Below are 56,478 nucleotides of genomic sequence, written 5' to 3' on the forward strand. Positions count from 1 at the left end.
GCTTGGGTGAGGAAGGCGTGGACTTGTTCCTGGTTGACTCCACCAACGCAGACGTTCCCGGCTTCACCACCAGCGAAGCCGAGATTGGGCCCACCCTTGAGGGCTTGTTTGGCAAGGCCAACAAGCGCATCATCGTGGCCAGCTTCTCCTCCCACGTGCACCGCGTCCAGCAGGTTCTCAACGCAGCCGTGGCACACGACCGCAAGGTGGCGTTCGTGGGCCGCTCCATGGTCCGCAACATGGCCATCGCCGCCAAACTGGGCTACCTGCATGTGCCCGCTGACGTGCTTGTGGACCTGAAGAATGTGGACAGCCTGCCGGACAACAAGGTGGTCCTGATGTCCACCGGATCCCAGGGCGAGCCCATGGCTGCGCTGTCCCGCATGGCCAACGGCGACCACAAGATTGCCGTGGGCAAGGGCGACACCGTCATCCTGGCCTCCTCGCTCATCCCGGGCAATGAGAACGCAGTATTCCGGATCATCAACGGGCTCCTCAAGCGTGGCGCCGACGTCATCCACAAGGGCACGGCCAAGGTCCACGTATCCGGCCACGCCGCCGCAGGGGAACTGCTGTACTGCTACAACATCCTGACCCCCAAGAATGTCATGCCGGTGCACGGGGAAACCCGCCACCTGATCGCCAACGCCAACATCGCCATCGCCTCGGGCGTGCCGGCGGAGAACGTGTTGCTGACGGATGACGGTTCGGTCATCGATTTGAAGGACGGCGTCGCCCAGATTGTTGGCCAGGTCGAGTGCGGCTTCGTCTACGTTGACGGCCACAGCGTTGGCGAGATCACCGATGCTGACTTGAAGGACCGCCGCGTGCTGGGCGATGAGGGATTCATTTCCATCATCACAGTGGTGAACCGGGCCACCGGCAAGATCGTGTCCGGCCCGGACATTCACGCCCGCGGCGTTGCCGAGGACGATTCCGTGTTCGATGACATCAAGCCCAAGATTGCCGCGGCCCTTGAGGAAGCGGTCATGGCCAGCACCGACCACACCACCCACCAACTCCAGCAGGTGGTGCGCCGCGTGATCGGCACCTGGGTCAACCGCAAACTGCGCCGCCGCCCCATGATCATCCCGGTGGTCCTCGAGGCGTAGCGGTTTTTGCAACTGACCCGCAGAAAACGACGAAAAAACCTGATTTCCGGGTGATTTTCGGCGATTTCTGCGGGTCAGTTGTGTTTGTGGGAGGGATGTACGACGGCGGGTCCCGGCGGCCCGCTGTGCTTGCCACCACGACTGCTTGAAGCCCCAAATCCGGGCCCACACCGGCTGTGGGCGGTACCGTAGGGTGTATGGCGACTCGTTCTTCCTCCGCCCGTTCCTCCGCCGGTCAGAAGGGTGGCGCAGCTTCGCGCGCCCCCAAGACCACAAAGATGTCGGTGCCGCGCAGCAAACAACCAGCTCCCGAACCGGAGACCCACCAGATTTGGCCTGTGCGGATGGCGGTTGCTTTCTGGCAGGGTCTTGGCCATTTGATCGGTGGTGCCATCCGGCGCATGGGTACCGACATGAGCCAGATCCCAGCGCATGAGCGACGCGACGGTTCGGGCCTGCTGTTCATTGTGCTGGCAACAGTCATTGCCACCTTCACCTGGTGGGGGCTGTCCGGGCCGGTGGCCGACGCCATGCGCGGAGTCTTCGAGGGCACCTTTGGCTGGTTTGCGGCCATGCTGCCGCCCATGTTCCTCATTTTCTCCATCCTGGTGTTCCGCCAGCCCACCAATGTCCGTGCCAACAACCGGGTTGCCGTGGGCTTTGGCATCATGACGATCGCAGGCTGTGCCCTGGCGCATGTGGCCGGCGGCAGCCCCAACATCAATGAAGGCTTCAACGGCATCAGCGCCGCAGGTGGCATGGTCGGGATGATCGCTGGCGCACCGCTGGCTGTCATCAGCCCCGTTCTGGCGGTCGTCACCTACTCCGTCCTGGCCTTCACCAGCCTCCTGATCCTCACCAGCACTCCGGTGCTGCGCATCCCCTCACGCCTGCACTGGGTCTACGAACAGCTGGTGGGTGTTTCCCCCGGCCGTGAGCTGGACGCTGAAGGCCATGACCAGAGCTACCTCTACGACAGGGAAACCGAAGCCAAGCCTAAGAAGCCGCGCAGCCTGCGCGCGCGCAAGAAGGCCGCCGAGGACGACGAGTTTGAGGATGTGCTGGGCACCGAAGCGTTCGCCACCGCGCTGGTTGACGCGGACGACGACGAAGCCCAGGAAGCGCCGTCGGCCGCCCCTTCCGTGCGCCCCGGAGTCCGGCGGCCCACGCGCGACCAGCTGGCCGCCGACAAGATCAAGGCCCGCCAGGGACTGCCCACCGCCACCGACGTCTTTGACGTCCAGCAGTTCAACAGCGACGAGGCAGTTACAGCCGCCATTGGCATTGTGGGGGCCAACGCACTGCAAGGTGCATCAGTGGGCGCCATCCCGGCCCCGCCCATGGCCCCGCCAACTCCCATTCCGGCACGCTCAGAGCAGCTCCAGCTTTCCGGCGACGTCACCTACACGCTGCCAGAATCCGATTTCCTGCCGGCAGGACCCCCCGGCAAGGAGGCCACAGAGGCCAACGACTCCGTGGTGGCGGCCCTGACTGACACCTTGAACCAGTTCAATGTGGACGCAGCCGTCACAGGATTCAGCCGCGGACCCACGGTGACCCGCTACGAGATCGAGCTGGCCCCTGGCACCAAGGTTGAGCGCGTCACGGCACTGAGCAAGAACATTTCCTACGCTGTGGCGTCCTCGGATGTGCGCATCCTGAGCCCCATTCCGGGCAAGAGCGCCATTGGCATTGAGATTCCCAACGCCGACAAGGAAATTGTTGTCCTGGGTGACGTGCTGCGATCGGCCAACGCCCGCCGCACCGAACACCCCATGGTCATGGGTGTGGGCAAGGATGTGGAGGGCGGTTTTGTGGTGGCCAACCTGGCCAAGATGCCGCACCTTTTGGTGGCCGGTGCCACGGGTGCCGGTAAGTCGTCCTTTGTGAACTCCATGATTGTCTCCATCTTGATGCGTGCCACCCCTGACGAGGTCCGCATGGTCATGGTGGACCCCAAACGCGTGGAACTGACGGCGTATGAGGGTGTGCCCCACCTGATCACCCCCATCATCACCAACCCCAAAAAGGCTGCTGAGGCCCTCCAATGGGTGGTTCGGGAAATGGACCAGCGCTATGACGATCTGGCCAACTACGGCTTCAAGCACATCGACGAATTCAACAAGGCGGTCAAAGCGGGCAAGGTGCATCCGCCCGTTGATTCCAAGCGCATTGTGCGGCCCTACCCGTACTTGCTGGTCATTGTTGATGAGCTTGCGGACCTCATGATGGTTGCCCCGCGCGACGTGGAAGATTCCATTGTGCGCATCACCCAGTTGGCCCGTGCAGCAGGCATCCACCTGGTTCTTGCCACCCAGCGACCCTCGGTGGATGTTGTGACAGGCCTGATCAAGGCCAATGTGCCCTCCCGCATGGCGTTTGCCACTTCCTCCGTGACCGACTCCCGCGTGGTCCTGGACCAGCCGGGGGCCGAGAAGCTGCTGGGCCAGGGTGACGCCCTGTTCCTGCCCATGGGCCAGTCCAAGCCCATCCGTGTCCAGGGCGCCTGGGTCACCGAGGCTGAGATCAAGCGTGTGGTGGACCATGTTAAGGGCCAGCTCAAGGCGACGTACCGGACGGATGTTGCTGTTGAGGCGCCCAAGAAGGCCATTGAGGACGACATCGGCGATGACATGGACCTGCTGCTGCAGGCCACCGAGCTGGTGGTGACCACGCAGTTCGGCTCAACCTCCATGCTGCAGCGCAAGCTGCGCGTGGGCTTTGCCAAGGCCGGTCGACTCATGGACTTGCTGGAGTCGCGCGGCGTGGTGGGCCCCTCGGAGGGTTCCAAAGCACGTGACGTGCTCGTGAAGCCCGATGACCTGGCGGTGACGCTGGCCGCCATCCGCGGCGACGAGGGCTCGGGAGGGTCCGACGTCGAAATTCCTGCGGATCCCATGGCTGCTGCACTGGCCGAGAACGCCAATGCCAACCACGGTTGGGGTGAGGATCTGGTGGCTGCGGATTTGGAGAACCGCCCGCAAGCCACCGAATACCACGACGGTGCCGACAACGATGATGATGAGGGCGGCGAAGACGCATGGTCATTGACTGGACGTTAGCTTTAAAGTTTTCCTGTTCGAATGTTCCTGCACGGGCCTTAGCGGTTAGCCTTGCACAGTGAGTGATACGGTGGCGCCTAGCCCTTCGAACTGGAATTTGCCCAACGCCTTGACGCTGCTGCGCATCGTGTTGGTGCCCTTCTTCATCTGGGCCTTCGTGGCCGACGGCGGCAATTACGGCCCCCTGCGCTGGCTGGCGGTTGCCCTCTTTGTGGTGGCAATTTACACTGACAAGCTCGACGGCGACATCGCCCGGGCGCGCGGGCTCATCACCAGCTTCGGCAAAATTGCCGACCCGATTGCGGACAAGCTGCTGATCGGCTCGGCCTTGATCATGCTCTCCGCGGTGGGGGAGCTGTGGTGGTGGGTCACCGTTGTGATGTTGGTGCGTGAAGTGGGTATTACGCTCCTGCGCTTTGTGGTGATCCGCTACGGCGTGATGGCTGCCTCCAAGGGCGGAAAACTCAAGACCGTGATGCAGACGGTGGCCATCTTTGTGTACCTCCTGCCCGTCACACCGGCTAACAGCTGGCTTTCGGTCATTGCGCTGGTCATCATGCTGGCGGCGCTGGCCGTCACCGTCGTGACAGGTGTTGATTACGTGGTGAAGGCGTGGCAATTGCGCAGTGCCGGCCGGGGCAAGGACGTCCTGAAGTGATGACCGAATCGTCCCTGACGCAACTGGTGAATGCAGCCGTAGCGGCGAAAATCACTGTTGCCACCGCCGAATCGCTGACGGGCGGCATGGTGGCGGCAACCTTGGTGCGGGTGCCGGGCGCTTCGGGCATGCTGCAAGGTGGCGTGATCGCGTACCAGAATGAGGTCAAGGAACGGCTCCTGGGCGTCCCGCCGTCGCTGTTGGAAACCCTGGGCGCAGTTGATCCGCAGGTGGCCTGCGCCATGGCACTGGGGGTTTGTGCGGCCACAGGATCCCGCGTGGGTATTTCCACCACGGGTGTGGCTGGCCCGGAACCCCACCAAGGAAAAGATGTGGGACACGTATACATTGGCGTTGCCTTGGATGGCGAAGCACTATCCTACGAGTATCACTTCGATGGGGACCGGGAAATGATCAGAACCCAGGCCACTCAGGAGGCAATTTCCTTGCTTGAACAAGTAGTCAAGGCCGCTGGGGAACAAAAGTTGTAACCAGATAGTTAGTCATAGTGAACGCAAAGTGGTCCCATCCCCTCTAGGATAAGAACACCAAGCGGGCACACCGCTTCTTTTGGCAATTGCCGGCAGAGGCGAAACCCAATGAACTGTAGTGATTGAACTAGGAGTAAGGCGATACCCATGGTGAAGCAACCCGTATCCGTAAACGGCGTAGTGCGCTGGCGGGATGTGGGTTTGGCAGACGAGAAACCGCATCAGCCGAAGGAGCGCAAAATGGTGGTATTACGCCACGAAATTGGCGATGTCCTGCGAGATGTACGTCAACGCCAAGGCCGCACTCTGCGCGAAGTCTCACATAATGCGCGCGTTTCACTGGGCTATTTGAGTGAAGTGGAACGTGGACAAAAGGAAGCATCGAGCGAGCTGTTGTCCTCAATCTGCTCAGCCCTTGAAGTACCGTTGTCGATCATGCTCCGTGAAGTGAGCGACCGTTTGGCCATTGCCGAAGGCGTGGCCGTCCCGGACACTGTTCCCCAGGAATTCTCGGCCCGCTACGGCCGGGACCTGAATCAGGAACTCTCCGAGGAATTGAGCAAGGGCCTCGTGTCCAACTCCTACTAGAGCTGACTGCGTGGCCCCAAGGTTCCCTTGAAGGCCGCCAGCGCAATAAAGAACTGGACTCCACCAACGGTGGGGTCCAGTTCTTAATTGCCCGGTCGCGGACCTCGCCCAGCGGGGTTTAGTTGAGGTATTCGTCGTTGAGTTTGGTCAAGGATGCTGCCAGGACGCTCAGCTCCGCCTCATCCCAGTGGCTGAGGCGTGCATGAAACGACTCTTGGCGCCTGGCCTGCACCGCAATGAGCTTCTCCCGGCCGCCTTCGGTGAGGTCGATGAGCTGGGCCCGGCCGTCCCCGGGGTCGGCCTCCTTGTGGACAAGCCCCAATTTCTGCAGGAATGTTATCTGCCGGCTCACGGATGGTTTGCCCACACCAATGCACTTGGCAAGCTCCGTCAGCCGCATGGCGCCCTGGTGGAGCAACACTGACAACAACCCATAGGCTGCCGGTTCCATGTCCGGATGAACGCTGCGTGTGAGTTCCTGATTGATGGCCCGTGCCCGGCGCCACAACAAGCTCAACTGGATATCCAAGGACTCCATGGCCACTGCCTTGCCAGGGCTCAAACGCGACTGTTCGGGTGTTCTCATGCTGCAAGTCTAAGCGCAGGGCCCGCGGCGGCCCGTCTGTCCGGCCCGCCAGCCATGCGAGAATGGGGGAGTGCGAGTAAGCGAGTTTTGGCGATTGATGGATGAGGAATTCAGCCCCTCATATTCACGGGTTTTGGCCAGGGACCTGGTGCTCAGCGGCGTGGGCGGAAATACGGCCATGGTGGCCCTGCGCGCGGGGTTTGAGCCACGGGAGATCTGGCTGGAGGTATGCAAGATCCAGGACGTCCCGCCGTCGAGGTGGCTGGGCCGGGACATTGCGCTCAAGGACTGAGCGCCCCGCCTGTTCCGCGGCACCATCACTAGAACAGAGAATTGACGACGCGCCGCTGATTTTCGAGTTTCCGTTCGAATTTCTATTCGATTAGCTCTATACTGGTGGTAGTGCTCTGAGCTGTGGGGAATCAAAAAAAGTTCTCCACAATTTTCGGCACAGGACGCTGTAGGAACAGACAATGTCAGTGCCTTGAACTAGCGTTTAAGTATCGGAAGAGCCTGCAGGGCCGCTCCGCCAACAGGGCGCCGGGAAACCGGCCAAAATTGTATGAGCAATGCATCAGACCACTCACTGTGCACTGGGCCAACGGCGCAGATGCATGGAGCCGGAAACGGCACATAGGAAAGACCGAGGTGAATCATGGCCGCTCCCGCAGACCGTGAAAAAGCGCTGGCAGCAGCACTGGCCCAGATTGACAAGCAGTACGGCAAGGGTTCAATCATGCGCTTGGGTGACGACGTCCGCGCACCCATTGAAGTGATCCCCACCGGGTCCATCGCCTTGGACGTGGCCCTGGGCATTGGCGGACTGCCGCGCGGACGCGTCGTGGAGATTTACGGGCCTGAGTCCTCCGGTAAAACCACGCTTGCCCTGCACGCTGTTGCCAGTGCCCAGAAGCTCGGCGGAATTGCTGCGTTCATTGACGCCGAGCACGCGCTGGACCCTGACTATGCAGCCAAGCTGGGTGTGGATGTTGACGCACTCCTGGTCTCCCAGCCGGACACCGGTGAGCAGGCACTGGAGATCATGGACATGTTGATCGGTTCGGGCTCCTTGGATGTCATTGTCATTGACTCCGTGGCGGCTTTGGTGCCGCGTGCGGAAATTGAAGGCGATATGGGTGACAGCCACGTAGGCCTGCAGGCTCGCCTCATGAGCCAGGCCTTGCGTAAGATCACCGGCCGCCTGAGCCAGACCAAGACGACAGCGATCTTCATCAACCAGCTGCGTGAAAAGATTGGTGTCTTCTTCGGCAGTCCGGAAACCACTACCGGTGGCAAGGCGTTGAAGTTCTACGCCTCAGTTCGCCTTGATATTCGCCGTATCCAGACCCTGAAGGAAGGCGCGGATGCTGTTGGCAACCGCACCAAGGTCAAGGTTGTCAAGAATAAGATGGCCCCGCCCTTCAAGATTGCCGAATTCGACATCATCTATGGTGTTGGAATTTCGCGTGAGGGCGGCATCATCGACATGGGTGTTGAGCATGGCATCGTCCGCAAGTCCGGCTCCTGGTACACCTACGACGGCGACCAGCTGGGGCAGGGCATGGAGAACTCCAGGCGTTTCCTGAAGGATAATCCTGAGCTGGCCGATGAACTGGAACGCTTGATCAAGGCCAAGCTGGGTGTGGGTGTCATTGCTGAAGCCGAAGAGCCCGCAACGCCCAAGCTCAAGGCTGTTGACGGCTTCTAGGGGCACCTGGTGAACAACGCCCGTCGCGCGCCGGAACTGGATCCCGATGCCAACCCGGCATCGGTGGCCAGGGCCATTGTGCTGCGCCAGCTTACCAATTCACCCAAGAGCCGCTTTCAGCTCAGTCAGAAGCTCGCCGAACGCCACATCCCGGAGGATGTGGCGGAGGCGGTGCTGGACAGATTTGTTGAGGTCAAGCTTATTGACGACGCCGAATTTGCCATGCTCTGGGTGCGCAGCAGATCAATGTACAAGTCACTGTCCCGGAGCGCGCTCCAACGCGAATTAGCGGAGAAGGGCATCGCCGAGGATGTGGCTCAGGAGGCGCTGGAGCAGATTGATCCAGACACCGAACGCGACCAGGCCAAGGAGCTGGTCCGGCGCAAGCTCAAGGGATCCCTTGACCTGAGCGAGCGCTCCGAGCGGGACAAGTACACACGGCGGTGGGTTGCCATGCTGGCCAGGAAGGGATTCAGCCCGTCGCTGGCGTTTGCCATCGTTGCCGAGGTCATTGATGAGAGCTTTCTGGACGACTAGGGCCCGGCGCTTTGGGCGGGTGCCGGAGTCTTGAATGGCACCGGCACCGCGCCCAGCGCCGGCACCGGCTATGCTAGCGGCATATGAGTAAGCACCTGCTCCGAGTTCCCCGCTTCCTGGCCGTCTCTGCGACGGCCGGGATTTTGCTGTTATCGTGCGTCACGGCGCTGCCGGCGCAGGCCGACGATGCCCCGCCGGGAGGATTCCCGAGTTGGAGCGATGTTGAGAACGCCAAGGGCAACGCCACAGCCACGGCCACCGAGGTGGCCAAAATTTCGCAGTTGTTGGACGGGCTTGAAAGCGAAGCCGGCGAGCTGGGCACAGCCGCCGTCAAGTCCGGCTCCGATTTTGCTCTCACCCAGCAAAAACTTGATGCTGCCACAGCCGAAGTCGGCGTCCTGGGTGCGCAGGCCACGCGTGCCGCCGAGGAAGCTGCAAAGTACAAGAAAGACGCAGTTGCCGTCGCGGTGCAAAGCTACAAGAGCGGCGGAGCAGGACTGGGCATGGTTGCCACCATCTCGGCCTTGGAATCCGCCGAATCCCTCAATGGCATGGACATGATGCATCAGGTGGGTGAGAAAGCGGCACTCAAGCAAATTCGTGCCACGGAATCCGCTGCCGCAGCCACAGCCCTTGAAGCAACCCGAAAAAATGCCCAGGACGCGCAGAACCAGCTGACGTTTGCCGCGGAGAACGCCCGGGATGCAGCCGTGGCGGCCCAGACCGCGGTAACCAAGCAACTCGATGCCAAGAAGGCCCAAAGCACCACCCTGATTGCCCAATTGGCCTCACTGAACAACACCTCCGCATCCATCGAAAAGGAGTTCCGGGACGGTCAGGATGCGCTGGCCGCCTACAACCTGGCCCAGGCGGCGAAACGTGAGGCCGCTGCCGAGGCTGCCCGTCGCGCTGCCGCACTGAATCCGCAGCCCGTTGCCCCCAATCCGGCACCGAATCCTGGCGCAGCGAATCCTGCCCCGAACCCCGCGAATCCCGCGAAGCCTGCGCCCGTGGATCCGGACCCCGATGACGGGTACATCCCCGTGGACGTGCTGCTCCCGAACATTCCAGGTGGCGCCGTTAACGATCCAGCGGGAGCAAAGGCCTACGCCTCCTCGCGGCTGGGCGCTTATGGGTGGGCGCCCAGCCAGTTCCAATGCCTGGTGCAGCTGTGGGAACGCGAATCCAATTGGCGCACCAATGCCACCAACCCCTACAGCGGGGCCTATGGCATTGCCCAATCACTGCCGCCGAGCAAGTACGCCTCCGCCGGTGCGGACTGGTTGACCAACTATCGGACGCAGATCAACTGGGGTCTGGGCTACATTCAAAACCGCTACGGGTCGCCGTGTGGAGCCTGGGGCCATTCCCAGTCCGTGGGCTGGTACTAAAGGCGTATTTCCGGCTTGCTGGCGGTTTGGCGGCTTGTGTGCGGTTGTTGAACCGCACACAAGTCGCCAAACCGCCAGCAAGGCGTTGTCCGGAGATCTGGGCCGTGTCACGGTGGCTGTTTAGCGGATAGCAAGGGGTAGGTCTTAAGCTGTTCTGGTGAGCCTGACCCAAAACAGCGTTGATTCTTCCGCCCCCACAAGCAACACAGCCAACACCGCCGTCGAGAGTGCAACCGACGCTGCCGGACACCCCCGGACCTACCAGGTGCGCACTTACGGCTGCCAAATGAACGTCCATGACTCCGAGCGCATGGCCGGGTTGCTGGAAACTGCCGGTCTGGTGGCTGTGGAGGAAGCCGGACCGGGGCGAATTCTTGACGCCAACGGTGACGCGGTGCCTGACGTAGTGGTGTTCAACACTTGTGCAGTGCGTGAAAACGCCGACAACAAGCTCTACGGCAACTTGGGCATGTTGGCCCACATCAAGGAGATCAACCCGGGCATGCAAATCGCCGTGGGCGGCTGCTTGGCTCAGAAGGACCGGGACACCATCCAAAAGCGTGCCCCGTGGGTTGATGTGGTGTTTGGCACCCACAATGTGGGCGCGCTGCCAGTGCTGCTGGAGCGGGCACGCCACAACGCCGACGCAGAAATGGAGATCCTGGAGTCGCTGGAAGTTTTCCCTTCAACCCTCCCTACCAGGCGCGACGCCGTTTACTCCGGATGGGTGAGCATCTCTGTGGGCTGCAACAACACCTGCACTTTCTGCATTGTGCCGTCCCTGCGCGGCAAGGAACGTGACCGCCGTCCGGGCGAAATCCTTGCCGAGGTTCAGGCGTTGGTGGACGACGGCGCCATTGAGGTGACGCTGTTGGGCCAGAACGTGAATTCCTACGGTGTTGAATTTGGCGATCGGCTGGCATTTGGCAAGCTGCTGCGCGCCTGCGGGCAGATCAAGGGTTTGGAGCGTCTCCGCTTCACCAGCCCGCACCCGGCGGCCTTCACCGACGACGTCATTGCCGCCATGGCGGCAACACCCAACGTCATGCCCCAGCTGCATATGCCCCTGCAGTCGGGCTCGGACAAGGTTCTCAAGGACATGCGCCGTTCCTACCGCTCGGCAAAGTTCCTGGGCATTTTGGACAAGGTCCGCGACCAAATACCCAACGCGGCCATCTCCACTGACATAATTGTTGGCTTCCCCGGCGAGACGGAAGAGGATTTCTTGGCAACGCTGGATGTGGTGGAGAAGTCACGTTTTGCCACGGCGTTCACATACCAGTACTCACAGCGGCCCGGCACCCCAGCGGCAGACCTTCCCGACCAGCTGCCCAAGGAAGTCGTCCAGGAACGCTTCCTGCGACTCACAGCCTTGCAGGACAGGATTTCTGCCGAGGAAAATGCTGCCCAGATTGGCCGCGAGGTGGAGGTCATGGTGACCGCCACCTCCGGTCGCAAAGCTGCCCAGACCAACCGACTCTCCGGCCGTGCAAAAGATCAGCGCCTGGTCCACTTCAGCGTTCCCGAAGGGGCGCCAACACCCCGCCCCGGGGATCTTGTCACCGTCACCATCACCGCGGCTGCTTCGTTCCATGTGGTGGCCGACCCCGCAACAGCTGCCGACTACTCCCTGCGCCGTTCGCGCGCAGGGGATGCTTGGGACCTGGCCCAGGCTGAGTCCTGCGGTGTTCCCACGCCAGGAGCGGCCAGCGGCGCCCGGCCCAAGGTCAGCTTGGGCATGCCGTCCCTGCAGGTTCGCACAGCGTGAACGTGAACGCAGCAGCGTTGCCGGTTGTCGCCGTCGTCGGCCCAACAGGTTCGGGGAAGTCCGAGCTGGCCCTGCAGTTGGCCGAACGCTTTGACGGGGAGGCCATCAACGCCGATTCCATGCAGTTCTACCGGGGCATGAACATTGGCACCGCGAAACTGCCGTTGGAGCAGCGCCGCGGGATTCCGCACCATCTGATGGATTTTTTGACGGTGCGTGAAGACACCACCGTGGCTACTTTTCAGGACCTGGCCCGGGCAGCCATTGCCGATGTCCGCTCCCGCGGCAAACTGCCTATTCTGGTGGGCGGATCCGGGCTTTATGTTCGGGCAGCCCTGGATGTGCTGGAATTCCCCGGCACCGACCCTGCTGTGCGGTCGGCGTTGGAGGCGGAACTGGAACGTACGGGCCTGGCCATGCTGGCCGCCCGACTCGCTACGGTGGATCCCATCTCCGCAGCGCGCATCAGCGACGCCAAACGGGTGGTGCGGGCCTTGGAAGTCCATGAGCTGACGGGCCGGCCGTTTAGTTCGTTCATGCCCGAGCGTGAGTACTTTTCGCCGGCCGTGCAGATCGGTCTCAATGGCGACCGCGCCGAACTCCATCAGCGCCTTGCCAGCCGTGTCCACGGCATGGTTGCCGAGGGCCTGCTCAATGAGGTTCAAGCACTCATTCCACAAGGGCTGCGTGAGGGGCGCACTGCCCACAAAGCGCTGGGCTACCAGCAGTTCCTGCAGGTCCTAGACGGCGACTCCTCGGTGGCTGCGGCCAGCGAGGAAACCATTGTGGCAACACGGCAATTTGCCCGCCGCCAGCTGACCTGGTTCCGGGCCGATCCCCGCGTCCAGTGGCTGGATTGGGCCCAGACGGACTTGGGCACGGCCGCGGCCCAGCTAGTGGTCCGGACCATTCAGGGCTGATCGGCTTCGGCGGTGTACGCCTTTTGTTCGGCGCGGAACGCAAGGTGCTTTAGTCTTAATCCATGACTGAAGCCACCACTTCCCTGACAGGCATGCGCTTTTCCAAAGGCCATGGAACCGGCAACGACTTTGTCTTGATGGCCGATCCCGACGGCTTGCGCGAACTCACACCGGAGCAGATTGCCGTACTGTGCGATCGCCACCGCGGGATTGGTGGCGACGGATTGATCCGTGCCGTGCGGTCCAAGCATGTCAGCGAAGGCGCCGCACTGTTGGCCGCCCACCCGGACGCCGAGTGGTTCATGGACTACAACAACGGTGATGGGACGCGCTCGGAAATGTGCGGCAACGGGGTGCGCGTCTTTGTCCATTTCCTGCTGTCCCAAGGCCTTGTGACCCTGGCGCCTGGCGAAGAGCTCACCATTGGCACCCGGGCCGGCATCAAAGTGGTGTCGCGGACCGCCAACGGATACCGGGTGGACATGGGTCCCTGGGACTTCATTTTTCCCGAGCAAGCAGCACAAGGCGGCTCCGATTCCGTGGTGTCCGCTGCAGGCCTGGAAGTGGACCGCCCGGCTCTTTCCATCAACATGGGCAATCCGCACACCGTGGTGGCTCTGGCAGACTTGAGCGAGCTGGCCGGCACCAAACTCGGCGAGGCCCCGATAGTTGTCCCGGCACCCCCGTACGGAACCAACGTTGAGTTTGTGGTGCCGGCCGAGCCCTTGGTGAGGGACGACGTCGGACACATCAGCATGCGCGTCCACGAGCGTGGGGTGGGGGAGACGTTCTCCTGTGGCACGGGAGCGTGCGCGGCCGCCGCAGCCATCCGGTTCTGGGCAGGCGCCGAGGCCCCCGACGTCTGGACGGTTGCGGTGCCCGGCGGCGAGGTGGGAGTGCGGTTCTTCCCCGGCGCCGAGGGCAGAGAGCATGTTGAACTGAGCGGCCCAGCCGTGATCGTCGCCGAGGGCGTCATCGCGGACGGCATGGGCTAAGGCCCTCCCGCAAGCAGCAGCACTCAACGAAAGAGGCCGTGCCCATCATGGGCGCGGCCTCTTTCGTGCAACAGCGTTTTGGAACTACGGATTGGTGCGGGTAACCCGCAGAATTCTGAACGCCTTGTTGGTCGAGTCACGGGCCACGGTGAATCCGGCGTCGGGGAACTGTTCGGTGAGCTCGGTGGTCAGCCAACGCTGCAAGGAGTCCGAACCCAAGTTCTTTTGAACCACCAAGTAGGCGATGCCATTGTGTGCCAAGCGGGGAAGCCACATCAGCAGAATGGAATGGAGCTCCGACTTGCCCACGCGGATGGGCGGGTTGGACCAGATGGTGTTGAAGCGCACATCCGGATCAACGGCCTCCGGGGTGGAGGCGTGGACGTTGCCCAGGTCAAGAGACTTGGCGTTGTCATTGGTCAGCTCGATGGAGCGCTCATTGACGTCAACGGCGTAGATGGTTGCTTCGGGGGAGTGCAGTGCAAGGCTCAAGGCGATGGGGCCCCAGCCGCAGCCAATGTCCAGCAAGTTCCCTTCCGTGGCGGGCGGCGGCGCCTCGGAGAGCAAAATGGTGGTGCCCTTGTCCACTCCGTCCGGGCTGAAAATTCCCCCGGCTGTTTGTAGTTGACGTTTTTCGCCGGCCAACACCACGCTGAGGGGTCGCCGCTTCATCGGAGTTGACGGTTGTGAACTGAAATAGTGCTCTGCACCCTGAGTACCCATAGTCATGCAAGATTAGTGCGAATTCGCGAGATTGTGAATCTAGGCGCGCCTAAGCGCCGTCGGGAGCGGGAAGCGGCTTATCCACAAGCTCTGGGCTGAAAAGGTGTGAGTGTGGGCGGCCGCGACTAAGATTGAAGATAAGCGTCTATGAGGAGAATATGTCCAACGCATCTGCACACACTGGTTCCGACGATCACAAGCTGCCCGACGGCGGCAAGAACGGGACGCCTTCGCAAGAGTCCGGCCAGGGCGGCACGGATCTATCCGTTGCCGAAATTGAAGCCGTAATTGACCGGATCTTGGCGAAGGACGCGGCAACAAGCCGTGCTGTGCGTGCCGACAGCGACCTGGACGCACAGGATCCCCACGGCGGCACTCCGGCCACCCGCCCTTTGGGAGGGCAGGCCCAGGCGGTGTCCACCTTGGACTTCCAACACAGCAGCTTTGATGGTGCCCAGGAAGAGCTTGCCGAGCGTAACGCCCTGCGCCGCCGGTCCGGGCTGTCCACGGAACTTGAAGACGTCACAGAGGTGGAATACCGCCAGCTGCGATTGGAGCGGGTTGTCTTGGCCGGCCTGTGGTCCCAGGGCACCATGGCCGACGCCGAGAATTCCTTGCGCGAGCTGGCGGCACTGGCCGAAACAGCCGGCTCCGAGGTTTTGGATGGCATGGTGCAGCGACGTGCCAAGCCGGACCCGGCCACCTATCTTGGTACAGGCAAGGCCCAGGAGCTCAAGGAAATTGTCCAAGCCACAGGCGCGGACACGGTGATCATTGACGGGGATCTGGCCCCGTCCCAGCGGCGCACCCTGGAAGAAGTTGTCAAGGTCAAGGTCATTGACAGGACGGCGTTGATCCTGGACATCTTCGCCCAGCACGCCAAATCCCGTGAAGGCCGCGCCCAGGTGGAGCTGGCCCAAATGGAATACCTGCTGCCGCGCCTGCGCGGCTGGGGCGAATCCATGTCCCGCCAGGCTGGTGGGCGGGTGGGTGCCGCCGGTGGCGGTATTGGTTCCCGTGGCCCGGGTGAAACCAAGATGGAGCTCGACAGGCGCAAAATCCGCACCAAGATGGCCAAGCTGCGCCGCGAGATTGCCGCGATGAAGCCGGCTCGCGACACCAAACGCGCCAACCGCAAGCGCAACAATGTGCCCTCCGTGGCCATTGCCGGCTACACCAATGCCGGAAAGTCTTCCCTGCTGAACCGTCTCACCGACGCTGGGGTGCTGGTGGAAAACGCCTTGTTCGCCACCTTGGACCCCACGGTGCGCAAGACCGAAACAGCCGATGGCCTGGGTTACACCCTGGTGGATACCGTGGGTTTTGTGCGGTCGCTGCCCACCCAATTGGTGGAGGCTTTCCGCTCCACCTTGGAAGAGGTGGCTGATGCGGATTTGATCTTGCACATTGTGGACGCCTCCCACCCCGATCCTGAGGGCCAGATTGCTGCCGTGCGGACAGTCTTCGCTGAAGTGGAAGCCCTGCAGATTCCTGAGCTGATCATCTTGAACAAGGTGGATATTGCTGACCCGTTTGTGGTGGAACGTCTGCGCCAGCACGAGGCCAACACTGTGGTGGTTTCCGCCCGAACCGGGCAAGGCATCGATGAGCTGCTCCAAGCCATCAGCGAAGCAATTCCACACCCCAGCGTCACCTTGACTCTGCTCATCCCGTACGACCGAGGCGATGTTTTGAACAAGCTGCACCGCTCCGACGCGGAAATCATCACGCTGGAGCATGGCGAGCACGGAACTGTGGCCCACGTCCGGGTCCGCGAAGATCTGGCAGCTGAGGTTGAACCGTTTGTCCAACATGGATGACACTGAATTCTCGCAACAAGCACTGGAACTTCTGGACCGGGCTGTTGAAGCCATGGGCGGCCAGCGCCGTGACGGCCAGCATGAGATGGTGCGCCGCGTGGTGGACGCCATTGAAAGTGGCGACCACCTGCTGGTGCAGGCAGGGACTGGCACCGGAAAGTCGCTGGCCTATCTGATCCCGCTGATTGTCAATGCCCTCACCAGTGACAAACCGGCAGTGGTGGCCACGGCCACCTTGGCGTTGCAGGCCCAGATCGTGGGCCGCGATGTGCCGCGCCTTTTGGCTGCCCTGGAACCTGTTTTGCCGCGCGCCATTGATGTTGCCCTGGTCAAGGGCCGCAGCAATTACGTGTGCAAGCAAAAACTAGGCGGCGGTTTCCCCTCCGAGGACACCGGCGAAGGGGCCTTGTTTACCCTGGGTGAAGATTCTTCCGTCACTCACCTGCCGGGCGCAACCACTGGCCCCACCTCCGCGCTGGGGCGTGAAGTGGTGCGTCTGCGTGAGTGGGCACAGGACACCGAGACGGGCGACAGGGACGAGCTGATCCCCGGAGTTACCGACAAGGCGTGGCGGCAGGTGTCGGTCACCTCCATGGAATGTCTGGGGGCGCAAAAGTGTCCACTGGCCACAGAATGCTTCTCGGAACTGGCTCGCGCCCGCGGCGCCGAGGCTGACATCGTGGTGACAAACCACGCCATGCTGGCCATCAGCGCGTTTGAAGGCATTGCTGTTCTGCCCGACTACGACGTGGTGGTGGTGGATGAGGCCCATGAATTGCAGGACCGGGTCACTGGTGCCGTCACCGGGCAGTTGTCGGTGCAAATGGTGCAGGCAGCTGCCTCCAGCACCCGCAAACACACGGCGGTTTCCGTTGACGCAATTCACGCCAGCGCTGCAGCGCTTGACCTGGCCTTCGCCGGCACGGCCGAGGGCCTGCTGCCCAATGGTCTGAATCAAACTCAAAGCCAAGCGATTGAACAAGTGCGCGACGCCGTTCGGGCGGCACTCTCAGATTCCAAGCCCGAGGGCAATGCAGCCGTGGACGGTGGCCGTTCCATTGCCCGGGCCCGGCTGAACCTGATCTTTGACCTGTGCGAGCGGATGCTGGTCGCCGCTGAGGCGCGTGAGGTGGTGTGGGCCTCGCGGCCAGGAAGTTTCACCCCCGGCAAGGGCTACCAGAAGGCGGACGACGGCGAGCCGGCAGTCATCAACATCGCACCGCTCAGTGTGGCCATGAAACTGCGAGAGGGCCTGTTTGCTGACCGTACTGTGGTGCTGACGTCGGCAACGCTGGCCATTGGGGAGTCCTTTCAGGCAACAGCTGGCGGGCTCGGCCTGTTGGGCCCCAACGCACCCGCCTGGACAGGGGCCGACGTCGGCTCTCCCTTTGACTACCCCAAGCAAGGCATGCTCTATGTGGCAGCGCACCTGCAAAAACCCGGTTTTGGTATGTCATCCGAACAGCTCGATGAACTTGCTGCGCTGATCACCGCCGCCGGTGGCGGAACGTTGGCGTTGTTCTCCTCAAGGCGAGCAGCCGAGGATGCTGCGGAGAAACTGCGCAAGAAGCTTTCCGTCAAGATTCTTTGCCAAGGTGATTCCTCCATGGCCGGGCTCATCAAGGAATTCGCCGATGAACCCGACACCTGCCTGTTTGGCACCATGTCGCTGTGGCAAGGTGTTGACGTTCAGGGTGCCTCCTGCCGGCTGGTTGTCATCGACAGGATTCCGTTCCCGCGACCCGATGACCCCCTGGTGACAGCAAGGGCACGGGCTGTGGCACAAAGCGGCGGCGACGGATTCATCGCCATCTCCGCCACTCACGCAGCCGTGCGCCTGGCACAGGGCGTGGGGCGCCTGATCCGCTCAAGTGCCGACAGGGGAGTGGTGGCTGTACTCGATTCACGCCTGGCCAACGCCAGCTACGGCGGGTTCCTGCGCGCGGCCCTTCCGCCATTCTGGGCCACCAAGGACCGCGCCGTGGCTCTTGCCGCACTGAAGCGGCTCTCCGGGAAATAACGCCAAGGCCCAGGAACGGGTACTTTCCGGCTACGGTCACGCGAAAGGCACAGGCCCGGTATTTTCCGGCTGCTTCCCGACACTTCGGCCGCGGGCTGGGGCCACAAGCGCGAGGGACCCGCTGCGAGCTTGCGAGCGGTGGGAGCGCTTGGGGACTTTGGTGTCTCCTTGACGCAGCCTACGAAAATACCGGCGCCTGGGCCTTTCGCTGGTGTTGCTGGTGCGTGCGATGCGTGCACGCGTTGTTGGGAGCCGTCAGAGGCTGCGCAGTACTGATACAACCTTGCCCATGATGGTCGCGTGGTCGCCCAAGATGGGTTCGTAGCGCGTGTTCTGGGGCAAAAGCCAGGTGTGGCCGTCACGCTGGCGGAAGGTCTTCACCGTGGCTTCGTCCTCCAACAGGGCAGCCACAATGTCGCCGTTGTTGGCGGTGGGCTGTTGACGCACCACCACCCAGTCCCCATCGCAGATTGCCGCGTCGATCATTGAATCGCCTTGCACCTTAAGCATGAACAATTCTCCGCTGCCCACAATCTGGCGTGGCAACGGCATGATGTCATCCACGGACTGGTCGGCCAGTATGGGGCCACCAGCTGCAATGCGTCCCACAAGAGGAACAAATGCGGTGTCCGAGGAACTGCTCAGCTCAGCGAAGTTGAGTCCATTGGAGCTGCGCAACTTCGACGGGGCGCTGACCCCCTCAATCTCCACCTCGCCGTCGTCCAGAACCAGCGGGATCAAAACTTCCATGGCTCGGGGACGTTTGGGGTCACGACGCAAGTAGCCATGGCGCTCAAGCTGGGTCAACTGGTGCGTGACGCTGGAAAGGCTGGCCAGCCCCACGGAGTCGCCGATTTCACGCATGGAGGGTGGGTAGCCCTTGTCAGCAATGGAGCGCTGGATGCACTCGAGAATCTTTTTCTGCCGAACAGTGAGCCCCTTCATGCCAGCGCGACTGGGCGCTTGGGGGATGCGGTGCGGAGGTTCTTGAAGCGCCATGGTTCCGGGTCCTTTCGTGGCTGCCCTGAACAATGTCAGTGCCTGCTGGTGGACTGCATCTAGCGGCCAATCCTTGTAAACCAAGTTTAAGCCACAACAGGGGCAATATCAAACATTTGTTCTATCAACCCTTGGCAAGTGTCGTCTATAGGTGCTAAAACTGTACTAGTAGCAAATTCGAACATACGTTCTATCGAAGATATGAAGCATTGAATTTTGATCCAGTTGGCAGGTGTGGCCAAGGATCCAGATCCACGGTGAAAGGACGAGAAGTCATGAATGCAATGGTTATCTCTGCAGGAACTCTCAGCAGTACACCCAAGGCCTTGTTTGGCGGCGGCAATGTCAGTCCCCGGCACCATCAGGCGCAGCGGCAGGCCGCGCCTGCCAAGCTGACGTTGACGCGTCGAGGCCGGCTGGTGCTCCTTGGTGTCCCGGCCTTGGTGGCATCATCGATCCTGGTGTTCGTCGCCTTGGCGATTGTTTTCAGTACGTTGGCAAGCCCCGCCCATGCGGGCGTGGAACACCTGGCCGTCGACATGGACAGCTACGCCCATTCAGTGACAGTTCTCCAGGGCGACAGTCTGTGGAGCATCGCTGGCACCACCAATCCGAATCGTGACGTTCGTGAAGTGGTTCGGGAAATTGTTGCCCTGAATGAGTTGGGTACAGGTGTGCTTCAGGCAGGCCAGCGACTGTTCGTTCCCATCCCGAAGTAGAACACCTCCGGCTAGCAATCCTGCCAAGCTGGCTCCTGGAGCTCGGGCTGAAGTGTCCGCATGCTGTCACCGTTTCGGGATTTGGCATCCTTGTCAATTAAGCTGGAGCCATGGATCAGTTTGAACGTTTAGGTCAATTGCCACTCCGCGACGATCTGCGTGGACTGCATCCCTACGGCGCCCCGCAACTTGACGTTCCCATACTGTTGAACGTGAATGAAAATACCTTTGGCGTCCCGGCGGATGCCAAGGAAGCCATTCTGGCAGCCGTGGCGGCGGAACTTGAAGGCCTCAACAGGTACCCGGACAGGGAATTCACCACCCTTCGCCAGGAATTGGCGGCGTATTTGGGCCACGGCCTCAACGAAGACAACCTATGGGCCGCAAACGGTTCCAATGAAGTCCTGCAGCAAATCCTTCAGGCCTTTGGCGGTCCGGGACGCACTGCCATGGGATTCCCGCCCACATACTCCATGTACCCCCTGCTGGCCAGTGGCACAGGTACCGGCTATATCGCCGGATTGCGCGATCAGGACTACAGCTTGTCCGCGGCATCGGCGGCGGAACAGGTGAGTGCGGCCGCCCCGAACATCGTTTTCCTCTGTTCGCCGAACAACCCCACAGGAACGGCCCTCGGCCTTGAGGTGGTGGAGGCTGTTTATGAGGCAGGAGAAGCGTCACGGTGCATTGTCATTGTTGATGAAGCGTATGCAGAATTTGCCCACACAGGAACGCCCAGTGCCCTGAGCCTGCTTGAGGGCCGACCGCGCCTGGTGGTTTCACGGACCATGAGCAAGGCGTTTGCTTTGGCCGGCGCCCGCCTTGGCTATCTAGCGGCGGCGCCGGAAGTCGCTGACGCTCTCCGTTTGGTTCGGTTGCCCTATCACTTGTCGGCCATCACCCAGGCGACTGCCGTCGCGGCCCTGCGTACCTCAACATCCCTGTTGGCCAATGTGGAGGCTATTAAAGTCCAACGGGACAGGATAGTGACGGAACTGACAAATCTTGGCCTGACGCCGGCACCCTCGGATTCAAACTTTGTCTTCTTCGGCGGACTGGAAAATCCCCATGCAGTGTGGGAAGCCTTGTTGGCTGAGGGAGTGTTGATTCGCGACGTCGGAATTCCCGGGCACCTGCGCGTGACTGCCGGCACCGAAGCTGAAACAACGGCATTCCTCAGCGGCTTGCGCGCTATCCTGGCCAGCTAGTCACGCGTGAGGACAACGCTGCCAAACCGGGCACCGGAGGATTGGCAGCGGACTGTTTTGGGCATAATCAGGCCTTCTCTCCTAAACTGGTGACATACAGTGAAAAGTTCGCGAGCCTAGCCCTGCCCTGCGCCTGCAGGGGCAAGAAGGCGCGGACAAAAACCAAAGGACTTGTGCAATGACTGAGAACAGCCCGCAGCCCGGCCAGGGACGCACAGCCCGTTTGGAGCGAGTAACCAGCGAGTCCAGCGTGCTGGTGGAAATCAACCTAGACGGTACCGGTGTTTCCACGATTGACACCTCAGTCCCGTTCTATGACCACATGCTGACGGCACTGTCCAAGCACTCGCTGATCGACATGAACATCAAGGCCACCGGTGACACGCACATTGACGCCCACCACACCGTGGAAGATGTGGCCATTTCCTTTGGTGAAGTTCTCAAGGAGGCCCTGGGAAACAAGGCGGGCATCCGCCGATTCGGCGAAGCCACCGTCCCGCTTGACGAGGCGTTGGCCAACGCAGTTGTCGATGTTTCCGGCCGCCCGTACCTGGTGCATGGCGGCGAGCCCGCAGGCCAGGAGTACCACTTGATCGGCGGTCACTTCACAGGTTCCCTGACCCGCCACGTCTTTGAAGCCATCACCTTGCACGCGCAAATCTGCCTGCACATGACTGTCATTGCCGGCCGCGATCCGCATCACATTGTTGAGGCACAGTTCAAGGCATTCGCCCGCGCCCTGCGTTCAGCCATTGAATCAGATCCCCGCGTCACAGGAATTCCATCCACGAAGGGCCTTTTGTGAGCTCCCAAGCCACCCCGTCAACAGCAGAAAACCAGCCCACAGTCACGGTCCTGGACTATGGTTCAGGCAATGTGCGCTCCGCCGTGCGGGCCCTTGAACGCGCCGGTGCCACGGTGAAACTCAGCGCCAAGCCCGAGGACGTGTTGACTGCCGATGGCCTGGTGGTTCCAGGCGTGGGTGCCTTTGGGTCTGTCATGAGCGAGCTCAAAAGCGTTGATGCGCTGCGAATGATCGGGCGCCGTGTGGCCGGAGGCCGTGCAGTGCTGGGCATTTGTGTGGGCATGCAGGTCCTTTTTGACGCAGGATTCGAACACGGTGTCCATGAAGAAGGCATGGGGGAGTGGCCCGGAACGGTTGAGCTCCTGCCAGCTCCTGTTGTCCCGCACATGGGCTGGAACACGGTTCAGGCAGCCGAAGGTTCCATGTTGTTTGAAGGTGTTGAAGACGAGCGCTTTTACTTTGTGCACTCCTACGGCGTGCAGAAATGGGACTTTGAGGTTCTCCAGCCCAAGATGCGCCCGCCCATGGTCACCTGGTCCGAGCACGGTGCGCCCTTCATTGCGGCCATTGAAAACGGCCCGCTGTGCGCAACCCAATTCCACCCGGAGAAGTCCGGCGATGCGGGTGCACGCCTGTTGCGCAATTGGGTCCTGTCACTAAACAAGGCGGCAAAATAATGTGGTCCTTGCTTTTGATGGGCCTGGCGGGGTTGCTCATTGGCGGCGCCTACACGTTTTACCAGCAGAAAACCGCTCGATGGATACCCATCAGTTTTGCCGTGTTGGCTGTCATGTCGCTGGTGGCCGCCTACATGTTCACTCAGTGAGTTCCGGCGTCTAGCCCGGCGCGCACACGCTCCACTCCACATTCGCAAGTACTAGTCACGTTGAGGACCCCATGACCACCCCCATTTTGGAATTGCTGCCCGCTGTCGACATTGTAGACGGACAGGCAGTTCGCCTGGTTCAGGGCGAGGCTGGCTCTGAAACCGGCTACGGTTCGCCTCTTGAGGCGGCCCTCAACTGGCAGAACGACGGCGCCGAGTGGGTTCATCTGGTGGACCTGGACGCAGCCTTTGGCCGCGGCTCCAACGTGCACTTGCTGCGCGAAATGGTGGCAGCCCTGGACATCAAGGTTGAGCTTTCCGGCGGACTCCGTGACGACGCCTCCTTGGAAGCTGCCTTGGAACTGGGTGTGGGCCGGGTGAACCTCGGCACGGCAGCACTGGAAAACCCCGAATGGACCGCCAGGGTCATCGAAAAGTTTGGTGACAAGATCGCCGTGGGCCTGGATGTCCGCGGCACCACCTTGGCAGGCCGCGGCTGGACCAAGGAAGGTGGCGACATCTGGGAAGTATTGGCCCGTTTGGAAGACGCCGGCTGTGCCCGGTACGTTGTCACGGACGTCACCAAGGACGGCACCCTGCGCGGCCCCAACGTTGAACTGCTGCGGGAAATGTGCACCCGCACCTCCAAGCCAGTGGTGGCCTCAGGAGGCATTTCCAGCCTTGAAGACCTGCGCGTCCTGCGCGAACTGGTGGGCGAAGGTGTTGAAGGTGCCATCATCGGCAAGGCTCTCTACTCCGGCCAGTTCACCTTGCCGCAGGCCCTAGACGTTGCAGGCCGCCGCTAATTCATGACTGAGATGCCCAAGAAACAGCTGCCTGGCCATATTGCCCAAGCCTTGGCCGGTGCCGGCGGATCCACGGATTCGGCCGGGCAGCCGTGGGCGGGGCGGGACCTGCCTGCGCAGGAAAAATACCATAATTTTGACACCGACGACGGCGCCATGGACGCTGGTTTCGCCGCCGCCATGGAAGCGCTGGCCGACGGTGAGGGCACCGAGGCGCACGTCATTGCCGCCTTGGCGCAGGCCCGTGTCTTCATCCCTATTGTTGCCCAGCTCGCTGAGCAAACTGTGGGGGAGAACGGCCTGGTGTCCGACAAAGAATCGGACATGGCCCTGGTGACCCTGCAAGGACCCGATGGCCGAGTGGTGTTGCCGGCGTTTACGCATGCCGAAGCTCTGACAAAATGGCACCCCGACGCTCGTCCCGTGGCTGTGTATGCAGCCCGCGCAGCGTTGTCAGCTGTGGCTGAGGAAGCACAGTTGATGGTGCTGGACCCCGGCTCGCCACGACCCTTTGTGATCCGCCGCCCGGCCATGTGGGCGCTTGCCCAGCAGCAAACATGGCTGCCCAGTTACGCTGACGCTGCAGTGCAAAACGTCTTGGCGCAATCTGTGTCGGCTCTTGGTAACAGTGCTGTGCTGGACATTTCCGCCAGCGTTGGCCAGGGCATAGAATCCCAGTGGGGCAATAAATCCACATCCCACGGCCAGTTGGTCAAGGGCGGTGGAACCGGCCCGGAACTGTGTGTCACCATCACGCTGCTGCCCGGGCTTGATCAGCATGCGGTGAACAGTCTGTTGGCCCAATTGCAGGAGTATTGGGCTGCCAACGAGTACTTTGCCCACGCCGTTGATTCGATCCAAGTTCGTTTGCGCCACCCACACCCACGTACCTAAACCCTCCCAAGGCACCTTTACGCGCTCTTGTGATGGATCACAAGAGAGAAGTCACTACAGTGAATTTTGCCGCCTACCGCGAAGTCCTCGCGGTTGGATCCGTGCGCCGGCTGCTGATTATCGCCATGTTTGCGCGAATTCCCCACGCGGCGGCCGGTGTCCTGCTGACACTGCACGTGGTGCAATCCATGGAGCTCAGCTATGCCGCTGCAGGCTCCGTTGCCGCCGCCATCACCATAGGAATGGCCATCGGGGCGCCGTGGCGTGGCCGATTAGTGGATATTTATGGGCTGCGGCGAGCCCTGATTCCCTCTGTAGTGGCCGAGGCGGTCGTCTGGGGCACGGCGCCTTTCCTCAATTTTCAGCTGCTCGTGGTCGCGGCATTCATCGGCGGGCTCTTCGCTGTCCCCATTTTCTCGGTGGTCCGCCAGGCCCTGAGCGTCATGGTTCCCACCGAGCAGCGCCGCACTGCGTACGCACTTGATTCCATGGGCGGGGAAATTACCTTCATGATCGGTCCCGCGGCCGGCGTCATGTTAGCCACCAACAACACGGTGGTGGGTTTGATTATCATCGGCGTCAGTGCCTCCCTTGCGGGCATCTTCCTCATGTGGTTCAACCCGCCAACCCGGACGGGCCAAAAGGGCTCCTATGTGGCCGTCGACCGCGGCGGTGCCGAGCCGTTCGATGCTGTGGAAGATGCCAAAGCCCCCAATCTTTCCGGCAAGAACTTTGTTCTGCGCTTCTGGGGCACGTCCCGGCACAACCTTCGCTGGGTCAACATCGCCGTACTTGCCATTCTGGGCACCTCTCTGGGTGCCGGACTGGTCCTGTCAGGGGTGAACGTGGGCATGGTTGCGCTGATGGAACACAACAACAGCACCAGCGATCTTGGCATAGTGTTCTTGTTCTGGTGCGGCGCCTCGATTCTGGGCGGCATCGTCTACGGTGCCCTCAAGAAATCCGTCAACCCCTTGTGGCTGCTCATGGCCATGGCGGTGCTTGTCATCCCCATGGGTTTCGCCACCAACGCATGGACATTGGGCCTGCTGTCCATCCTGCCAGGCTTGTTGTGCGCTCCGGTGCTGACCTCCAGCGCCGAGCATATTGCGGATCTAGTGACGGAGAAACGGCGCGGCGAGGCCATGGGCATGTACGGCTCCTCAATGACCATTGGCAGCGCCATGGGTTCCCCGTTTGCCGGCGCCATGATCGATGACATTGGCCCCTGGGCAGGTTTTGCGATAGTGGGTTTGATTTGTGCTGTTCTGGCCGTACTTGGCTTGATCGCCATGTCCATCTATCGCCGTCGAAGTGCATGCAGGGTGCGGCCGGTGACCGACGAACCACGTGTTGTCATGGGTGTTGAGCCAAGCCTGGAGAAGGGGGCCCCGGATGGATTAGCTACCGGCCGTCCTGGTAAGGCGACGGACGTTGATGGCACACGCGGCCCCAGCAGCCGGGACGACTCCGAGGAACTGCTGGGTGAACCAGACCCCGTCTAGCGCTGAGCGCCCCATTAACGTCGAGCGGGCAGTAGTTGTTGATGGTTTAGAAAAACATCAACAACTACTGCCCGTTCGATGTGTAGAAGGCGTGGGGACTAGTTAACCGCTCCGGTGTACTTTTCGCCCGGACCCTTGCCCGGGGCGTCCTGAATGGTGGAGGCCTCACGGAACGCGAGTTGCAGTGAACGCAGGCCGTCACGCAACGGTCCGGCGTGCTGGCTGCCAATCTCCGGTGCGGCTGCCGTGACAAAACCGGCCAGCGCAGTGATCAGCTTGCGGGCTTCGTCCAGATCCTTGAGTTCTTCGGCGTCAGGTCCTGCTGCCAAGCCGCACTTAACTGCTGCTGCGCTCATGAGGTGAACGGCCGCCGTCGTAATGACTTCGATGGCCGGAACTTCGGCGATGTCACGCACCGCGGAGGCAGTCTGTACGTCGTTGAGACCCTCTTCCGGGGCGGGCTGAAAAGTGTTGCGGGTGTCCGAATTATTATCTGAGCTACTCATACTGCTAAGCTTGTCATAGACCGACTCGATGCTGTTATTTCTTCTTGTCCAAACGACGCAAGTCACAGGCCAAAAAGAAGCAGTTGCTTCGAGTTTGCAAGTGGAGTCCTCTCCCACCTTTCGACCCAATTTTGGCGTTGTCTGGTTCAGGTCGGTGCTTCGCCCCTGGGGTGAAGTGAGGCAAACCCCTTTATTGTTGGGTTGCCGCACCGATTATTCGAGGCCTCCATTGCATCAGCAAATTGGGGGCCTTCTCCGTTGCTGATGGTACTCACCTTTTCTTATGCAACAGGAGCTACACATTAGCGAGCCACGCATCAATGATCGAATCCGCGTCCCAGAGGTGCGGTTGGTAGGGCCAGCAGGCGAACAGGTTGGGGTCGTCCGCATTGAGGATGCCCTTCGTCTTGCCGCTGAGTCAGACTTGGATCTGGTTGAGGTAGCGCCGACGGCTAAGCCGCCGGTGTGCAAACTGATGGACTTCGGTAAGTACAAGTACGAGGCCGCCGTCAAGGCCCGTGAAGCACGGAAGAACCAGACGAACACTGTTCTGAAGGAAATCCGCTTCCGCCTCAAGATCGACACCCATGACTACGAGACAAAGCGCGGACATGCGCTGAAGTTCCTCGGTGCCGGTGACAAGGTCAAGGCCATGATCCAGTTCCGTGGACGTGAGCAGCAGCGCCCCGAAATGGGCATCCGCTTGCTCCAGAAGTTCGCCGCAGATGTTGCCGAGGTCGGCATCATCGAGTCGAGCCCGCGCATTGACGGCCGCAACATGGTCATGGTCATTGGTCCGTTGAAGAACAAGGCTGAAGCGAAGGCTGAAGCCCGACGCAACCAGCAGCGTGCCGACGCCAAGGCTCACAACGAGGCAGTGGCCAACGGCACAGCCCGTGTTGATGTAGACCGCGACAACAAGGCACCCATGACTCAGTCCCTGGCTGATCTGCTGCCCGAGGGCCTCCGCTTGAACGAAGAGGTTCCCGCCGCCGAAGCAGTTCAGGCACCTGTTGCCGAAGCCGCTGACGCTGTTGTCGAGACCGCAGCCGTTGTTGAAGCACCGGCCGCAGTGGTGGCCCCCGCAGCAAGTGCGCCTGTAGCTGTGTCAGCTCCCGCCGTCGCACCTGTTGCAAAGGCTCCGGCCAAGTCTGCAGCTCCGAAGGCGGCCGCCGCTAAGGCTCCTGTTGCCAAGGCGCCCGCTGCAAAGGTTGCTGCCAAGGCTCCTGCAGCCAAGCCGGCCGTCGCCCCCAAGCCTGTTGCTGCGCCGAAGCCGGTAGTTGCAAGGCCGATTCCGATGCCCAAGCCCATGGCTAAGCCGGTTATCGCCAAGCCTGCAGCCAAGCCTGCCGCGAAGACAGCAACAAAAACGGCCGCAAAGCCCGCCTCTGCAAAGAGCGAGCCTGCAGCCGAAACCCCCAGCTCAGCTGAATAAGGTTCCTCCTTTTCAGCGGTGAATACACCCACACAGTGACCCAACCAGTCGCTGCAAGAGAACCACAGGCAGCGCCGGTGGATACGTAAGGAGACAGGTCCTCATGCCTAAAATGAAGACACACAGTGGTGCAAAGAAGCGATTCAAGCTCACCGGTTCCGGTAAGCTCGTTCGCCAGCAGGCTAACCGCCGCCACTACTTGGAGCACAAGCCTTCCAGCTTGAAGCGTCGCCTGAAGGGTGACCTCCTGGTCGCCAAGGCTGATGTCCGCAACATCAAGAAGATGCTCGGCATCTAATTTCGCAAGTCAATCGGTGCGATTCCCAGTTCCGGGACTAACACCATTCATCAAAGCCTTCCCTGGCATGATTGGCTTGGGATCTTTAAACTTGAAGGAGTACGCACGTGGCACGTGTGAAGAGGGCTGTAAACGCCCACAAAAAGCGTCGGGTTATTCTTGAGCGCGCAAAGGGTTACCGCGGACAGCGTTCACGCTTGTACCGTAAGGCCAAAGAGCAGCTGCTGCACTCGTTTGTGTACAGCTACGGTGACCGCCGCAAGCGTAAGGGTGACTTCCGTCGCCTGTGGATCCAGCGTATCAACGCTGCGTCACGCGCCAACGGCCTGACCTACAACCGTTTGATCCAGGGCCTGAAGGCTGCTGCGATTGAAGTTGACCGTCGTATGCTGGCAGACCTGGCCGTCAACGACGCCGCTGCTTTCGCTGCACTGGTGAACATCGCCAAGGCTGCACTGCCTGCAGATACTTCTGCACCGGTAGCCAAGTAATTCCAGTTTTGCCTCAAGGCACTTTTTGAGTTCCTTGTTCCTGCTCAGTGACTGATAAAGTCCTAAGCATGATTGAATCCGGGCGCCCACCAGTAGAAGCAATGACCAATCCTCGAGCAGATCGGGTGCGGGACGTTGCCAAGCTGGTTGGGCGCTCGGGTCGTTTAAAGCGCCGCCAGTTCCTGGCCGAGGGTCCGCAGAGCGTCCGCGAGGCTTTGAAGGCACACAGTGAATGCCTGGCAGCCGGCGGAAGCCCCGTGGTTGAGGCCCTCTACGCCACGGTTGAATGCCTGAAGCGTTACCCGGAACTCCTTGAGGCGGCTTCCACGCCGGGAACCCGTTTGCAGGTTCGAATTGCCAGCGAAATGGTGCTCTCCGCCATGACAGACACCGTGACCCCGCAGGGCGTTGTGGCTGTTTGCAACTTTGTTGACGTCCCGCTGGACGCAGTGCTGGCGTCCAAGCCGAAGTTGATAGCCATGCTGTGCCAGGTCCGCGACCCGGGCAATGCCGGCACCGTGCTGCGCGCAGCAGACGCCGCCGGCGCCGACGCGGTCATCTTCTCGCACTCAAGTGTTGATATCTACAATCCCAAGGCTGTGCGGGCCACAGCTGGTTCGCTGTTCCACCTTCCCGTGGTGCTGGGTGCCGATGTGGCTGAGGTGGTGGCTGCTGCCAAGGCTGCGGGCGTTGGTGTGCTGGCTGCCGATGGTTACGGCCACCTGAACCTTGACCTGTTGCAGGATGAAAGTGCTGCCCGCGCCTTCGACCAACAAATTCCCGACTCCAGCTACGCCCTAGAGGATCCCACCCTGTGGCTCTTTGGTAATGAAGCCCAGGGCTTGGCAGGGGAGGAGAAAGCACTGGCTGACCACAGAGTGGCTGTGCCCGTGTATGGCGAGGCTGAGTCCTTGAATCTGGGCACGGCGGCAACCGTCTGCTTGTACGCCAGCGCCCGAGCCCAGCGCCGCGCGGGCTAACAGTCGGCGTGGCCCACGTCCGTTGGGGACCGGCGTTCGCCACCTCCAGGTGATGATGGCGGCGGTTGGGCTGGCGTGCAGCGGGCACACTCTGGGCTTTCCCGTAGTGGGCAAGGTGCCCGTGGAGGCTTAAGTTGCAGGCCTGCACGGAGGTGAGGGGAACCCACTGTCTCGCACTAACGTGGTACGAGGGCAATCGCCGCTGCATTAGTGGCCAATTTGTCCATTGCTGGCATGAGGTTCATTGCCCATGGCCGGGAACGCTTCGTCGCCGCCCTTATCGTCGCCATTGCCTTGGCGAGCCGCTCGAAGTATGCGGCCATCGTTCTGGCGTCAGCAAGACCATCCACCTTGAGACCATGCACGTCGGCTCTGAAGAACTGCTTGGCGCGGCGAAAATTGCTGTGGACGCCTCGGAGAACGTGGCTGGAATTGCTATGGCCATTGACGACGCCGAGAAGCGCGTGCGTGCCGCCGTCCCGATTGCGAAGGTCATCTACTTGGAGCCGACATCCACTCCTGCGCTCCCGCGGTGAAGCCCCAAGGTTCTTAAACAACTGGCCCGCAGAAAACGCCGAAAATTCAGCTTTTCAAGCTCATTTTCGGCGTTTTCTGCGGGCCAGTTGGATTTGGGTTTGCTAGTTGTCCTTGTGGGCCTTGGCTCCGACTTTGTCCAGCAGGCCGCTGAGGAGGGCGATGGCCAAGCCCAGCACCGCCAATGCGGCACCCACCATGGCCGGGGCCGTGAAGCCCCAACCCCAGGAGATCACCAGGCCGCCCACAAAGGCTCCCAGGGCATTCGCCATGTTCAGGGCTGAGTGGTTCAACGAGGAAGCCAGTGTTGGGGCGCCCGGTGAAACGTCTAGCAAACGGGTTTGCAGGGACGGCACCAGCATGGCCCCGGAGGCGCCGATGACGAAGATCATGACCAAGGCCAGCCACTGAATATGCACTGTTAGGGAGTAAATCATCAATACTGCGGCAATGAACGCCATCATGGTGTAGATGCTGCCCATGACCGACCAGTCGGCCAGCCGTCCACCAACGTAGTTGCCAGCCACCATGCCCAGCCCGTACAGGCCAACAATGACCGGCAGGAAGTCGGAGGCGAAACCTGCAACGTCGGTCATGGTGTTGGCAACATAGGTGTACACGGCGAAGAAGCCGCCGAACCCAACAACACCCACTAACAGCGTCAACCACACCTGACCACGACGCAGGGCGCTGAGTTCGTTGCGGAGGCTGGCGTCGGGATGGGCTTTTTGGTGCGGCACAAACATGGCCATGCAAATCATGGTGATGACACCAATGGCCCCCACCATGACGAAGAGCCAGCGCCACCCAAATTGCTGTCCCACAAACGTGGCCAGCGGCACGCCCAGCACGTTCGCCACGGACAGGCCCATCATGACCATGGAGATGGCGCGGCCGCGCTTGGTGGGCGCCACCAGGGAGGCTGCCAGCACCGCTGCCACACCGAAGAAGGCGCCGTGGGGCAAGCCGGCAATGAAGCGTGTGATCAGCAGTGTCGTGTAGTCCTGGGCCAGCACCGAGAGCAGGTTGCCCACAGTGAACAGGGCCATCAAGCCCAGAGCCAGGGCCTTGCGGGGCATTTTCGCCCCAATGGCCACCAGCACCGGCGCACCCACCACCACGCCCAGGGCGTAGGCGGAAATGACGTGTCCGGCTTCCGGCACACTGACGCCAACACCTTCGGCAACATTGGGCAACAGGCCCATCATGGCAAATTCGGTGGTGCCGATGCCAAACCCGCCAATGGCAAGGGAGAGAATGGCCAAAGCCACAGAGTTGGGTGTGATTGCCTTGGGGGGCCGGGCATTTTTGATCAGTGTCATCTAGTAACTTTCGCAAAGTGGTTTTCCACGATTGCCGCGCTGCGCTGGGCGGCCGGGCCGGCGCCTGGTTGCTTCGGCGGCACGGTGAGGGCAGGTAAATGCCTCCACCAGTCTAGTTCGCCATACACTGGGGCGGTGACGATGAAAAAACAAATAGTAGGCGCAGCCGTGATGGATTCGCTACGAGCCCCCCGGCAACTTTTAGTAGCCCGGCGCACCGCCCCGCCGGAATTTGCTGGCATGTGGGAGTTCCCTGGCGGCAAGATCGAGCCAGGTGAAAGCCCGCAGCAGGCCTTGCACCGCGAACTGACTGAAGAGTTGGGTGTCAAGGTGCGCGTCGGCGCTGAACTCGAAAGTCCAACGGAGGGTGGCTGGCCTCTGAACGCCAACGCCGCCATGAGAGTGTGGCTCGTTGAGGTGAGCGAAGGCACAGCCGAACCGTTGGAGGACCACGACCAGCTGCTGTGGCTGGCGCTGGATGACCCACAACTTCTTGAATTGGCCTGGATCCCGGCGGATCTGCCCATTGTCCACGCGCTCCTGGCTTTCACTGCTGCATCCTAAAAGAATGGCTGCGGGTGTTGAATTCCGCCGCTGCTGTGCCAGACTAAGGTCTACCGAAGATCTCAAGGAGGTTGTGCCATGACGAGTGAAAACCACCACGAACCATCGCCCGCCGGTGCCAGTGACGAAACAAAGGAAAAGTTTCGCCAGGCCCTGGAAAACAAAAAGAACAAGCAGCACGGCAGTGTCGAAGCTACCAATGGTTCCAAGATCAGTGCATCCCACGGATCTGCTTCGCATAAACGCGAATTCCGCCGCAAGAGCGGATAAGCCAGGAGTTGCACCCCTGCACCACGTACCTGGTGCGTTTTAGAACAAGGTGGGGGTCAGTTCAGAAAAGGCGGGAGTCCCCACGGGGGCTCCCGTTTTTTTGTTGGACCCAACGCCCCTGAATCCGGTCGCCGGCAGACTGCCCGCCGGGTACTGGGCCTCTTCCTGCCGGGGATCATGAATGAACCCCTGGGCGACAAAACCATGGCGGGCCTTGGCCTCATTGACACGGCCGGCCAACCACTGGCGGTACTCCTTGGAGGCATAGGCGCCAGAGCCATACAATCGTTGGTACCGGCCTACCAGGGCGGGGTGTTCACGGGCCAGCCAGTGCATGAACCATTCCCTGGTGCCGGGGCGCAAATACAAGGCGCCGGCGCTCAAACCGGTGGCACCAGCTCGGGCCAAGGCCGCAAAGAGGGAATCCAGGGCCTCGTCCGAGTCGGTGAGCCAGGGCAGGATGGGCATGGCCATGACGCCGCACGGCAAACCGGCGTCGCGCAGCTTGCTGATCAGCGCCAACCTGGCTTTGGGGGAGGGGGTCCCGGGCTCCAGAGTGTGGGCAAGGTCCTCATCCAGCAGTGCCAGGGAAATGCCCATGCCCACGCTGACCTGCTGGCCGGCCTCGCGCAGCACGCCAATGTCCCTGGCCAGTAGTGTTCCCTTGGTCAAAATGGAAAAGGGTGTCCCCGAATCAGCCAATGCCTTGATGATCCCGGGCATGAGCTTGTAGCGGCCCTCAGCCCGTTGGTAGGGATCGGTGTTGGTGCCCAGTGCCACATGGTCCCGCTGCCAGCTGGCCTTGGCCAGTTCCTTGCCCAGCACCTGCGCCACGTTGATCTTGACCACCACTTGTGAATCAAAATCCACGCCGGAATCAAAATCAAGGTAGGTGTGGCTCTTGCGCGCAAAGCAGTACACGCAGGCATGAGAACAGCCCCGGTAGGGGTTCACTGTCCATTCGAAAGGCATGGAAGAGCTGGGCGGGACCTTATTGAGGGCAGACTTTGAAAGCACCTCGTGAAAAGTAATGCCAGCAAACTCTGGCGTCTGCACGCTTTTGACCAGACCTGCCAAGGGTAGGAGCGGCTGTGTGCTTGGTGCTTCGCCCAGGGGAAGTGGCTGGTTGAGTTGCTGAGTTGTCCACCGCATGACCCAATTAGAACATATGTTCTAATTTTCGGCAATGCCGCAGGCGCGAGGGGATTTGTTACCCGCCGGTAGCTATGTGCTGTGCATCACATTTGAATGGAGCTAGGCTGTCATCGTGGGGCGACGATGCCCCAGCCGGGCAGCTTCACCAAGAACACTGCCCAGCTTCAGTGAGAAGGAGCCGGAATGACCAACCTCGCCACCATTGTGAGTGCCTCAGCGCAGCGCAATCCAGCAGGTGTCGCCATCAAATTGGACGATATTGAGATCTCCTTCGGCGCGCTGGAAGTGCTCAGCGCCAAAGTGGCCGGGCTGCTTGCCGCGCGGGGAGTCAAGCCGGGGGACAGGGTGGTGCTCATCTCGCCGAACCTGCCGCAAATGCCCCCGCTGTATTACGGAATCCTGCGCTACGGGGCGGTGGTGGTTCCCCTGAACCCGCTGCTGAAATCCCGTGAGGTGGAATACCATCTCACCGACTCTGGCGCCACATTTGCCTTCGCCTGGGAAGGCGTCATGGGCGAGGTTCAAACAGCCGCGGCCAACACCGGAACACAGATCGTCCCCATTAACGCTGAACTCATGGGGCTGCTGGCCCAAACGGAGGCCAACTCCGAGATAGCGCCCGCGGACAAGGATGACACTGCCGTTATCCTCTACACCTCCGGCACCACGGGCAAACCCAAGGGTGCGGAATTGACGCACGAGAACCTGCGCAGCAATGCAGAACTGTCGACAAAGCTGTTCAGCATGACGTTCGAGGACGTGATCTTTGGCGGCCTGCCGTTCTTCCACGTTTTTGGCCAGACCTGCGCCTTGAATGCTGCCGTTATGGCGGGGGCAACCGTAACCATCCTGCCCAAATTTGATCCGGTAAAGGCCCTGGAAATCATCCAGCGCGACAAGGTGACCATTTTTGAGGGTGTGCCCACCATGTACATCGCCCTGCTGCGGACGGCGGGGCGGGAGAACTATGATGTTTCCAGCCTGCGGGTGGCGGCCTCAGGCGGTTCAGCGCTTCCCATGGAAATCCTGCACGAATTTGAAAACACCTTCAGCGCCACGCTGCTGGAGGGCTATGGCCTCTCGGAGACCTCGCCGGTGATCTGCTTCAACCAAGTGGATGGGATTCGCAAGCCCGGCTCCATCGGCACAGTGGTGGACGGTGCGCAGTTGAAGGTGGTGGACGACGCCGGTCATGAGGTGGAAACAGGGGTTGTGGGCGAGATCGTGGCCTCCGGCGGCTACGTCATGAAAGGGTATTGGCGGAATCCGGAGGCAACGGCTGCAGCCATCAGGGACGGGTGGTTCTTCACGGGGGACTTGGGCCGCAAGGATGAGGACAGCGTGTTTTACATTGTTGACAGGAAAAAGGACATGATCCTGCGCGGCGGCTACAACGTGTACCCCAGAGAAGTGGAAGAAGTCCTCTACGAACACCCTGCCGTGGCCGAGGCTGCAGTGGTGGGCAAGGTCGACGACGTTCACGGCGAAGAGATTTACGCTGCGGTTTCGCTCAAGGACGGCGCCGCAGGTGCCGGTGACCTTGAGGCGCTCGCGGCCGACATCAGGGAATTCGTCAAGGCCCGAGTGGCCGCCTACAAGTATCCGCGCAAGGTGGTCATCATGGATGCCCTGCCCAAGGGGCCCACAGGAAAGATCCTCAAACGTGAGATCGTCATTTCCTAGGGCCAGCTAGCCACCAAAAGACACCTGGCGCGAGCCCTTTCCTGGGTCCGCGCCAGGATCCTTTTTCTCTAGGGGACTGGCCAAGAGTGCTTAGGCGAGCTGCCAGGTCACCTGCACAGCCATGGAAACATTGCTCTGGCCCGGTTCAATGGCCATGGAACTGTCCGTGCTCATGGCTGCGCGGGCCAGCATGGGTCTGGGTGCGCCGTCGTGTACGGCTCCTTCACACACGGAGCTGACAGGGCCCAGGGTCCGCCCGGCCAGCACGGCGTAAAGCTCTGCCGCCCGCAAGGCATCGGCCCAGGCAATGGCCCGGGCGGCGTCCTGCGCCGCTGAGGGGTTTGCCAAGACGGGCGTGAGGCCGTTGAGGCGAACGCTGTTGTTGCCTGTATCCACTACGGCCGCGATGATGTCCTGGGCGCCCTGGTCGTAGCGCAAGGCGACGCTCAACGTGCTGGAAACCGTGTAGCCGGTCACCACCGAGCCGGTGCCCTCCTGCCAGCGCGTGTCCACCCGGACATCCAGCGATGAAGAGTTGATGACCTCCCGGGCCACTCCCAGCGACAGCAGCTTGGCGTTGACTGCGTTGAGGGCTTCGCTTGCCTTCGCGTAGGCTTCCCGCACTGTGGACTGCTGCGCTTCAATACCGATGTTGATGTTGAAAAAGTCCGGCGCGGTTTGCACTGTGCCTTGGCCGGTGACGGTGATGGAGTTGAGGGACTCGGTCATGAGTGGTTCCTGTCCTTGGCGGGGTTGTTGGGGAGTGGTGATTTGAATAACGTAAAGCGTTGCAAATAGTTCCGCAGCGCCGGCAGCCGGGCAATGGTGGGCAGTTCGCGGTAACCGCCGAGTTCCAGCCCGGCGTTGCGCTCAAAGAAATTTCTGCTGCCGGGATCCCCGGTCCGCCACAGCGAGAAGGCGGCGCAGACGGCGTAGAGGGGCAGGAACGGCAGACCCATGCACCAGGCGTACTGGGTGGCGTGGCCGGATTCGTGGGCCAGCAAGTCGGGCCTGGAATTTATGAAGGCCCGGTCCGCGCGGTAGAAAATGACGTTGCCCACGGTAAAGGCGCCGGCCTTGGGTAGTTTGGGTCTGTAGTGGGTGCCCAGGATCAGCCCGTCCGGGCCCGGCTCCAGGGGTGTGCGGCTCAGTCCTGCCAGTAGCAACCCCGTAGGGGTGGACAGGTTCACGGCGTTTGCCAGCGCCCGCAGCCGCAGTGGTGCCCTCATACGGTGGGATCCTTGTGGCGTGCACTTATTCTTCATGGGGCAAGCCTAGCCACCGGGGTTTCGGCTGTCTGCATGATTGACAGGGCGTCCAATGCCGCAGAGACGCCGGGCTTGGCCTTGCCGCAGTGATCAGTGGGCCATTGGACATTCGCAGCTTCCCCAACAGTGTTGACAAGCCACAACTCTGGCGTCATCTCAAGGCGGAGGTTGCAGACCCCTTCTCCGCCGCGTTCACTGGGCTCGGCAAGTGCCGCCAACAAATCGGTGATGTCACCGTCGAGGTGGTCTTCGCGGATCACGTTGTGGACGGGATCCCACGTGCATTGAACCGCACGATAGGGATGGAGTCCCTCGGGCACGCTGCCATGCTTGTCAGGAACTTGTGATTGTCCGCCCTCGTCAGCAGGGAATGGTGCCGTCGCGGAACAACCGTGGAAGTCCTGCAGGGCTGCCGGGTCCGGTTGGTAGTGGGAGGTGCCACTGCAGGCAGCGAGGAACAACGATGCCGCCAACACTGCGGCAACCATCCATGCGCGGATGAGGGTCCTAGGGCTGGGTGCAGTCCTGCCCAGGCTCACGGGCCACGCTCTGATGCCGGTCCGGAGTCGGCCGCCGATATTTTGGTGTCGCTGAGGGTGAGTCCCCGCAACGCCTCGCGCAGCTCGGGTTTGGACATACCGCAAACATCCAACGGCCACACCACATTGGCGGCCTGACCTTCGGCGTTGACCAACCAGATTGACGGCAGGATTTCCCCTATGGCCAAACAGGCAATTCCTGCCTGGCTGTCGCTGGGTACTGCCAGGGCCGCCAACACCGCCGCGAAATCACCCGTAAACCACAACTGCTTCACGCTCCACCCAGTCACTTGGCCCTGCGCATCCAAGGCAGGGTCAGGGGGAAAGCACTCCACAAGCTTTACCGGCACAAAACCTGCAGGCACGCTGCCCGCAAGCACCGCAGCCGTGCTGGGGGAGCCCGTTAGGGGTGGGGAAGAGGAGCCGGGGCCATAGGGGACCTTGCTCACGGAGCGCTCGCAGTCCACCGCATCCACAACCGTTGCAGGGGCCGGGGTGTAGTGGGTGACGTCCGCCGGCATGGGGTTGCAGCCACCCAGCAACAGGGCACACAAGACCAGCGAACACAAGACCAGAGCAAGGGGAGGGCGCAGCGACCGGGGAGTGACCGGCGTCGTGCGTCCAGGGGAGAAGGCAAGGCGGAACTGCATGAGCGAAAGCGTAACAAGCGGGGCGCGGCTTTGGGTCTCGGAACGCTAAAGAGTCGGGGCCAATTGAGCAACAGGTGCGCGGCCCGCGCCGAATTCAACACGCGGGCGCAGTCAACTAGACTGGTTGCGGCGGGAGGAGCTACCCCGCCGCTTACTCGCACACGAGCTTAGGTAAAAACTGTAGATGTCAGAGATGCCCCAGAAGACGGCCGAAATGCCCGAATCAACCACCGAACCCACCACGGTCCCGGACCCGCTGGACGAAGCCGCCATTGGCGTTGCCGTTCAGAACGCGCTCGCAGCCATTGCCGCTGCCACCACGCTGGATGAGCTTAAAGCTGCCCGCCTGGCGCACTCAGGGGAGAAATCACCGCTGAGCCTGGCAAACCGCGTCATCGGCGGCCTTGCCAAGGAGTTTAAAGCTGCTGCCGGCAAGATTATGGGCGCCTCGCGCGGCCGTGTCGCCAAGGCCCTCGCCGCCCGCACCGAGGTGCTTGAGGCTGAGGACGCTGCCCGGATCCTGGTCGAGGAAACTGTGGATGTCACAGCAGCCCCGCGCCGCCGCCAGGCAGGTGCCCGCCACCCGCTGTCCACCCTGCAAGACCGGGTCTGCGACATCTTCGTGGGCATGGGCTGGGAGATCGCCGAAGGCCCCGAGTTGGAGTCCGAGTGGTTTAACTTTGACGCCCTGAACTTCAAGCCGGACCACCCGGCGCGCGAAATGCAGGACACCTTCTTTGTGGAGCCGCCCGAGGCCCACCTGCTGCTGCGCACCCACACCTCACCCGTGCAGGTGCGGTCCCTGTTGGAACGCGAACTTCCCGTGTACGTGCTGTGCCCCGGCAAGGTGTTCCGCACCGACGAGCTTGACGCAACGCACACCCCCGTATTCCATCAGTTCGAGGGCCTGGCCATCGACAAGAAGCTGTCCATGGCGGATCTGCGCGGGACGCTGGAGCACTTTGCCCGCCAAATGTTTGGCGAGGAAGCCAGCATCCGTCTGCGCCCGAACTTCTTCCCCTTCACCGAACCGTCGGCGGAACTGGACATTTGGCACCCCGGTGCCAAGGGCGGCCCGCGCTGGATCGAATGGGGCGGCTGCGGCATGGTCAACCCGAACGTGCTGCGTGCTGCCGGAATTGACCCGGATGAGTACTCAGGCTTCGCGTTTGGCATGGGCATTGAACGCACTCTCATGTTCCGCAACGAAGTTGGGGATATGCACGACATGATCGAGGGCGATGTACGTTTCAGCGAACACTTTGGGATGGAGATCTAAGCGGTGCGTATTCCACTGACTTGGCTGCGCGAGTATGCGCAGGTACCGGCAGGAGCAACTGCCGAAGATGTAATGACTGACCTGGTCAAGGTTGGTTTCGAAGAAGAAGACGTGCACCGTCCCCTGGATCAAATCAGCGGCCCCATTGTGGTTGGCCAGGTTTTGACCCTTGAGAAGGAACCGCAGTCCAACGGCAAGACCATCAACTGGTGCACAGTACGTGTGGTTCCCGAAGGTGCCGCACAGACCCTGGACATTGACGGCATCGACCCTTCGGGTGTGCAGGGCATTGTCTGCGGCGCCCACAACTTCGTGGTGGGCGACAAAGTTGTTGTCACCCTGCCCGGCGCCGTGCTGCCCGGAGATTTCCGCATCACCCCGCGGAACACCTACGGCCACGTCTCCGCCGGCATGATCGCCTCCGTGCGCGAGCTGGGCATTGGCGATGACCATGACGGCATCCTGGTGCTGTCCACCCTGGGCCTCGACCCGGAACTGGGCACCGACGCGCTGGCACTGCTGGGTCTTGATGATGAGGCCGCCGAGATCAATGTGACACCGGACCGCGGCTACGCGTTCAGCATCCGCGGCGTTGCCCGCGAATACGCGCACGCCACGGACAGCGTCTTCACCGACCCCGCCTCACTGGTTTCGGTCACCGCCTCCACAGGCGCCGGCCAGGCCGTTGCCATTGACGACGCTGCACCCATCTACGGCAAGCCCGGCTGCGACCGTTTTGTAGCGCGCACAGTGCGCGGCATCAACGCCGCTGCGCCCACCCCGCCGTGGATGTCCTCGCGCCTGCGCCTGGCAGGGATCCGCTCCATCTCGCTGCCCGTGGACATTTCCAACTACGTCATGCTGGAACTGGGGCAGCCGCTGCACTTCTACGACGCCGAAAAGGTTGCCGGCCAGATTGTAGTGCGCCGCGCAGCAGCCGGCGAAACGCTGGAAACCCTTGACGGCAAGGTCCGCAAGCTCGACGCCGAGGACCTGCTCATCACGGATGCATCCGGTCCCATAGGCATTGCCGGGGTCATGGGCGGAGCCTCCACCGAGGTCTCCTCCGGAACCAGCACCGTGCTGATTGAGGCTGCGCACTTCGAGGAAGTCTCCATTGCCCGCTCGCGCCGCCGCCACAAGCTGCCCTCCGAGGCATCCAAGCGTTTTGAACGGGGCGTTGACGTGGCCGTTGCCGACGTGGCAGCCCAGCGTGCAGTGAACCTGCTGGTTGAATTGGCTGGCGGCACGGAGGAGACCACTTCCACCGATGTGGCCACCTTCGCGGCGCCGGCGCCGGTGTTCCTGCCGTCCGGATTCACCTCGGCCCGCATCGGCATCGACTTCAGCCAGGCCCAGATCATCGGCTCGCTGAGCGACTTGGGCGCCGATGTGGAGAAGGTCGACGGCGGCTACGCCGTCACTGGCCCCACGTGGCGCTACGACCTGGTCACCAAAGAGGACCTGACCGAGGAAGTGGCCCGCCTGGTGGGCTATGACCTGATCCCGGCAACCCTGCCCACGGCACCTCCCGGACGTGGCTACTCACGCACGCAGCAGCAGCGCCGCCGCGTGGTCCAGGCCTTGGCGGACTCCGGCCTGACAGAGATTCTGGCATACCCGTTTGTGTCGAAGACGTCCAACGACACCTTCGGTGTGGCTGAAGCGGGTGCTGTTCGCGCGGCCGTGAAGCTGGCAAACCCGTTGAGCGAGGAGTTCGGCTTCCTGCGGACCTCGATCCTGCCGGGCTTGATTGAGATTGCCAAGCGCAACCACTCACGCGGTTTCCACGACGTGGCCTTGTTCGAGTCTGGCTTGGTATTCCTGCCTGGCAAGACCTTCGGCACCCTGTCCATCCCACCGCTGGGCGTCAGGCCCTCCGAGGACGTCCTGGATGCCCTCTACGACGGAATTCCGTACCAGCCGTTGACCATGGCCGCCATCTTCACCGGCAAGGACTCCCCGGCAGCTCCCGGCCACACTCCGCGGCACTGGGACTGGGCGGACGCACTTGATGCTGCCCGCCTGGTGGCCGACGTCGTTGGTGTGGAGCTTGTGGTTTCCCAAGGATCACACCAGGCGTTCCACCCGGGTCGTGCGGCTGTTTTGAGCCTGCGCAATGGCGACGTGGTGGGCTATGCCGGCGAGCTTCACCCGAAGCTGCTGGCCGAGCTGAACATGCCTGCCCGTTCCGTGGCCATGGAAATTAACGCCGAGATGGTCTTCGCGGCCGCGGCCGACGTCATTGTGGCCAAGCACATTTCCACGTTCCCCGTCGCAACGCAGGACGTTGCCTTGGTGGTTCCCGTGGAGGTTCCGGCACAGGCTGTGCTGGAAACCCTGCGCGAAGGCGCCGGCGAACTGCTGGAAGACGTTGCCTTGTTTGATGAGTACCAGGGCGCAGGCATTCCCGAAGGCAGCAAGTCCCTGGCCTTCGGCCTGCGGTTCCGCGCAGCCGACAGGACACTGACAGCCGATGAAGCCTCGGCTGCCCGTGCGGCTGCCGTGGAATTGGCTGCAGAGCGGTTCGGCGCCACCCAGCGCTAGTCCCCTCAGCAACTGACCCGCAGAAATCGACGAAAAAGCGCGTTTTTGACGCGATTTTCGTCGATTTCTGCGGGTCAGTTGCTTAATGCGCTGGGTGGGACGAGCAGATCATTTATCCGTGGTGCGCTGTCCAGCACCCCAGAATAGTGGTGGCCATTTCATAGGCGAAGCTGCTGGCTGTGACCTTGTGAGGTCCCACCGTTGCAGGGAACGCCGTGGCGTCAACGTGCAACGTCATATTGTCCTTGGCGAAAACCACGTTTCCGTCCTTAGCTTGGTAACCCGGCAGGCCCAGATTGGCCAATCCCTCAAGAGGAGGGGCATCAAGGGATCCTGCCAGCTGCTTGGCCAGGGCTGCGGCGTCGGCGTCGTTGGCGGATTCAGTCACGGTCATGACAAAACTGCCAACATCGAGTGGGTAAGTGCAGGAATAAGTGGTGCCGTCCCAATTTTCAGTCGTTGTGGGAATGGCCGGGAGCCCCAGTATCTCCATGACATTTTGTTTGGCTTCATCGGCGCACACCATGGTTGCTGCCACCGACGGCGCACCGGCCGTCACGGTCAGAACGCCTCGCATGTCCCCATCACCGCTATGGAATGGGTAGTTTCCTGACTTCTTGGGAGCAGCAAAGGTGGCCATGCCCCCTGCTGGAACTTTGACATTGAAGCTGCTGGAATCATCCGAGATAACTGTTTGGGCGTCGGCGTCCAAATTCATGACAGTTACCGTGGCGCCCGCAGCTAGGGGCTTGGGGTTGATGAATTTTCCGTCTTGAATGTGGATCATCGACTCCATGGACGAGGCTCCCGGCTCGGCCATGCCCGAGGACGTGGCCGTCGAAGGTGCGGAAGGTTCCTGTCCGGGCGAGGCGGAGTTGGCCCCCGCACTACACCCTGACAGGGTGAGTGCAGCGGCCACCGCCAAGACTCCGGCGAGACTGAATTTCTTGTTCATCATGGTCCAATCCAGAGTTCCAGGACTCCATTGCGGTGTTGCCGAAGTGGCTAACCGGCGTGGCTGGACACGAGATGCCCGTACACCACGGTGTTTTCGGTGAACTCGCCTGTGCTCGGCTCATAGCCGCCACAGGTGATGAGCCGAATTTCGGCTCGTTGGGTATTGCCGTAGACCGCCAGTGTGGGGAACGCGTCCTTTTTGAACACTTCGCTTCTGTCAACGGCGAAGACTGCCACGCTGCCATCGGCCCGGGTGACCGAAAACGTTTCGCCCTGGGTGAGTTCATGGAGCCGGTAAAAAACTCCTTCGGCAACGGTGGTGGTGTTCACATGCCCCAAAATGACCGAGGGGCCCAGCTCGCCGGGAGTGGGGGAGTGCTTGTACCAGCCGGCGGGGGAGCCGGCCGTTTCAGGCGGAACCTCGGCCTCGCCTTTGGCGTCCCGGTCCAAAGACATCAAGTTTGTGGTTACAGCTATGTCCGGGATGGACAGTGACACGGGTGCCGATTCTTGCAGTATCTCTCCTTGGATCTTCGGCGGGGCCGCCTGGGTTGGGGCCTGGGCTGCGGGGATGGACGACGGCGGAGCTTGCGTCGGTGCGGCAGGCGCAGTTGGTGCGTTGTCCGCGGACTGTGCGGCCGGCGTCGTGCTGGGGGAACTGGGGGCGGGTGCCTGCCCGCATCCGGCAACACCAACGGTGAGGGATGTCAGGAGCACCGCCGCCGTCGCGGACGCCATGAGGCGCCCGCGACGGCTGCTGGTGTTTACCATGGGGAATCGGCCGCCGCTACTTTACAGCGATCGTCTTTTTGCGGTTCATGGCCAAAGCTGCACCGGCTGCCAGCACCAATGCGCCGCCGCCAGCAAACCAGGCAACCTCAGGAGCGCTTGAGGCGTTGCTCGATTCCAGCTGCGTGGTCACACCTGTTCCGGGGGCACCGCCTGGCATGGCTGCCATTTGCGACACGGCCAACGTCCCGCACAAGGCAGGCGATGTGGCTGCCAACGGCAAGGACGGGACCAGGTCACTCTTGGCTGCCTGGCCTGCTGCCGACAATGTGGCCGGATCCAAACCGTGGACAACAACAACGGCCTTGCCAGCCTTCAACGACGCAATGGTTGCGGCGTTCATGGTGAAGGTCCGCTCATACTTGTAGCTGGCCCCCATGCCACCAACAGCCAGATCCAGCCCGGCCTTGTCGCTGGTGTCACCGCTGGTGGAAAGGGTGGTGCCGATCTTGCCGTACGACGGCGCACCCTCAGTGGTGCTGATGACGCCGTCACCATTGGTGTCGGCGGCGGGTGCCGGGCAAACACCTGCCGCGTCAATGTGGATATGCTGCACGTGCGGGTAGGGTGCACCGTCGAAGGTGGCGGCCAGTCCGCTGACTTCCTGCGTCACGGTGGCCTGGTCTCCATGAAGGGAGATCCACACTGAGCCGGTGGCGTTGCTGCCGTTGATGGCCCCCAGACTGGTTTCATAGGTGGTGGTGTCTTCCGCATGGGCCATGGCGGCCCCGGCGGACATGGACAAAGCTGCCAGTGCGAGCACGGGCGCGATCAGTAATGCAGATTTCTTGTGCATGAGAATCCTCCTGATACAGGGTGGACGGTCCATCGTTGGGCTCGTCCACCATGTGATTCGGAGCACTGTTGGTTCTTGGATTGGAAAGAGTCTCATTTTTTTCGGGCCATGGGCCCGCCAGGGCGCACTCGGGCCCACGCGCCCTCCAAACTGACCCGCAGAAAAAGCCGAAAAAACGCGATTTCACGGTCTTTTTCGGCGTTTTCTGCGGGTTAGTTACTTAAGGCTTTCGGGTGACCTTGCCGTGACCTGGGCAGACCCACCCAACATCCATCGCCTCCAGTGCGGCTGTCGTTTGAAGCGCTGTGGGCTTGTCCGTAATGATGAAGCCCGGAAATTGTTTCAGGGAGCCGTCTTGCCGCACCAAGGCTGCGTCGCCGATGAACAGGGAGTCTTCCCAGTGAAATGCATAGTGGCCGGCCGTGTGACCCGGCGCCGCAACGGCCGTGATGCCCATGGGGAAGCCGTCGGACTCCCCAATGTAGGAGACTGACTCCGGCAGCTGTGGCTTTCCAAACGCGGTGCTCAGTCGGCGAAAAAACGTGCGTGGCTTCAACTGGCCACTCAGTACCTGCGCATCGAGCCGGCTGATCCAAACTGTAGCCCCGGCCGCCGCGGCCACAGCTTTTGCCGCTCCTGCATGGTCCAGGTCGTAATGTGTGAGCAGCACGTGTCGAACAGCCGTCAGCAGGCCAGCCTCCCGAAGCTCGTTCACCACGCCGGCCGAGCCCGAAGCCATGCCTGGGTCGATGAGGACAAGCTGTTCCCCGGCAGCAACCACATAGCCGTTGGCTCCGCGGGACTTGCTGAGTTGAAAGGCTCCGTTTGAAAGTCTTTGCATGCTCGAATCCTATGTCCTGCGAAGGACAGCTCCTAAAATTCCTCGCCCTCGCCCACCACGGCCGAGGCAGGCCCCACGATGTGGGGATCGGGCACGCCCACCAGCTCATGGTCCTTGCCCGTGTAGTCAAACATGCTCAGCACATGGCGCATGGCAGCCAGCCGGGCCCTCTTCTTGTCATTGGACTTGACCACAGTCCACGGAGCGTGACGGGTGTCTGTGCGCTTAAACATGCGTTCCTTGGCAGCAGTGTAAGCATCCCACTTGTCCAGAGACGCCAGGTCCATGGGGGAGAGTTTCCACTGCCGAACGGGATCCACCTGACGGATGATGAAGCGGGTCCGTTGTTCGGCCTGCGTGACGGAAAACCAGAACTTGATGACGGTCACGCCGTCATTGACCAGCATGCGTTCAAACAACGGGGCTTGACGGATGAACTCGTCATATTGTTCCTTGGTGCAAAACCCCATGACACGTTCAACGCCTGTCCGATTGTACCAGGACCTGTCAAACAAAACCATCTCCCCGGCGCTGGGCAGGTGAGCCACATACCGCTGGAAGTACCATTGGGAGGACTCGCGCTGGCTGGGTTTTTCCAAGGCCACCACACGGGTGCCGCGCGGGTTCAGGTGTTCGGTGAACCGCTTGATGGTGCCGCCCTTTCCGGCTGCATCACGACCCTCGAATAAGATGACCACTCGCCGCCCGGTAGCCTTGATCCATTGCTGCAGCTTCAGCAGTTCAATTTGCAGCAGCCGTTTTTCAATGTCGTAGACATCCCGTTCCAGCCGTGCATCGTAGGGGTAGCCGTCGCGCCAGGTGTCCACCGGGGATCCATCCGGGGACAACAGAACAGGATCGTCGTCGTCGTTGTCAATAACGGAAAAACCGGTGAAATCCGGGGCGGGTCGAGTCATGGCCCGACCTTATCGAGACATTAAATACGGAAGATGAACAGAAGGTGGAGCCAACGTGAACGAGGCCGGAGTTGAGGTGCTTTTACACAAACACGTCCTGGTGCGTGCCTTCGAGCTGGCGGGCGTGGACCAGAGCCTGGCCGGGCAGCTGGACCCTGCCGAAAAGGCCCGAGCCGCCACCATCGTGGATCCACCAACACGGCGTGATTTCATTGCCGGGCGCGCGGCACTGCGCCTCATGGCTGCCGAAGTGCTCGATGCCGCCCCGCACAACCTGGTTTCCGCCTACAGCTGCCCCGATTGCGGGCCCCATCCGCTGCGCTCGCACGGCCGGCCGGGATACTTGGTGAACGGCGTCACTGCTGACTTGTCGATCAGTTTTTCGCGCAGCCGTGGGTGGGCCTTGGCCGCCATGGTGCGCGCGGCAGAGGTGCCCCTCGGCGTGGATCTGCAAAACATCGCCCAGCTTGCCTTTGACGGGTTCGACGACGTGGCGCTGAGCCCCGACGAAAAGTTACTTCTCAGCCGGGTCGCCCCCGAAAAGCGAAACGCATGGCGGGCGGCGGCGTGGGCGCGTAAGGAAGCGCTGGCCAAGTATTCCGGTCTGGGCCTGCGCACCGACCCCACCCTCATTAACGCGTTTCCAGGGAAGACAGAGGGGGTGCAGGGGTCAGAGGTGGACGTTCGGGATGTTGTGTCTGCGGAAGTGGGATTGCCACACGGATTCGCCGCCGCCGTGGCAGTGCGTACCAGAGCGTGAAAGGAAAACTCAGTGGAAGCCAGTAGTCCGGGTAGGGAGCAGGTTGAGAACGTCTTTGACCATGGCCAGGCCAGCTCCGGCCGGGCTGGAACGTCCACCGTGTACTGTGATGTCCCCGGCCTCAGGACAGGAGAAAGTCACGGCTTTTTCCGGACCAGTCAGGTGAAAGAGGGGGTCTTGGGAGCTGACGAGTTCCAACCGCACGGTGACCTTCATCGCCTGGTCAACTGATGCCGAGGCCACCGCACGAAGTCGTTGGCTCGAACTGGCCGATGCTCCTGCGACCCGGACCGAGTTCTCATCAATGGTTTCTGTGTCAACGTGAATCTTGGCCACGTCCCAGCCCCACAGCATGCCGGCGATCAATCGCGTCTTGGTGGCTGCGTCGGAGCCGCTGAGGTCGGCGCTCGTATTCGACTCGGCAATGCCGAGTCGGTGAGCCTCCTTGACGGCATCCTCGAGGCTGTCGCCCCGTCCCATTCGATCCAGCACAAACGTTGATGTTCCGTTCGGACAGGCACGGATCGCGCGAGCGTTCAGGCCATTAACACCAATGCGAGCCAGATCAGCAGCCGGCAATGCGGCGCCCGTGGCTCCGGAGATTCGGATGCGGCTGCCACCAGTTTGGGCCGCTGCTTCGAGTTCCCGCCAGTGTGTGAGGAGGTGATTTTTCGTTGCCGACACAACGTGCACGCCTCGGCCAAGTGCCGTGATTGACTCTTCGAGTGCCCGCGGGTGGGCTTCGAGGGAAGACGGGATGGCCTGGACCAGGATCAAAGCCCCAGTTCGTTGAAGAAACTCTGCGATGGGTGTTAGTGGATGCCACTGAGCCCGTTCCGGCACCTTGGCATCCGGGCCCAACATGACTTCATCGGCGCGTCCCCGGATGCCCGCAACGTAGAAATCCTGGTGGTGGTTGGCGCGGAGCCTGTTGAAGAATTCCTGGCCAACAGGACCAAACCCGGAAAGCACAACCGGTACGGGGCAAGGGGGTTCTAAAACGTTGGTTGCAGGCATGTCTACCACCGTAGCCTGATTCCCGCACGTCGATTTCCGCAGGTCGACGGCGTGGCTTCGGGTGTTGCGGTTAGCGTCGGGGCAGTGGCGGCAGCTGCTGCTGGTACAGCCACGGGGTGAGGATGGCTGCGGCTGAGAATCCTGTCACCTCGGCACACACCTGATCGGCCAAGGAGACAAAAGCTGCCGTGGATACCGAGCCGTGGCGGTGCTCCGCCACCCAGCGCTGGAGCAGGGCAAAAAAGTTCTCCTGACCTGCCGCAGCGTGGAGGGCCTCCAGGGCCAGGGCGCCTCGCTTGTACACGCGGTCATCAAACATCAGCGCCGAACCGGGATCGCCCACAGCCAGGTCCAAGGGCTCGGTTCGCAACTTCGCGTGGGCCGCCGTGGCCCGTTCGGCCACGGTCATGGATCCGCTTTCTTCGGACCATAGCCACTCGGCATAGCAGGCGAATCCTTCGTGCAGCCAAATATCACGCCACGACTCCACGGTGAGCGAGTTCCCAAACCACTGGTGGGACAGTTCGTGGGCGATGAGCCGCTGGGATTCCCAGCCGGTGTCCAGATGGTTGCGGCCCAGGATGGACAGGGATTGCGCCTCGAGCGGGATTTCCAGCTCGTCCGCCGTAACCACCACGGTGTAGGTCTCAAAGGGGTAGGGGCCAAAACGCTGCGTGAAGACGTCCACCATTTCGCGCTGCCTGCTCAGGGCTGTGGCTGCCTTCGCCTGAAGCTGTTTCGGTACGGCTACCGTGATGGGCAACTGTGACTGGGTTTCCCGGGCGGGGAGGGCGAGCAACTTATACCGGCCAATCTGCACGGTGGCCAAGTAGGTGGCCATCGGGGCGGACTGTTCGTATACCCACGTTTCGCGGCTGGACTTCTTGGTGCGTGACAGGAGCACACCGTTGCACACGGCCGTGTAGTCCGCGTCGGTGGTCACGCTAAATCGGTAGGAAGCCTTGTTGTCAGGCCTGTCATTGCACGGGAACCACGTGGGCGCTCCGGTGGGCTGGCCGGCAACCAAGACGCCGTCTTCGAGCTCTTCCCATCCCACCTCACCCCACGCGCCGTCGTCTGCTGCGGGAATGCCGCTGTACCGGATGTCCAGAGTGAACCCTGCTCCAGCCTCTACCAGGGAGGGGAGCTGTAACCGCAGTTTCCCCTGGCGGTGGGAATGCTTGAGCACGCGAACGCCATCCACGGAGGCCTTGTCCATGCCCAGGCCCACGAGGTCCAGTTCCACCGTGTCGAGAGCAACCAGGGCACGGGCAGTAATGACGGCTCGCCCCTGCAACTGGTTCCCGGCGAGTCGGACTTCTAATTCCAACTCATAATGGTCCACCGCGTAGCTAGTGCTGCCGTGTCGGGGGATATAGGGGTCGGGGAGGGCCGGGATGTCCGGGGTCGCCGCATGCCGGGGGCGGTGCAGGAAATTCATGCTGGGTAAAGTATCCGAATCGGTTGGGGTCAGGCACGGTCCGCGAATTCCGGACCCTTCCAGGGGCTGATGGGGTTGCCCATCCAATAGCTGCTGGCGGGCACGCTTTCACCGCGCATCACCAGGGACGCCGGGCCCACGGTGCCGCTGGTGGCGATGGACGCCGCCGGCAGGATCACCCCATGGGGGCCCATGGTGGCTCCGGCCTCCAACGTAACTGTATCAATGGCCATGACCCTGTCGTGGAACAGGTGGGTCTGGATCACACAGCCACGGTTGACGGTGGAATTTTCGCCGAGCGAGACAAGATCGGCCTCCGGCAGCCAGTAGCTTTCACACCACGTGCCGTGGCCAATCTTTGCGCCCAGTGCGCGCAGCCACCACACCATGGCAGGCGTGCCCACGGCCGCCCGCGCAAACCAAGGCGCACTGACCAACTCTATAAACGTGTCCACTACCTCGTTGCGCCAGATGAAGGAGCTCCACAGCGGGTGCTCTCCGCGCTTGATCCGCCCTACCAGCAGCCATTTAGCAGCGACGGCGCTACCAGCCGCCACGGCGCCCGCCACCATGATGACGATGCCGCTCAGCAGGGCCGCGAGCCAGTAGCCGCCGGCAAGGGCCAGGGCGTCGAACGCGACAAGTACTGCGGCTGCGATAGCCACCGAGAGTACCGTGGGGATCAACCGGCAACTTTCCCACAGGGCCCGGGCCAGCTTGAGCCGCAGTGGCGGGGCGAAGGTCAGGGACTCATCGGTATTCAGGTTGGTGCGGCGCAGGCGGACGGGCGGGCTGCCCAGCCATGAGGTGCCGGCCTTTGCCTTAGCTGGTGCCGCCGAAAGCACGGCCACGAGTGAGTTGCGCGGCATGGTCCGCCCGGCCGCCGCCATGCCTGAGTTGCCCAGAAAGGAGCGCTTGCCCACCTTTGCTGGTGCGATGTGGATGTAGCCCCCGCCCAGTTCATAGGAGGCGATCATGGTGTCATCGGCCAAGAAGGCGCCGGAGCCGATGGTTGTCATCTTCGGCAACAACAGCACCGTGGAGGCTTCCACGTTCTTGCCGACTTTCGCGCCCAACAGGCGCAGCCACACGGGGGTGAAGAGGCTGGCATAGATGGGGAATAGTAGATCCCGGGCCATGTCCAGGACCCTTTCGGTGGCCCACACCTGCCACCCGATCCGGCTGCGGACCGGGTAGTGCCCCTCCCTCAGTCCCACGCCGAGCAGCCGCACCGTCACCAGAATCAGCACCAGCAGCGTCAGGAACCAGGCCAGGGCTGCCACGGGAACCGCCCACAACAGGGTGGGCAGGGATGCGGACAATGACGGTTGGCCGGCGATGGCAGCCAATACCGTCGACACAGCCGCGGCTGCCGCCACAAACGGCAGCAGGGAGAGCAGTGCGGAGGCGCCGGCAAAGGGCAGGTCAGCGCGCCACGTGGTGGCGGTGCGCAGATCCGGCCAGGAGTGCTTGGCCTTGCCGGTTCGTTCCGCCGGGGAGCCGGAAACCGTGACCCCGGGCTTAACTTTGCCGCGCACCGCGGAGCCAGGTGCCACCTGTGCTCCGGCGCCGATGCGTGCGCCGGGCATCAGCGTGCTGCGGGCTCCGACCACGGCCCCGGCGCCAATGGAAATTTCGCCAATGTGCACCCAGTCGCCATCGATCCACCAGCCGGAAAGATCCACCTCCGGTTCAATGGAGCAACCGTCAGCCAGGCTCAGCAGGCCGGTGACCGGTGGCACCGAATGCAGGTCAACGTTCTTTCCCATCGTCACACCCAAGGCTCGGGCATAGTAGGGCACCCATGGTGCACTGGCCAGTGAAACGGCAGCTGACATGTCGGCAATTTGTTCGGACAGCCACAGCTGCAGATGTACTTTGCCGGAGCGCGGATAACTGCCTGGCTGGATCCCGCGGAGCAGCAGCCTGGCTGCGACCACCGAAATGCCCATCCGGCCCCAGGGTGATACAAACACCGCCCATGACGCTGCCACCCACCACCAGGAAATGATCGGCGCGCCAGGCAGGATGCCCTGCCACGCTGCGATATTGTTCAACGCCATCAAGTACGTGAGCCAGCGCATTCCCACCAGGACATGGAGCGGCACACCCATGAGCGTCTGAAAAACCTGTGAGCTGCGCCGGGTCCGCCCCACAGTGCGGTTGACGATTTGGCCCGCATCAGCGATGGGGACAGAGCCCAACACCAGTTCCAGAAGGGCACCGATTCGAGGATGTGAATAGACATCGGCAACCGTGATGCGCGGATACCGCTTGCGCAGGGCCGACACCAGCTGGGCGGCAGCCAGGCTGCCACCTCCGCTGGCGAAAAAATCAGTGTCGAGCGAGGATGGCGAGCCGCCCAGCACAGCCTGCCATTGTTCAAGGACCCACTGTGCCTCTGGTGCCAACGTCCCGGCGAGGGAACCGTCGTCGTCAGAGGGTTGTTCCAGAGGCCAGGGCAGAGCTTTGCGGTCCACTTTTCCGCTGGTTTTGGTGGGTAGGGAATCGGTGAAAGTGAGCAGCGGGATCAACGCCGCTGGCAGCGATTCGGCCAGCAAGGAGCGCAGCGCGCCCGCATCAGGGGTGGTTCCGGTGGCCGGGACCAGGTAACCGACCAGTAGCTGGCTGCCGCCCGCCGTTTCCTGGACAGCGACGGCGGCGCCGGAAATCTCAGGCAGTGCCTGCAGTGCCGCGTCAATTTCTCCGAGTTCAATGCGCCGCCCGCCAAGCTTCACCTGGTCATCGGCACGGCCCATGAAGACCAGCCCGGCGCTTTCCAGCCTGACCAAGTCACCGCTGCGGTAGGCGCGGTCCCAGCCAAACGCGGGCATGGGCGCGTACTTTTCGGCATCCTTGGCCGGGTCCAGATAGCGGGCCAGGCCAACGCCGGCAATAATCAATTCGCCGACTTCGCCCTCGGCCACGGGTACTCCGGCGGAGTCGACAACTGCCAGATCCCAGCCGTTCAGCGGCAGCCCGATCCGAACAGGCCCGGGGCCGCCCAGCGGTGCAGCGCACGCAACCACCGTTGCCTCGGTGGGCCCGTAGGTGTTCCAGACTTCGCGGCCGCGGACCGCCAGGCGGGTGGCCAGCTCCGGCGGGCAGGCTTCGCCGCCAAAGATGAGCAGGCGCACGGATTCCAGCGCTTCCGCAGGCCACAGGGCTGCCAGCGTCGGAACGGTGGAGACAACAGTGATGCCATGGGAAATCAGCCACGGGCCCAGATCCATGCCCGAACGGACCAAGGAACGCGGTGCGGGGACCAGCGCCGCGCCATAGCGCCAGGCAAGCCACATCTCCTCACACGAAGCATCGAAGGCAACTGACAGTCCAGCCAGGACCCGGTCTTCGGGGCCGATCGGCTCGGCCTGCAGGAAAATGCGGGCTTCGGCATCGACGAACGCGGCGGCTGAGCGGTTGCTGACCGCCACACCTTTCGGTGTGCCGGTGGAGCCTGAGGTGAAGATGATCCAGGCATCATCGCTCGGGACGGGTTCGCGCGTTTCGGTAAAGGGGGCCGGGCGTTCACCGGACATGGTCAGGGCTTGGCCGGTCTGCGGGTCTCCGAGCACGGCGGCCACCTTGGCTTCGCCGAAAACCAGTGCCGCCCGTTCGGCCGGATCATCTGCATCCACCGGAACATAGGCGGCACCAATGGACAGGATCGCTAATATTGCCAGATAAAGCGCCGAGGTGCCGGAAGGAATCCGCACGCCTATGCGGTCCCCGGCACCCAAGCCAGCCTGAGTCAATTCCCCGGCTTTGTTTCGTACAGCGTGCAGGAGGTCTTCGTAGCTCAGGGCTTTCGTGCCGTCATCCAACGCAGTGGCATCGGGGTGCAGCTCTGCTGTGGCCTGAACGATGTCCCACAGCGTCCTGGGTTCCGGTGCCAAGTCACGCCCGGGCATTTGTGCGGCAAATTGGCCGGACTGTACTTCTTCGCTGGATGCGGGTACTTGAATCTGTGGGATATTCGTTGAGGCAGAGTTCACTGGCTTACCGTGCCCCAGTAAGATGAACGGAAGTTGAATAGCAGGCAACATGTTGCTGGGTGTGAGGCGCCAAATTGCACCCCAGGACAGGGGTCGCTGACGTTAACCTGCTCATGGCTCCAGAATCACCTTGCCTGTGGTGCGGCGGCCTTGGAGTGCCGCGTGTGCAGCGCCCGCCTCGGCGAGCGGGAAGCGGGCGCCGATCCGGGCGCTCAGATGACCTGAGGCCGCGGCGTTGAACACCTCGGTTGCCCGCCAAGAGCGCTCTTGTGGGTTGCGGAGGTAGTCGGCAAGTTTGGGTCGAACAACCGTCAGTGAACCGCCGGCGTTGAGCCGCTGCAAATCAAAGGGCGGCACCTGCCCGGAAGCGCCACCAAAAAGCACCAGCGTTCCCCTGGTGCGCAAGGACGCCAGCGAGCCGTCGAACGTGTCCTTGCCTACGCCGTCGAACACCACATCCACGCCATCCCCATCGGTGAGCTCGCGGACCTGCTCGGCAAAGTTCTCATATCCCAGCACCTCATCGGCGCCGGCCACTCGGGAGAGCTCTTCCTTCTCTTCCGTGGAAACGGTGGTGATGACTCGGGCCTCGCGCTCCTTCAGCAGCTGGGTCAGCAGCAAACCAACGCCGCCGGCACCAGCGTGGAGCAGGACGCTCTGGCCCGGCTCCACGCGGTAGGTGGAGTTCATCAGGTAATGGGCCGTCATGCCCTGCAACGGCAAGGCCGCAGCCACGTCCAGCGGCACGCCAGCTGGGACATGCAAGGCCTTGAGGGCGGGCACAATGGCAAATTCGGCGTAGCAGGCACTGCCTTCGGCCGTGGCAATGCGGTCGCCCACGGCAAAACCATGGACGCCTGACCCCACGGCAACAACCGTTCCGGCGGCTTCGGCGCCAGGGGTAAAGGGAAACGGCACGGGATAGATGCCCTGACGCTGGTAGCTTTCAATGAAGTTCACACCAACGGCCGCCACCTTGACCAGCAGCTCGCCCGCCCCGGGGACGGGCATGGGAACGTGCGCCAGCACCAAAACCTCCGGGCCGCCCGGGGCTGAAGCGACAATGGCATTGCAGTGCTCGGTCATGATGAACTCCCAATCGGTTATTGGCGGTTTCGCAAGAAAGCAATTCCTCCCTGATCATCATAGAACCGACTGCTGAAAGGGAAATCAAACGACATGCATAAATATCGGTGATAGTGAATAGTTCTGCTGTATAGTCGACATATGACAATTTCTGTAGCCGTCTCAGGAGCCAGCGGATATGCCGGGGGAGAGGTGCTGCGCCTGCTGGCCAGCCACCCCGATGTGAGCATTGGGGCCATCACGGCCCACAGCAACGCAGGTGCCCGGCTGGGTTCTCTGGCTCCCCATCTGCACGCCCTGGCCGACCGCATCCTGGTGGACACAACAGTTGAGAACCTCTCAGGGCACGACGTCGTCTTCCTGGCACTGCCGCACGGCGCCTCCGCGGCCATCGCGGCGCAGCTTCCCGCCGACACCTTGGTGATCGACGCCGGAGCCGACCACCGTCTGGAAGATTCCACAGCGTGGGAAAAGTTCTACGGGTCTGCCCACGCCGGCACCTGGCCCTACGGCCTGCCCGAACTGCCCGGCCACCGGGAAAGGATCCGCGGATCCAAGCGCATTGCCGTTCCCGGCTGCTACCCCACGAGCTCCCTGCTGGCCCTGATGCCCGGCTTCGCCGCCAACGCACTGGCCCCTGATGACGTGGTCATTGTTGCAGCCTCGGGCACCTCGGGTGCGGGAAAGGCAGCCAAGATCAACTTGATCGGCTCGGAAGTCATGGGTTCCATGAGCCCCTATGGCGTGGGTGGCGGGCACCGGCACACCCCTGAAATTGAGCAGGGCCTTTCCGCCGCATCCGGACTGGATGTGCGCGTTTCCTTCACACCCACTCTGGCGCCCATGAGCCGCGGCATCCTCACCACCGCCACGGCAAAGGTCTCCGCAGAGATCGCGGCCCTTGAAGACCCCGCCTCGGCATTGCGCCAAATCTGGGTGGAAGCCTACGAGGATGAACCCTTTGTGCATGTCCTCCCGGAGGGACAGTGGCCCTCCACCAAGTCCGTGCAGGGCTCCAACTATGCGGCCATGCAAATCGCCTACGACGCCCACGTCAACCGTGTGATTGTCTGCTGCGCCATTGACAACTTGACCAAAGGCACCGCCGGCGGCGCAGTACAGTCCATGAACATCGCCCTCGGCCTGGCCGAAACCACGGGCTTGACCTTCCAAGGAGTAGCACCATGAGCGTGACAACTGCACAAGGATTCCGCGCAGCCGGCGTTACTGCCGGGCTGAAGACGTCCGGCAACCCCGACCTGGCTCTGGTCATCAATGACGGTCCCGAGCGCACCGCCGCAGCCGTCTTCACCACCAACCGTGTAGCGGCCGCGCCCATCCACTGGTCCCGCCAGGTCCTGCGCGACGGCCGGGTTGATGCCGTGGTGCTGAACTCCGGTGGCGCCAACGCCTGCACTGGCCCCGAGGGCTTCCAAAACACGCACGCCACCGCCGAGAAAGTCGCGGATATTCTGGGCATCTCCGCCACCGACGTTGCCGTCTGCTCCACCGGATTGATCGGGGAGCAGCTGCCCATGGACAAGATCCTGCCCGGCGTTGAAGCCGCCGCGGCTGCCCTGGTCTCCGACGGCGGAGCTGCCGCCGCCACTGCGATCATGACCACAGACACCGTCCCCAAGCAGGCAGCGTGGACCTCCGAACCCAATGCCGAGGGGCTGAGCTACAGTATTGGCGGCATGGCCAAGGGAGCCGGTATGTTGGCGCCCGGACTGGCCACCATGCTGGTTGTTATCACCACCGACGCCGCGGTTGAGGCTGAAGGGCTCGACGCCGCACTGCGCGACGCCGTCCGTGTCACCTTCAACCGTGCCGACTCCGACGGTTGCATGTCCACCAATGACACCGTTCTCCTCATGGCCTCCGGTGCCTCCACGGCCTTCCCGGACATGGATGAATTCACCGCCGGCCTGACCCAGGTGTGCGCCACCTTAGCCCGCGATTTGATTGCCGATGCCGAGGGCGCAAGCCACGACATCGCCATCACCACCACCAACGCGGACAGCGAACGCGACGCCGAAGTGGTCTCCCGCTCAGTGGCCCGCTCCAACCTGTTCAAGGCAGCCATTTTCGGCAACGACCCCAACTGGGGCCGCGTCCTGGCCTCCGTGGGCACCACCGACGCCGTCTTCGACCCGGACAAGATCAACGTCAGCATCAATGGCATCCAGATCTGCCGCAACGGCTGCATTGGCGACT

54 protein-coding genes (2 of these 54 cut by a window edge) are annotated in these 56,478 nt (G+C 62.0%); 35 read left to right on the top strand and 19 right to left on the bottom strand.

The features are described 5' to 3' along the window. From CVS27_RS14065 to CVS27_RS14085, 5 genes are all read left to right on the top strand, one after another. On the top strand, positions 1–1,112 hold the 3' portion of the coding sequence (locus CVS27_RS14065) for a ribonuclease J (protein ID WP_103466385.1). 580 nt of this gene lie to the left of the window's left edge; 1,112 of the gene's 1,692 nt are visible here — the last part of the coding sequence; its start codon lies beyond the left edge, outside the window; it ends in the stop codon at positions 1,110–1,112. A gap of 197 nt (positions 1,113–1,309) precedes the next feature. Then, on the top strand, positions 1,310–4,174 hold the full coding sequence (locus CVS27_RS14070; protein WP_103466386.1) for an FtsK/SpoIIIE family DNA translocase: 2,865 nt from the start codon (positions 1,310–1,312) through the stop codon (positions 4,172–4,174). 58 nt (positions 4,175–4,232) lie between these two features. Further along, positions 4,233–4,832: a CDP-diacylglycerol--glycerol-3-phosphate 3-phosphatidyltransferase gene (pgsA, locus tag CVS27_RS14075; RefSeq protein ID WP_103466388.1), complete on the top strand. Its 600-nt coding sequence runs from the start codon at positions 4,233–4,235 to the stop codon at positions 4,830–4,832. Beyond that, entirely contained in the window at positions 4,832–5,323 is a 492-nt protein-coding gene (locus CVS27_RS14080; RefSeq protein ID WP_103466390.1) for a CinA family protein, read from the top strand. Before pgsA ends, CVS27_RS14080 begins: the two co-directional genes overlap by 1 nt. A gap of 147 nt (positions 5,324–5,470) precedes the next feature. Continuing rightward, positions 5,471–5,911, top strand: coding sequence for a helix-turn-helix domain-containing protein (locus CVS27_RS14085; protein WP_103466391.1), 441 nt, complete (start codon positions 5,471–5,473; stop codon positions 5,909–5,911). Positions 5,912–6,029: 118 nt separating this feature from the next. On the opposite strand, the gene CVS27_RS14090 is transcribed toward CVS27_RS14085, so the two are convergent. After that, the gene (locus CVS27_RS14090; protein ID WP_103466393.1) at positions 6,030–6,497 is read right to left on the bottom strand and encodes a MarR family winged helix-turn-helix transcriptional regulator; all 468 of its coding nucleotides are present in this window, start codon (positions 6,495–6,497) and stop codon (positions 6,030–6,032) included. 70 nt (positions 6,498–6,567) lie between these two features. On the opposite strand from CVS27_RS14090, the gene CVS27_RS14095 reads away from it, so the two are divergent. The 7 genes from CVS27_RS14095 (at position 6,568) to dapF (ending at position 13,816) form a co-directional block, all read left to right on the top strand. Further along, entirely contained in the window at positions 6,568–6,789 is a 222-nt protein-coding gene (locus CVS27_RS14095) for a DUF3046 domain-containing protein (protein WP_103466395.1), read from the top strand. 363 nt (positions 6,790–7,152) lie between these two features. Then, positions 7,153–8,205, top strand: coding sequence for a recombinase RecA (recA, locus tag CVS27_RS14100; RefSeq protein WP_103466397.1), 1,053 nt, complete (start codon positions 7,153–7,155; stop codon positions 8,203–8,205). A gap of 9 nt (positions 8,206–8,214) precedes the next feature. After that, positions 8,215–8,742 (top strand): regulatory protein RecX, encoded by a 528-nt coding sequence (locus CVS27_RS14105; RefSeq protein WP_243399882.1) that lies wholly within the window; start codon positions 8,215–8,217, stop codon positions 8,740–8,742. 83 nt (positions 8,743–8,825) lie between these two features. Continuing rightward, on the top strand, positions 8,826–10,133 hold the full coding sequence (locus CVS27_RS14110; RefSeq protein ID WP_103466399.1) for an aggregation-promoting factor C-terminal-like domain-containing protein: 1,308 nt from the start codon (positions 8,826–8,828) through the stop codon (positions 10,131–10,133). A 265-nt stretch (positions 10,134–10,398) separates the two neighbouring features. Then, positions 10,399–11,901 (top strand): tRNA (N6-isopentenyl adenosine(37)-C2)-methylthiotransferase MiaB, encoded by a 1,503-nt coding sequence (gene miaB, locus CVS27_RS14115; protein WP_279325119.1) that lies wholly within the window; start codon positions 10,399–10,401, stop codon positions 11,899–11,901. Beyond that, entirely contained in the window at positions 11,898–12,821 is a 924-nt protein-coding gene (gene miaA / locus CVS27_RS14120) for a tRNA (adenosine(37)-N6)-dimethylallyltransferase MiaA (protein ID WP_103466400.1), read from the top strand. Before miaB ends, miaA begins: the two co-directional genes overlap by 4 nt. A gap of 62 nt (positions 12,822–12,883) precedes the next feature. Then, entirely contained in the window at positions 12,884–13,816 is a 933-nt protein-coding gene (dapF, locus tag CVS27_RS14125; protein WP_103466403.1) for a diaminopimelate epimerase, read from the top strand. An 84-nt stretch (positions 13,817–13,900) separates the two neighbouring features. On the opposite strand, the gene CVS27_RS14130 is transcribed toward dapF, so the two are convergent. After that, positions 13,901–14,488 (bottom strand): class I SAM-dependent methyltransferase, encoded by a 588-nt coding sequence (locus tag CVS27_RS14130; RefSeq protein WP_306418500.1) that lies wholly within the window; start codon positions 14,486–14,488, stop codon positions 13,901–13,903. A gap of 209 nt (positions 14,489–14,697) precedes the next feature. Here CVS27_RS14130 and hflX point away from each other — a divergent pair, with 209 nt between their 5' ends. Both hflX and CVS27_RS14140 read left to right on the top strand, forming a co-directional pair. Then, the gene (hflX, locus tag CVS27_RS14135) at positions 14,698–16,359 is read left to right on the top strand and encodes a GTPase HflX (RefSeq protein WP_103466406.1); all 1,662 of its coding nucleotides are present in this window, start codon (positions 14,698–14,700) and stop codon (positions 16,357–16,359) included. Next, positions 16,352–18,379: an ATP-dependent DNA helicase gene (locus CVS27_RS14140; RefSeq protein ID WP_103466408.1), complete on the top strand. Its 2,028-nt coding sequence runs from the start codon at positions 16,352–16,354 to the stop codon at positions 18,377–18,379. Before hflX ends, CVS27_RS14140 begins: the two co-directional genes overlap by 8 nt. Positions 18,380–18,634: 255 nt before the next feature. On the opposite strand, the gene lexA is transcribed toward CVS27_RS14140, so the two are convergent. Next, positions 18,635–19,378 carry a transcriptional repressor LexA gene (lexA, locus tag CVS27_RS14145; protein ID WP_103466410.1) on the bottom strand — a complete coding sequence of 248 codons (744 nt, stop codon included), beginning with the start codon at positions 19,376–19,378 and terminating at the stop codon, positions 18,635–18,637. Positions 19,379–19,653: 275 nt separating this feature from the next. Here lexA and CVS27_RS14150 point away from each other — a divergent pair, with 275 nt between their 5' ends. From CVS27_RS14150 to CVS27_RS14180, 8 genes are all read left to right on the top strand, one after another. After that, a complete protein-coding gene (locus CVS27_RS14150) occupies positions 19,654–20,097 on the top strand; it encodes a LysM peptidoglycan-binding domain-containing protein (protein WP_243399880.1) in 444 nt (147 codons plus the stop codon). A gap of 110 nt (positions 20,098–20,207) precedes the next feature. Beyond that, positions 20,208–21,305 (top strand): histidinol-phosphate transaminase, encoded by a 1,098-nt coding sequence (locus tag CVS27_RS14155; RefSeq protein ID WP_103466412.1) that lies wholly within the window; start codon positions 20,208–20,210, stop codon positions 21,303–21,305. A 178-nt stretch (positions 21,306–21,483) separates the two neighbouring features. After that, positions 21,484–22,110, top strand: a complete 627-nt coding sequence (gene hisB / locus CVS27_RS14160; protein WP_103466414.1) for an imidazoleglycerol-phosphate dehydratase HisB — start codon at positions 21,484–21,486, stop codon at positions 22,108–22,110. After that, a complete protein-coding gene (gene hisH / locus CVS27_RS14165; protein WP_243400195.1) occupies positions 22,107–22,787 on the top strand; it encodes an imidazole glycerol phosphate synthase subunit HisH in 681 nt (226 codons plus the stop codon). Before hisB ends, hisH begins: the two co-directional genes overlap by 4 nt. After that, positions 22,787–22,936, top strand: coding sequence for a CG2302 family histidine operon protein (locus CVS27_RS20825; RefSeq protein ID WP_165788152.1), 150 nt, complete (start codon positions 22,787–22,789; stop codon positions 22,934–22,936). The genes hisH and CVS27_RS20825 overlap by 1 nt, the downstream gene beginning before the upstream one ends. Positions 22,937–23,007: 71 nt before the next feature. Continuing rightward, entirely contained in the window at positions 23,008–23,742 is a 735-nt protein-coding gene (gene priA / locus CVS27_RS14170) for a bifunctional 1-(5-phosphoribosyl)-5-((5-phosphoribosylamino)methylideneamino)imidazole-4-carboxamide isomerase/phosphoribosylanthranilate isomerase PriA (RefSeq protein WP_103466418.1), read from the top strand. 3 nt (positions 23,743–23,745) lie between these two features. Next, positions 23,746–24,636: an SseB family protein gene (locus CVS27_RS14175; RefSeq protein WP_103466420.1), complete on the top strand. Its 891-nt coding sequence runs from the start codon at positions 23,746–23,748 to the stop codon at positions 24,634–24,636. A gap of 32 nt (positions 24,637–24,668) precedes the next feature. Beyond that, positions 24,669–26,141 (top strand): MFS transporter, encoded by a 1,473-nt coding sequence (locus tag CVS27_RS14180; protein WP_306418501.1) that lies wholly within the window; start codon positions 24,669–24,671, stop codon positions 26,139–26,141. A 98-nt stretch (positions 26,142–26,239) separates the two neighbouring features. Here CVS27_RS14180 and CVS27_RS14185 read toward each other — a convergent pair whose 3' ends face one another. Beyond that, positions 26,240–26,647 (bottom strand): DUF1844 domain-containing protein, encoded by a 408-nt coding sequence (locus CVS27_RS14185; protein WP_103466424.1) that lies wholly within the window; start codon positions 26,645–26,647, stop codon positions 26,240–26,242. Positions 26,648–26,930: 283 nt separating this feature from the next. On the opposite strand from CVS27_RS14185, the gene infC reads away from it, so the two are divergent. The 5 genes from infC (at position 26,931) to CVS27_RS20830 (ending at position 30,387) form a co-directional block, all read left to right on the top strand. Continuing rightward, on the top strand, positions 26,931–28,082 hold the full coding sequence (gene infC / locus CVS27_RS14190) for a translation initiation factor IF-3 (RefSeq protein WP_103466426.1): 1,152 nt from the start codon (positions 26,931–26,933) through the stop codon (positions 28,080–28,082). 103 nt (positions 28,083–28,185) lie between these two features. Then, positions 28,186–28,380, top strand: a complete 195-nt coding sequence (gene rpmI, locus CVS27_RS14195) for a 50S ribosomal protein L35 (RefSeq protein WP_103466427.1) — start codon at positions 28,186–28,188, stop codon at positions 28,378–28,380. Between the two features lie 107 nt (positions 28,381–28,487). Further along, positions 28,488–28,871, top strand: coding sequence for a 50S ribosomal protein L20 (gene rplT / locus CVS27_RS14200; RefSeq protein ID WP_103466429.1), 384 nt, complete (start codon positions 28,488–28,490; stop codon positions 28,869–28,871). 68 nt (positions 28,872–28,939) lie between these two features. Next, the gene (locus CVS27_RS14205) at positions 28,940–29,851 is read left to right on the top strand and encodes a TrmH family RNA methyltransferase (protein ID WP_103466430.1); all 912 of its coding nucleotides are present in this window, start codon (positions 28,940–28,942) and stop codon (positions 29,849–29,851) included. A 359-nt stretch (positions 29,852–30,210) separates the two neighbouring features. Further along, the gene (locus tag CVS27_RS20830) at positions 30,211–30,387 is read left to right on the top strand and encodes a hypothetical protein (RefSeq protein ID WP_165788151.1); all 177 of its coding nucleotides are present in this window, start codon (positions 30,211–30,213) and stop codon (positions 30,385–30,387) included. 102 nt (positions 30,388–30,489) lie between these two features. Here CVS27_RS20830 and CVS27_RS14215 read toward each other — a convergent pair whose 3' ends face one another. Next, on the bottom strand, positions 30,490–31,707 hold the full coding sequence (locus tag CVS27_RS14215; RefSeq protein WP_103466433.1) for an MFS transporter: 1,218 nt from the start codon (positions 31,705–31,707) through the stop codon (positions 30,490–30,492). 141 nt (positions 31,708–31,848) lie between these two features. Between CVS27_RS14215 and CVS27_RS14220 the strand changes: the two genes are divergently transcribed. After that, entirely contained in the window at positions 31,849–32,271 is a 423-nt protein-coding gene (locus tag CVS27_RS14220; RefSeq protein WP_243400199.1) for a (deoxy)nucleoside triphosphate pyrophosphohydrolase, read from the top strand. A 78-nt stretch (positions 32,272–32,349) separates the two neighbouring features. Continuing rightward, the gene (locus tag CVS27_RS14225) at positions 32,350–32,541 is read left to right on the top strand and encodes a DUF5302 domain-containing protein (RefSeq protein WP_103466436.1); all 192 of its coding nucleotides are present in this window, start codon (positions 32,350–32,352) and stop codon (positions 32,539–32,541) included. 39 nt (positions 32,542–32,580) lie between these two features. Here CVS27_RS14225 and CVS27_RS14230 read toward each other — a convergent pair whose 3' ends face one another. Further along, positions 32,581–33,693 (bottom strand): Rv2578c family radical SAM protein, encoded by a 1,113-nt coding sequence (locus CVS27_RS14230; RefSeq protein ID WP_103466438.1) that lies wholly within the window; start codon positions 33,691–33,693, stop codon positions 32,581–32,583. A 186-nt stretch (positions 33,694–33,879) separates the two neighbouring features. On the opposite strand from CVS27_RS14230, the gene CVS27_RS14235 reads away from it, so the two are divergent. After that, a complete protein-coding gene (locus CVS27_RS14235) occupies positions 33,880–35,379 on the top strand; it encodes a long-chain-fatty-acid--CoA ligase (protein WP_103466439.1) in 1,500 nt (499 codons plus the stop codon). A 90-nt stretch (positions 35,380–35,469) separates the two neighbouring features. On the opposite strand, the gene CVS27_RS14240 is transcribed toward CVS27_RS14235, so the two are convergent. Genes CVS27_RS14240 through CVS27_RS14255 form a run of 4 tightly spaced genes read right to left on the bottom strand, consistent with a single transcriptional unit; the run spans position 35,470 to position 37,836 of the window. Then, complete coding sequence (locus CVS27_RS14240) at positions 35,470–36,108, bottom strand: SIMPL domain-containing protein (protein WP_103466441.1); 639 nt, start codon at positions 36,106–36,108, stop codon at positions 35,470–35,472. Next, complete coding sequence (locus CVS27_RS14245; protein ID WP_243400196.1) at positions 36,105–36,608, bottom strand: hypothetical protein; 504 nt, start codon at positions 36,606–36,608, stop codon at positions 36,105–36,107. Before CVS27_RS14245 ends, CVS27_RS14240 begins: the two co-directional genes overlap by 4 nt. A gap of 32 nt (positions 36,609–36,640) precedes the next feature. Then, entirely contained in the window at positions 36,641–37,186 is a 546-nt protein-coding gene (locus tag CVS27_RS14250) for a hypothetical protein (protein WP_133162938.1), read from the bottom strand. Beyond that, positions 37,183–37,836, bottom strand: a complete 654-nt coding sequence (locus tag CVS27_RS14255; RefSeq protein WP_103466444.1) for a hypothetical protein — start codon at positions 37,834–37,836, stop codon at positions 37,183–37,185. The genes CVS27_RS14250 and CVS27_RS14255 overlap by 4 nt, the downstream gene beginning before the upstream one ends. A 193-nt stretch (positions 37,837–38,029) precedes the next feature. Between CVS27_RS14255 and pheS the strand changes: the two genes are divergently transcribed. Next, the gene (pheS, locus tag CVS27_RS14260; protein ID WP_243399889.1) at positions 38,030–39,115 is read left to right on the top strand and encodes a phenylalanine--tRNA ligase subunit alpha; all 1,086 of its coding nucleotides are present in this window, start codon (positions 38,030–38,032) and stop codon (positions 39,113–39,115) included. Positions 39,116–39,118: 3 nt separating this feature from the next. Beyond that, complete coding sequence (gene pheT, locus CVS27_RS14265; RefSeq protein ID WP_103466446.1) at positions 39,119–41,662, top strand: phenylalanine--tRNA ligase subunit beta; 2,544 nt, start codon at positions 39,119–39,121, stop codon at positions 41,660–41,662. 112 nt (positions 41,663–41,774) lie between these two features. Here pheT and CVS27_RS14270 read toward each other — a convergent pair whose 3' ends face one another. From CVS27_RS14270 to ppk2, 5 genes are all read right to left on the bottom strand, one after another. Further along, positions 41,775–42,620, bottom strand: a complete 846-nt coding sequence (locus CVS27_RS14270; protein WP_103466447.1) for a cupredoxin domain-containing protein — start codon at positions 42,618–42,620, stop codon at positions 41,775–41,777. A 47-nt stretch (positions 42,621–42,667) separates the two neighbouring features. Next, the gene (locus CVS27_RS20560; protein ID WP_133162939.1) at positions 42,668–43,390 is read right to left on the bottom strand and encodes a class F sortase; all 723 of its coding nucleotides are present in this window, start codon (positions 43,388–43,390) and stop codon (positions 42,668–42,670) included. Positions 43,391–43,406: 16 nt separating this feature from the next. Next, positions 43,407–44,204, bottom strand: a complete 798-nt coding sequence (locus tag CVS27_RS14280) for a hypothetical protein (RefSeq protein ID WP_243400197.1) — start codon at positions 44,202–44,204, stop codon at positions 43,407–43,409. 220 nt (positions 44,205–44,424) lie between these two features. Next, positions 44,425–45,045: an MBL fold metallo-hydrolase gene (locus CVS27_RS14285; RefSeq protein WP_103466448.1), complete on the bottom strand. Its 621-nt coding sequence runs from the start codon at positions 45,043–45,045 to the stop codon at positions 44,425–44,427. Between the two features lie 32 nt (positions 45,046–45,077). Continuing rightward, positions 45,078–45,962 carry a polyphosphate kinase 2 gene (gene ppk2, locus CVS27_RS14290; RefSeq protein WP_103466449.1) on the bottom strand — a complete coding sequence of 295 codons (885 nt, stop codon included), beginning with the start codon at positions 45,960–45,962 and terminating at the stop codon, positions 45,078–45,080. A gap of 55 nt (positions 45,963–46,017) precedes the next feature. Between ppk2 and CVS27_RS14295 the strand changes: the two genes are divergently transcribed. Then, positions 46,018–46,722, top strand: a complete 705-nt coding sequence (locus CVS27_RS14295; protein WP_103466451.1) for a 4'-phosphopantetheinyl transferase family protein — start codon at positions 46,018–46,020, stop codon at positions 46,720–46,722. Between the two features lie 9 nt (positions 46,723–46,731). On the opposite strand, the gene CVS27_RS14300 is transcribed toward CVS27_RS14295, so the two are convergent. The 4 genes from CVS27_RS14300 to CVS27_RS14315 all read right to left on the bottom strand — a co-directional run bounded on the left by CVS27_RS14300 (position 46,732) and on the right by CVS27_RS14315 (position 54,261). After that, on the bottom strand, positions 46,732–47,739 hold the full coding sequence (locus CVS27_RS14300; protein WP_103466453.1) for a homoserine dehydrogenase: 1,008 nt from the start codon (positions 47,737–47,739) through the stop codon (positions 46,732–46,734). A 70-nt stretch (positions 47,740–47,809) separates the two neighbouring features. Next, positions 47,810–49,180, bottom strand: a complete 1,371-nt coding sequence (locus CVS27_RS14305) for a M1 family metallopeptidase (protein ID WP_103466455.1) — start codon at positions 49,178–49,180, stop codon at positions 47,810–47,812. 29 nt (positions 49,181–49,209) lie between these two features. Next, on the bottom strand, positions 49,210–53,091 hold the full coding sequence (locus CVS27_RS14310) for a Pls/PosA family non-ribosomal peptide synthetase (protein WP_103466457.1): 3,882 nt from the start codon (positions 53,089–53,091) through the stop codon (positions 49,210–49,212). A 195-nt stretch (positions 53,092–53,286) separates the two neighbouring features. Then, on the bottom strand, positions 53,287–54,261 hold the full coding sequence (locus CVS27_RS14315) for a quinone oxidoreductase family protein (RefSeq protein WP_103466459.1): 975 nt from the start codon (positions 54,259–54,261) through the stop codon (positions 53,287–53,289). Positions 54,262–54,402: 141 nt separating this feature from the next. Here CVS27_RS14315 and argC point away from each other — a divergent pair, with 141 nt between their 5' ends. Together argC and argJ are read left to right on the top strand one after the other, a co-directional pair. After that, positions 54,403–55,449: an N-acetyl-gamma-glutamyl-phosphate reductase gene (gene argC / locus CVS27_RS14320; RefSeq protein ID WP_103466461.1), complete on the top strand. Its 1,047-nt coding sequence runs from the start codon at positions 54,403–54,405 to the stop codon at positions 55,447–55,449. Further along, on the top strand, positions 55,446–56,478 hold the 5' portion of the coding sequence (argJ, locus tag CVS27_RS14325; RefSeq protein ID WP_103466463.1) for a bifunctional glutamate N-acetyltransferase/amino-acid acetyltransferase ArgJ. The gene runs 137 nt beyond the window's last position; 1,033 of the gene's 1,170 nt are visible here — the first part of the coding sequence; its start codon is at positions 55,446–55,448; its stop codon lies off the right edge, out of view. The genes argC and argJ overlap by 4 nt, the downstream gene beginning before the upstream one ends.

Source organism: Arthrobacter glacialis, assembly GCF_002909445.1.
GTDB classification, from domain to species: domain Bacteria; phylum Actinomycetota; class Actinomycetes; order Actinomycetales; family Micrococcaceae; genus Specibacter; species Specibacter glacialis.

Excerpts from the sequence above, each read along its gene's own strand:
- CVS27_RS14070 (WP_103466386.1), top strand. The coding sequence starts at position 1,310 with ATGGCGACTCGTTCTTCCTCCGCCCGTTCCTCCGCCGGTCAGAAGGGT.
- CVS27_RS14080 (WP_103466390.1), top strand. The coding sequence starts at position 4,832 with ATGACCGAATCGTCCCTGACGCAACTGGTGAATGCAGCCGTAGCGGCG.
- CVS27_RS14085 (WP_103466391.1), top strand. The coding sequence starts at position 5,471 with ATGGTGAAGCAACCCGTATCCGTAAACGGCGTAGTGCGCTGGCGGGAT.
- CVS27_RS14090 (WP_103466393.1), bottom strand. The coding sequence starts at position 6,497 with ATGAGAACACCCGAACAGTCGCGTTTGAGCCCTGGCAAGGCAGTGGCC.
- recA (WP_103466397.1), top strand. The coding sequence starts at position 7,153 with ATGGCCGCTCCCGCAGACCGTGAAAAAGCGCTGGCAGCAGCACTGGCC.
- CVS27_RS14110 (WP_103466399.1), top strand. The coding sequence starts at position 8,826 with ATGAGTAAGCACCTGCTCCGAGTTCCCCGCTTCCTGGCCGTCTCTGCG.
- dapF (WP_103466403.1), top strand. The coding sequence starts at position 12,884 with ATGACTGAAGCCACCACTTCCCTGACAGGCATGCGCTTTTCCAAAGGC.
- CVS27_RS14130 (WP_306418500.1), bottom strand. The coding sequence starts at position 14,488 with ATGAAGCGGCGACCCCTCAGCGTGGTGTTGGCCGGCGAAAAACGTCAA.
- hflX (WP_103466406.1), top strand. The coding sequence starts at position 14,698 with ATGTCCAACGCATCTGCACACACTGGTTCCGACGATCACAAGCTGCCC.
- CVS27_RS14140 (WP_103466408.1), top strand. The coding sequence starts at position 16,352 with ATGGATGACACTGAATTCTCGCAACAAGCACTGGAACTTCTGGACCGG.
- lexA (WP_103466410.1), bottom strand. The coding sequence starts at position 19,378 with ATGGCGCTTCAAGAACCTCCGCACCGCATCCCCCAAGCGCCCAGTCGC.
- CVS27_RS14150 (WP_243399880.1), top strand. The coding sequence starts at position 19,654 with ATGAATGCAATGGTTATCTCTGCAGGAACTCTCAGCAGTACACCCAAG.
- CVS27_RS14155 (WP_103466412.1), top strand. The coding sequence starts at position 20,208 with ATGGATCAGTTTGAACGTTTAGGTCAATTGCCACTCCGCGACGATCTG.
- hisB (WP_103466414.1), top strand. The coding sequence starts at position 21,484 with ATGACTGAGAACAGCCCGCAGCCCGGCCAGGGACGCACAGCCCGTTTG.
- CVS27_RS20825 (WP_165788152.1), top strand. The coding sequence starts at position 22,787 with ATGTGGTCCTTGCTTTTGATGGGCCTGGCGGGGTTGCTCATTGGCGGC.
- priA (WP_103466418.1), top strand. The coding sequence starts at position 23,008 with ATGACCACCCCCATTTTGGAATTGCTGCCCGCTGTCGACATTGTAGAC.
- CVS27_RS14175 (WP_103466420.1), top strand. The coding sequence starts at position 23,746 with ATGACTGAGATGCCCAAGAAACAGCTGCCTGGCCATATTGCCCAAGCC.
- CVS27_RS14180 (WP_306418501.1), top strand. The coding sequence starts at position 24,669 with ATGGATCACAAGAGAGAAGTCACTACAGTGAATTTTGCCGCCTACCGC.
- CVS27_RS14185 (WP_103466424.1), bottom strand. The coding sequence starts at position 26,647 with ATGAGTAGCTCAGATAATAATTCGGACACCCGCAACACTTTTCAGCCC.
- infC (WP_103466426.1), top strand. The coding sequence starts at position 26,931 with ATGCAACAGGAGCTACACATTAGCGAGCCACGCATCAATGATCGAATC.
- rpmI (WP_103466427.1), top strand. The coding sequence starts at position 28,186 with ATGCCTAAAATGAAGACACACAGTGGTGCAAAGAAGCGATTCAAGCTC.
- CVS27_RS14205 (WP_103466430.1), top strand. The coding sequence starts at position 28,940 with ATGATTGAATCCGGGCGCCCACCAGTAGAAGCAATGACCAATCCTCGA.
- CVS27_RS20830 (WP_165788151.1), top strand. The coding sequence starts at position 30,211 with ATGCACGTCGGCTCTGAAGAACTGCTTGGCGCGGCGAAAATTGCTGTG.
- CVS27_RS14215 (WP_103466433.1), bottom strand. The coding sequence starts at position 31,707 with ATGACACTGATCAAAAATGCCCGGCCCCCCAAGGCAATCACACCCAAC.
- CVS27_RS14220 (WP_243400199.1), top strand. The coding sequence starts at position 31,849 with ATGAAAAAACAAATAGTAGGCGCAGCCGTGATGGATTCGCTACGAGCC.
- CVS27_RS14225 (WP_103466436.1), top strand. The coding sequence starts at position 32,350 with ATGACGAGTGAAAACCACCACGAACCATCGCCCGCCGGTGCCAGTGAC.
- CVS27_RS14230 (WP_103466438.1), bottom strand. The coding sequence starts at position 33,693 with ATGCGGTGGACAACTCAGCAACTCAACCAGCCACTTCCCCTGGGCGAA.
- CVS27_RS14235 (WP_103466439.1), top strand. The coding sequence starts at position 33,880 with ATGACCAACCTCGCCACCATTGTGAGTGCCTCAGCGCAGCGCAATCCA.
- CVS27_RS14240 (WP_103466441.1), bottom strand. The coding sequence starts at position 36,108 with ATGACCGAGTCCCTCAACTCCATCACCGTCACCGGCCAAGGCACAGTG.
- CVS27_RS14245 (WP_243400196.1), bottom strand. The coding sequence starts at position 36,608 with ATGAGGGCACCACTGCGGCTGCGGGCGCTGGCAAACGCCGTGAACCTG.
- CVS27_RS14255 (WP_103466444.1), bottom strand. The coding sequence starts at position 37,836 with ATGCAGTTCCGCCTTGCCTTCTCCCCTGGACGCACGACGCCGGTCACT.
- pheS (WP_243399889.1), top strand. The coding sequence starts at position 38,030 with ATGCCCCAGAAGACGGCCGAAATGCCCGAATCAACCACCGAACCCACC.
- CVS27_RS14270 (WP_103466447.1), bottom strand. The coding sequence starts at position 42,620 with ATGATGAACAAGAAATTCAGTCTCGCCGGAGTCTTGGCGGTGGCCGCT.
- CVS27_RS20560 (WP_133162939.1), bottom strand. The coding sequence starts at position 43,390 with ATGGTAAACACCAGCAGCCGTCGCGGGCGCCTCATGGCGTCCGCGACG.
- CVS27_RS14280 (WP_243400197.1), bottom strand. The coding sequence starts at position 44,204 with ATGCACAAGAAATCTGCATTACTGATCGCGCCCGTGCTCGCACTGGCA.
- CVS27_RS14285 (WP_103466448.1), bottom strand. The coding sequence starts at position 45,045 with ATGCAAAGACTTTCAAACGGAGCCTTTCAACTCAGCAAGTCCCGCGGA.
- ppk2 (WP_103466449.1), bottom strand. The coding sequence starts at position 45,962 with ATGACTCGACCCGCCCCGGATTTCACCGGTTTTTCCGTTATTGACAAC.
- CVS27_RS14300 (WP_103466453.1), bottom strand. The coding sequence starts at position 47,739 with ATGCCTGCAACCAACGTTTTAGAACCCCCTTGCCCCGTACCGGTTGTG.
- CVS27_RS14305 (WP_103466455.1), bottom strand. The coding sequence starts at position 49,180 with ATGAATTTCCTGCACCGCCCCCGGCATGCGGCGACCCCGGACATCCCG.
- CVS27_RS14310 (WP_103466457.1), bottom strand. The coding sequence starts at position 53,091 with ATGCCCGGGCGTGACTTGGCACCGGAACCCAGGACGCTGTGGGACATC.
- CVS27_RS14315 (WP_103466459.1), bottom strand. The coding sequence starts at position 54,261 with ATGACCGAGCACTGCAATGCCATTGTCGCTTCAGCCCCGGGCGGCCCG.
- argC (WP_103466461.1), top strand. The coding sequence starts at position 54,403 with ATGACAATTTCTGTAGCCGTCTCAGGAGCCAGCGGATATGCCGGGGGA.